Source organism: Marinilabilia sp., assembly GCF_016278715.1.
Classification (GTDB): Bacteria; Bacteroidota; Bacteroidia; order Bacteroidales; family Marinilabiliaceae; genus Marinilabilia.
In genome coordinates this window covers 1-53,281 of sequence record NZ_JADQBH010000042.1, presented here as the reverse complement: position 1 = coordinate 53,281, position 53,281 = coordinate 1, and the positions used below count along the sequence as shown (strand labels likewise).

Sequence of the window (53,281 nt, the reverse complement as noted above, 5' to 3'; positions counted from 1 at the left end):
CTGGCCCGATATTCAAAACAAATTTAATAATTCTTCACTTTCAACGGTTTTCAAAACCATTCCGGAAAGTGATATTACAATCCTTCTAGCTCAACGGGGACTTCAAAGTACAAAGCAACTCTCGCACATACTTAAGGGGGATTTAAAGGCGCTCCTCGAATCATCGCTTCGCGAAAACCCCAATAAGAGATACCGCACGGTACAGGAATTACAAACCGACATAGAGAACTATTTCAACATTCAGCCTCTAAAGGTCAGAGGTCTTCAGTTCAACTACCTGCTATCTAAATTCGTAAAAAGAAACCGCATAAGATTAAGGGTGGCTTCCTTCTTTTTGATGGTCATCACAGGTCTTATGATAAATTACACCATTGTCATTACTCAGCAAAAAAACAAAGCCCGGGATAATGCCCGAAAAGCCGAGCTTCAGGCCAACAAGGCTCGTGGCGTCACGAACTACCTGAAAAGTGTTTTTTCGCTTGGCGACCCTTATGTCAATTCTGTAAAAGATATTACAGTTAATGAAATGCTTGACAGGGGCTACAGCCGACTGACCAACTCAGCTCACATTGATGCCGATATCAAAGCTGAAATACTTCTTACCATGTCATCCGTTTTTATAGAAAATGGGGTATTCGACAAAGGTCTGGATGCTCTGAAAAATGCCCATCATTTAAAAGACTCCCTGAAGCCCGATAACCATCACGACCTGAGCGATATCTATTCACAATATGCCAGTTATTATCGGAAAACCAGTCAGTTGGATACCGCCTTTTATTTTATCAACAAGGCCTTACAAATTGACAGTATTAACGTCGAATCACATCCCATTGATTTAACCTATGATCTGGAAATACTAGGGAACTTATTCGCAATGAAATCCGACTACGAAAAAGCCGTACCCCTTTACAAGGAAGTACTCAGCAGAATGGAACAGGAAAACGATTTCAGGAAAACAATAAAAATTGCTTCTGTGGAATCAACGTTGGGTGAAATATATCACAGATTAAGTGATTATTCTAATTCCAGGAAGTATTTGCTCCGCTCCTATAAGGTGCATTCCTCAATGAAAGACTCCACCAATGAGTATTTAATTAATGACCTCGCAAAAATTGCAACGCTCTATCTGGATCTGGAGAAACTCGACTCTGCTGAATTTTTCATGAACAAGTGCATCGAAAAAACGAAACAGGTATCGGGCGACAGTTCATTAAACCTTGTTCACCGATACTATACGGCGTCCAGCATTCAAAAAAGGAAAAATAACTTTGAAAAAAGTCTTTCCTACGCCCAGGCTGCCTACAATATTTCCTTAAAAGAGTACGGTGCAAACCATGTATGGACAGCTTACAGGTTAAATACCATCGGGTTGACCTATGCCTACTTCGGAATGCCCGAAAAAGCCGAGACATACTACAAAAGGGGATTGAAAATAAAAGAAGAACATTACCCCCAATACATCAAATCAATCACCATTTCGAAATACAATCTGGCCGATGCCTATCTCAATCAGGGAAAGGCGGAACAGGCCGCGAGAATTTTTCAGGCAGTGTATAAAGAGGAGAAAGATATTTATCCCGAGGGCCACCCCAATCTTGCTTTTACCCTTACACGGCTGGGACGCAGCCTGATGGATTCCGAAAAACCCGAAGAGGCCTTTCCGTACATCGAAAAAGCTTATGCCATCCTTGAGGAGAAATTTGATACGATTCATTCCCGGCGGGGCGATTGTGCAACCTTGCTTGCCGAATATTATTTAAAGATGCAGAAGCGAACCCTTGCCAACAAGTTTGCCACTGAGGGAATGACCATTTTTAGTAGTCTGCATGACAAAACCCATTGGAAATATGAGTACACTTCTGCACTTAAAATACTGGCTCAAAGTCCGGTAAATACCCAAAAGGGAGCAGAGCAATTATCTGATATATTTCAGTCGCTCAACAATCAGAAATATCCCAATCAATATTTCATTAGCCAATTGCAGGAACTGGCCGGGAACAGGGGCATTGAGCTTAGGCTTAAAGCTTCTTTAAAGTAATAATGGGAAGCCGGCTGGCCGAAACTGTTAGGATACATGATAACACCGCGTTAAACAGGGTGATATTCTCATGAATGCATCCATCCCCGCCAGTTTCAGGAGTATGAGTTTAGCACCCTGCTTCAGCAGGGTGTTAAAGGCACCTCCAAGCCTCAACCATTAGCCCGCTTCAGCGGGCTTCCATCAAACTCTTTTAACTTTCTCAGAACCGATAAGTATATTGCACCCTCGCCATATTCTCCGAAAACCGCCTATTCTCTGTTTCATTTTTGGTAACTTTCAACATCAACGAAAAGGCATGTCCGGAAGGTAAGTTATAGCCGGAATTGAAATGAAACCCAAGAATGTATCCTGCTGATGCCCCATCAACCTCATTTCGACTGTAATTGGTGCGAAAATTGGTTGTCAGTTTATCTTCAAAAAAGCCCTTTCCAACCCCAAGGGTTAATCCATATCGGCGAATTTCGCTAAGAGCAGTATTTAGACGCGTAAGATTCAGTCCGGTTTTGGTGTTAAAAAAATTGTCGCGATTGCGAAACGAATAATTCAAATTACTGGTATAGGTACTTGTTTCACTCATATCGCTGGTAAAATCGTTGTAATCGGTGAGGCCCTGACTATTGGCAAAAAGAGTAATCTGGTGCGTTTTGTTCTCCTGCCGGAACGTCAACCGCGGAATGACGGAAATATTTCGGTTGACCATGGCAATTTTGGTGGTATCGTTCAAATCCAGCAGGGCTGCACTCTGATTCATTTGATAATTCGAGTATTGCATGGATAGTCCAAATGCACCACGGGTGTTCCAATTCACATTGGCAGACCCAATCTGACGATGAGTCGTAACGGCCTTGGTATTCATAACGTTGTCATTCTCCAGTCCCAGTGAACCGGAAATACTCACCCTTCCCTGAAACAACCGCAACGATGGCGCTATGGTGTATTGCTCTTTGTCGCCGGTAATGTAATACAGTCCCATGGAGGCAAATCCGGGCTGTATTCGTTTATAGGTTCCTTTAATACTGAAACCTCTTAACTGAAGGTGCAATGAGGTATGTCCGGCATAAGTGAACCGGCTCGAAATTCTGGGCTGATACAATGAAGTAATCAACCCGGGAATATATTCCTCACCATCCTCCGTAGTCCTTGAATACATATTTCTTGTATAGGCACTACCAGCGGTATGGAATTCCCAGCTTAGTGCTTTGAACAATTGTAACCGCCCCGAAACGCCTATCACCAGGTTCTCGGAGGGTAAAACGGATAAGTTTTCGGACGACTGAAGTGAAGTGGTATCATCACTTGCCTTAAACAAAATAAAATCGATGAAATTCGCCGAAGTTCCGTATCCCAGTTTTACGCCATAGCCCATTCTTTTGTATGCCGGTATATGGAAACTGCTGTACTGTCCTTCCAATTGCTGCTGCTTTTCTCTCAAACGGCCATACATTACCCCAAACCTGAAATTGCCGGGTGTAAGCTCAATGCCGCCACCCAGAAATGTATGGTTATTCAGGGTATAGGGGGAAAATGACATGCTGGAATACCCCAAATGGAGTTGCATCCACCTATAGCGTGGCGATAACCCGAACTGCTGAAAGGGATTTCCGGAATTGAATTGCTGATTGGCATACGACACATTGAAAGGAATCTGCCATCCGTATAAGGACAAAACAGCACTGCCCATCAGACTGTATGCATACGGATCCTGACGATCGTAGCTCAGACTGGTATTGTAATATCCGGTTTGGAGTGAAAGGGATCCGCTTAAATCTACCGGATCGGCTTCACCAACTTGTTCTAAGTCCTGCCCGAAAATTGGATATGATGAGAGAAAAACGAAAAATATGATAATTTTATATCGCATAGTGTTTTAAGTTAGATTCAATCCTTTCAGGGGCTACACGCCCAGGGGAAGCCGGCTCACCGGGGCCATTCCATTACTTTTGATCACCCCGCTAAACCGGGGTGCTACTCTCATGCATTCCTTTACTCACCTCCCGGAACCACCACTTCCACATTTTCACTCAGCGGACTGGTTTTTCCATCCTCGCGTTTTACTCTTACAGCATAGGAGTATTGTTGCCCCGGCTGAAGCGTTTTTTCCGAGAACGCCTGCCGGTCTCCGGGAGCCGTTTCGTACATGCGAATGCCTTTCTCCCCGTCACCGCGAAAAATGATGTAATACACTTCCTCATTTCCGGAATGGTTCCAGTTCAATTCCACCTGACGGTTTTCCTGGTTATAAACAGCAGTGAGCGCTTCTACAGGTTTCACTTTGTAAAACTCCACCTTTCGAACCCTTCGTATCTGAGATGTATCAGAAAAGAGGCCGCTTTCATCCCGCGAAAGCATGGCATAATGCACATATTCCTGATTGGCTGGAAACGGGTCGGTGTAAGTTTCTTCGCCTTCTTCAAAAACACCAATTTCATCCCAGACTCCATCGGTTTGTCTTAAAAGGATATCTGCCTCGGTATCACGACTGGTTCCGGGAACCCAGACTATACGAACAGCTCCATCCTTCAATTGTGCATCTTTAATTTTGGGCGCCACCGGTACCATTATATCAGGTCGGTTAAGCTTCAGTGGTGTGGAAAAATCAGAATGATTAAAATTATTATCCACCGCCACAATTTTGTAAAAGATATGCCTGGTCAGTGTTTTTAAAGAAATGCTATCGGTAAAAAGTGTATCCTGCAACGGCTCATTGGTTAACTGCACATATTCATGACCACTGGTATTGGCACGAAAAACCCGGTAGCCCATTAAGTCGGCTTCTTCGCCTTTGGGCCAGTGGAGCTCCACAACACCGCTGGAATCAATTGTTCCGGCCAGTTCACGCGGGACAGCTGGCGCAAGAGAATCAGGAATGATTTCATAAACCGGAAGTGAATGTTTATAGTTTCCGGAAGTATCGATGGCTGTAACGATATAAAAATTCCTTCCGCCCTGATTGGGCTGAGAATGCACAAAAGAGCGCGATTCGGCCGGCAACACCTCCTGATTCAACGGATCAAAAGGTCCATTAGGACTCGCCCCTGTTCCGATAAAAAACCCTTCAAGGTCATCCACCCGGGTTTCATCGGGATAATCCCAGGTAATATTCATCCCTTCCTGCGGCGAAAAATCGGCCTCAACATTGAAAGGCTGAACAGGCGGCTCAAGATCGCGGCCCATAACCTCGAAGCTTTGACCCGGGCCGGCACTATACCCGAAAAAATCCATAACTGTAAGCCGGTAATAATAAGGCTGATAATTTGCACTCAAACTGTCGCCTTCATAGATATACCCAAACTCCAGGTCTTCGGAATCTTCGGCCACACGGCGGTTGTAAACAATGGGCGAGTCTCCCAGATATTCCCAATCCCGGCCATTTGTTGACCGCTCTAACCGATAGGCAATGTATTTGTTCTTAAACGATTTATGGTGCCAGTTAATGCGCACCGCTTTGTCGAGTCCTGTGAGGTTCAACTCGGGAATGGTGTAGGTGGTTTCCCGAAAAGTATTTACCTCCTTTTGGTTGCTGTACTGGTCTTCCTCTGCTATCTGCACACGATAAACATAGCTGCGCCCGGGCTCTACCGAATGGTCCACAAATTGCAAACCTGACGCTTCACTGGCGGCTTCCGACATGGCCGAAAGGTAAAAGTGCAGGAACAATCGCCCTTCCAGCTCCTCCTCCTTTGCTTCCACAGCAGCAAAATTAGTGTCATCGGCCTGCGCCCCGGTTTCCATATCGTATAGAATGGCTTTCAATTCGCCAACAAAAGGGAAATCGCCGCTTAAAGCCTCCATCTCCTCAGCAGGCAGGGGAAGTAACGGGGATTCGATAATTTGCTGGAATGCGGATTCTGAACCTGCTTCTCTCCGCTCTATCACATATCCATTGGTTTTACCCAGATACCAGGCCCTGCCCTCAAGTGGTTGAATTTTCAGATAAACTTTCCCCTCTTCATACTTTGAAAAGAGACCAAATGATTGGTTCTCCTGGGCAAGAGAAAACAGGGGAATAAAACCAAATAAAATTGTTAGGATGATATATCGCATAGCTAGTAATATTAGAAATTAAACTGAACGGTTTTGTTAACAGTACTTCCACCGAATATGCTAAACCATAATTCGTAAGCGCCCGATGGCATTGGTACATATTCGGCGGTTCCGTCAGGATTAGTTCTGACACCTCCTGGTCCGGGCCCTGACTGATTTCCGCTACCAAATAGCCGGGCCACTTCAACTGCAGAAACAGTTTCATTGACAAATTCCTGATAGATTTCCTTTTCCAGTTCCACATAAACCGCCATAACAGTTGTCAGGTCCTGGTTTCCGGAATCTATTCCATCAGTAAAATTCACATTGGTAGTGAAATAACTGCTATTGAAATTCACATTCTGGGTATTACTGTAAGTCCCTAAATTACCGCCCGAGCCTCCGGAAGTATTGTTGTAATCGGGCTCCCATCCATATTCGATATTATTGTCGGAGAGTGGCCCGTCGAAATACGAGGGCAAAGTGCCAAATCCGTAATAACCCCGAAGTTTGTAAGGCTCCTGTCCAAAGGCCTGATAAGGTGAAGACTGTTGCAGCACCTGATTTTTGGCCTTGGTAGTCCACGATTGGGCCGGACTAACCGGGTAACTTTCACCATTCAGGTACCAACCGGGAAGGAAATTATCCGATACCCCCCCACTATGCTGAAGCCTGAAATTGACATCTTCAAATTCGAGCTCATTGTTCAGATATTCCTGATGACCTTCAAAACGTTCAGGCCCTTTGAGACGAATTTCCAGCTTTTTGACCTGCTGCCCCCCCACATTCTGATCGTGTACAACAGCACTGGCACTGGTCACACTGTTTACTTTAGCCCAAAGCGTAGTAAACTGACTGGTACGAAAATGATACTCCAGAAGCACCGGAGCAAACAGGGTGGGATCAATTTCCAAATCAGCCGCTGCAATATTGGTGTTTAATGACCCGGTATTGATGTTATTAACACTACTGGTATTGGTACCGGAAGTACTCGTATTTACTGCCTGAGTGTTAATTGTGTTGGTATTGACAGTGCTGACACTAATGGCATTAGTATTTATAGTACTGGTAGAGGCTGTGTTACTTGAACCGGAATTAGAATTTGAATCATCGGCAACATAACTTTGTACACTACCACCCCACAAAACAGATGTGGCAAAATCACCTCCCTGGCTCCATCCCGAATGGTTCTGAGATTGCGGTTCTTCATCAGATGCTACCGCAAGCACCTCCAGTTTATAGATGGTCTCGGGACTTAAATCGGGCATGCTGTAAGTCAACTGCCGGGAGCTGACCGTGGCATCCACGAGATAACTTTCCTCCCCATCGCACGAAACAATTCTCACCTTAATGTCCGTATTGGGAAACTGACTGAAGAAACCACTCATATCCGACTTAAATTCAATACTTCCCTGCGGATGGTCGTCTTTCTTAAAGTAGCGCTGTCGTCTTACAGGAATAGATTCAGTTATATCGGCATCCACAATCTCTTGCTTGGTGGTGGTTTTAAAAACATGGCTTTTCACTTCTCTCACAACACGATTGCCTTCAGTTACTTCTTCCCAGGAATTTTGGTTCTTCTGATAAAGTTTTGCCTCAGCCACAATTGTATAATCTGTCTCAGGCTTCAGTTGCTCATTAAGCGACACGGTAAGTTTCTTATTATCTGATGATGGTGTTACATCCAGATCAACCCGCTGAGAGCCATTGTTCTCCTCAATATAAACATCGTGAGTTATTTTGTAGCTGACACTCTGGGTTCCGCCCATGCCATCGGAAAAGACGTAATCTTTGACCTTATCGACGGGATAATTGAACTCCACCTCGGGCGAAACAACCGGCGAAACCTGTTCATTTCCCTCATCCGGCGTCAGTCGCGTGATAAACTCCACATCTTCGTACGGATTAACCACATCGGGCTCGGAATCTTCAGGAACCGACATGTTACAAATCTCACCTATGTAAAATGATTTGGACGGACTCCAGGTTTTCCAGCCCACATCGAAAGTGGCCTGCACTTTTCCTTTAATCCCCGACGGATTGGGTAATCCGCCCTGCGCCAGGGCGGCCAGACTGGTACGGAAATAGGTTCCACCCCATCCGTAAAAACGAGCCTTTGCCAAAAAGTACACCTGACCTTTTGCATACCACTGGTTGACCCCGAAGCTGGAACGGCCGTTGCATAAAATACCGGCTCTCGACCAGTTCATCACTGAAATATCGTAACCTGCAAGTAATCCAACATCGATGTAACATACACCGGCATCCAGGTTATTCACGTCAAAATCCAGTTTGAGGCCATGGGCAAACCCTGCGCCATGTTCAATGGCCGTTTGGTTGGGTCTGTCGGGTGGCGTAATCGATAATTCGTTTAAAATCTCAGCGGGTGGCGGTGGCATCCCCGGAATATTGGATCCTACCATAAAATAAGACCCATTGGTAAAGGAGATGTCATCAGTAAGCGACACGGTTGTATTTATTCTGTCGTTAGGTTCCCCCAATTTCAGGTACCATTCACGAAGGCCCATATTGGGTTGAAAATCAAAATAAAACTGAGCCGGCATATCCCCGGTAATCATGGGATCGGATGCCGGAATCCGTATTTCTTTATCGGCGGTCCCGGAAAAAATGCCCTGGTTAAAATCGTAGGACATGTCGAGGGTTCCCAGAAACTCCGGATTGGCGCGGTTCATGATATCCTGCATGAAATAAGAATCTCCTCCCATATCCAGGCGGGTCAGACCACTGCTGGTATTCCAGGCCACTTCAAAAGTCACGTCCGAATTCCATGGGCGGGGATCTCCCTGAAGTCCGCCAATTACAGTCGCTTTTAGTCCCATAGAGCCTTCATCGGGCTGATAGTCGGAACTTACCGAACTACCCGACTGGTCAAGTTCATCGGTGGTTGGCAACCTTTCATTCTGCATATTGTAGGCAAATCCTCCGCCAAAGCCGTAAAGACCCAGCCCGAAGAAACCTATGCCACCACCGCCCCAGCGGGCAGAGCCGTCAACATAGAAATACCGGTAATCATCAACATTTCCAAAGAGAGCATTGGCATTGACACTGATGGTTTCAAGAAATTGGGAATTAATGGAACCCTGAAAACCTTTGCCGTAAACCGGGTCATCCTTGAAAAACTTAATCATTCCCTGCACTTTCATCACACCCATATTGGCATCGAGCCGTATGTCCTCAATAAACACATCGCTGCTTTCCCACTTCAATTCGCCGGCATTGTAGTTGGCTTCCAGATTCAACCGGGTATGCCCCGACAGAGAATTGGCACTTCCCGAACCGGTAAAGTTAAGTCCCATATCGAGATACAATGAAGTTTTTGAACCACTAATCTCATTCAGTCCTATGTCAAAGCTGGCCCCGTTTTCGGAATTGTTATTATCACCCAGATTGGCACCAAAACCCAATAATCCCGGAGAAGTAGAAGCATCTAGAGCCACACCACCATCAAGACGTAAATATTGGGGCTTGTTTCTTAATATTAATTGCTCAAACTCCAATCCGCCAATGGAAATCTTATCCAGGTCGCCAACCTCACTGTCGAGACTCAGTTTTCCGTTCAATGTAGCCTGAAGGGTTACATCGCTGTTGTTACGGATGGACAGGTCGAGTTCGGAAGATTCATACAAGTCCATCTGAGCATACCACATAGGTACACTTATGCGATCGTTGGTTACAATATTAAAATCATAATCCAGTTCATCGTTGTAATAACTTAGCTGCGTGCTGTAATTGAAAGTAGAATCGGATATGGGCATAAGCATCTCGCCACTCATGGCAGCCGAATCCAGCTGACTGGCAACTAATTCCATGGCCATATAATCCACGGAAAACTCCCAGGTGCCGATGCTTCCCTCGTTGCGGGTAAGCAAATTATCGGCCTCTATAAAAGTGGAAACCCCGTGCTGGTCAATCAGGATATTTGACCCGGTGACTTCAATACGCTCATTCCCGTTTTTATCGATAAAACGGGGCATCATCATATTAAAAGTTTTGATGTACAACCCCTTCCAGGTAGCATTTTGGTCGGTTGAAGCATACTGTTGGGGAAATACCATCGCGGCATCATTGCGCAGATCACTGTGGTCCAAAACAGCATTTTGAATACGGAAACTGTAATCCTCCATCTCCGGAAACTGATAGCGCCGGCTCTGATTAAATAAATTAGCAGAAACCAGCCAGTCGGACCAGTCAGAAAAGCTGGTGGCGAAAGATAGTTTTACCGAATCGGTTTCATTTTGAGACCCGTCAGCATTTTCATAACGGATAACCTCCGGTGACAGAGTGAATTCACCTTCGGCAAATATTTGTCCGAAACCATCGCAGCCAAAGGACGCAAAAGTCCCTGCCGAGCCATCATTCTTAGACAATTTAAGTTTTACATCATCTGAAATAGCGATTTGAACATCCTCCATCAGGAACATGGTAGCCGAATCTGTCTGGGCAATACCTCCGGGATTGATACAAATATTCTTGGAACCCAGTTTCAGGTATTTATCCTGTTCATCGGGAAGTTTTATCATCGAAACCGTATTGAAAGTAGCCTTGTCGGGATTTAAAATTAACCCCACAACCGCCACTTTATAGTAATCGCCGGGGGTGCCAATGCCTACAGGCAATTGAACCTCCGTATCGCTTTGTAGATTGGCCAGAAGATTTCCGGGGTCATTCAGGTAATCATAAAGTGCGGAAAGGTCACTGTCGGGCAAATCAATTTGATCGCCCAGGTCGGAAAGCATACTTTGATTGGAAAAATTGGTATTTTGGGCCATGGCCTGCACTTTTCCTTCGAATATACGGCCGCCGGCATTTATTTCAAGATTGGTTAACTCAGCCGTAACAGAAACCGGAATAAAACTGCCGGGCAATATTTTTCCTTCACCGTTGAGGGTATTTCCTGACCAGTTGGCCGAGGTAATTTCCACATCGAAATGACCCGCTTTAATAATATCGCCTACACTGAAAGTATCCACGGGTGTCTGATCAATATTTGAAAGATCAAAATCACACGCTCCTCCGCACAGGAAAGAACCATCGTTATCAGAAACATCATCATCAGCGACCTGAGTGGTAGATGTTGTATCAGGCATCACCGTGAAAACATGAATTTCACTTCGGCCGTCGTTCTTTATCAGCACCTCATTGTCGGGATCTTTGGCAGTAACCCGCAAAGCATAAGTTTTCCCGGGTTCCAGCTCAGGTTTACTCATATCGTACAGCAAAGCGGGAGTTAACAGGTTTTGCTCACGATAAAATGTCAGATTACTGTTGTTCATTACATTATACGGATCGCTCTGAAAAGCGGAAAGCTCAACCATACGAACATCATATTCATACATTCCTGACCCTCCACCGGGTGGTGTCCAGTTAATCTGAAGCATTTGAGGATCCGATATCGCAATAGTAGCCCCATCGGGCGGATAAGTTATAACCGGCGGGTCGGGATGAATGACCAAAAAAGGTGCGCTACACCCCTGAGGTTGGGTGGGAGATAAAGGAGCCGAACTTCTGTAATCGTAAGCCCGCATACACAACTGGTAATTTCCTTCAGGCAAAACCCCAGTCTGCATCAATGTTCGTTCACTTATCCCTGAAAAATTGATATGACCATAACTCAAATTTGAATTAACAGCGGTGAGATCACTAAGGTTAAGAACCCTTACTTCGCCGGGTTCAAGATACAAAGGACGCTCCGGGATGAAATCAGGCGAAATCCTTCCGTTAAAATTATTCCCCGATTGAATTTCAGGAATCAACTTTATCTGGTAAGAATTATTCATATCGGTGTTTTGCACCGTCACCATTATAAGGTCGCTAAAACGGGGGTTGAAACGTCCATCATTTCCTATGTAATCGGAAAAATAAGGAGAATACGGTGGTATCACCTGAACAATGACATTTACAGGTCGGTTTTGCGCTTTTGTTGTAACAGAAAAAGACAACATCAGCAAAAAAATCACAGCAATTCGGGAGTAGTAAAATTTGAGTTTCTTCATAATCGGGCCATTAATTTTCCATTTCCTTAAATTGTTTATATGATATACACGCAAAAGGAGGAAAAATGGGTCAGATTTTAGGATATTTTTGTCTGGAAATAAAAAAACCCGCTGAAGCGGGCTAAAAAAGGTGTATTTAGAGGTTTTAAGACACCACACTTCAGCGTGGTGCTAATCTCGTACCTTATTTACAGACGTAAAGGCATTCTTGAGAAAACTATCGATTAAACCATGTATTATTGATTTATTGCACTACAACTTTTCTGGTTTCTTCTCCTTCTCCTGTAACAGTTTTAAGGATATAAACTCCTGATGAAAAATTATCAATGCTAACAGGATTGTTACCAATACCGAAAGTGCCTTGTGAAATAACTTTACGATTCATATCAATAAGATAGTAATGGCCCTTTTCATCAGTTGACTTTAACACAATTTGATTGCCACGTGCAGGAATAGGAAATACTGAAATTCCGGAACCATCTTCCACTTCATCTTCCAGGCTGGTAACTGTTTCAGTTGAAAATTGAGCATCAACCATATGCGTTCCCAGTACAAACGCTTCATCGGAACTAACTAATTCGAAACGAATCTGGTCAATTTGTGTACCTTCGGAACCCAATGAGAATTGCACGCTTCCATCTCCATCTGAGGAAGAATAAACCATAGAAGCAGGTGAATCGTAATCTCCAATTTCACTCCCTCCGTTAAAGGGTATTGCCCTGACTTTGAAATCACCAGTTTCAGAAGTCTTGTAACCAAAATCAATATTTACAAATTCATCAATTTGCAGAATACTCCCGGGTGCCGGGAGGTAGCTTAAATTCACCACATAAAAGGAAGTATAGTCATAACTATTTTGAATAATTTTCTCATGAAGAACATTCGAATTGTCTTCATTTTGCATTACAATCTTTACCTGGTCAACCGTAACGTCTCCGGAGGCAATTCTGAAATATCCACTCCCACTGCCGCGCGGAGTGGAATATAATCCCGAAGGGTTGTAGCGAGAATCCGGACTTGTGGTGCCATTACTGTAGGGAAAGACATAAAGCCTGACATCACCATCATGCGAACTGGCATAATCGAAGGTAACATTCACCTGCTCGCTATGGACGAGCGTTGAACCCGATGGTTTGTCAAAACTGATATTGCTGATAAGGTGTGGAACATATTCATAACTGACATCAACTACTTCTTCATGAAGAACGTTAGAGTTGTCTTCATTTTGAATTAAAATCTTTACCTGATCAACCAGAACTTCTCCGGAGGCAATTCTGAAGTATCCACTTCCACTGCCGCGCGGAGTGGAATATAATCCCGAAGGGTTGTAGCGAGAATCCGGACTTGTGGTGCCATTACTGTAGGGAAAGACATAAAGCCTGACATCACCATCATGCGAACTGGCATAATCAAAGGTAACATTCACCTGCTCGCTATGCACAAGCGTTGAACCCGATGGTTTATCAAAACTGATATTGCTGATTTGATGTGGGACAAATTCAAAGTCAACAGTCTTGAAAATAACGTCTAATTCAGCTCCGGAATCAGCATCTACCACCGTAAACCGAATTGCATCAACTTGCTCAACGCCTGATGTAATAGTGAAAGTTGAAGTTCCTGTACCGGAAGTACCGGAAATAAGAACTCCTCCGGAAGCTCCATAATTTGATGCTAATGATCCGTCCGAAAAAGGTCGTACATAAATAGTTACATCATTGCTATAATACTTTTCGAAAAAAAAGTTAACTGTAACATTTTCTCCGTTTACCAACACAGATCCGGAAGAAGGCGCTGTATTAAAATAACTTACGTCAAAAGCAGACGAAGAAAAGATATTTAACAGAAAAATGACTAAAGTTGTAAGTAGTGGTTTCATCATAACATTTTGTTTTTCAGGAACGGTCTAAATTGTATTTTTGAAAATTTGAGCCGTTAGGGGAAGAACAAACGGCACTTAAATCACAGGCATAAACAACGTATTTATTGGACATAATATCCCGAATATGAAACCTCGCCTTCGGAAATATCATACACTGTTTCGCTGCTTTGGCTTTTAGCTTTAAAATAAAACTCTGCTTCAATAATATTGTTTTCGGTGTCGTGTTTTAGAATGGTCAATTCACCGGATTCTGAAAAGTGCGAGGAACTCGTTTCTCCGGCCTCATAAATATTTGCACTGTAATCACCATTTCCTGTAAGCGGATAAGTATTTCCCCTGGTCACATCATCACTCATGCTAATACTAATATCCACGCCATTGTCTGTTTCGCCGTAAATATTAATGACATTTACCTGTTCACACAACAAAGCGGTCACCGATTCCGCCGCCCATGGTTCGCCATTAACCTGAGCAGTGAAAGATCCATTGACCAATAAAAGATGGCCGGACAATTGAGCTTCTTGCGACTGCCCATAAACAATCTCATCTTCAATTACGACCCGGACTTCTCCGGCTGATAAATCAGCTTAATCAATATTCTTTTCTTCCGGGGAAGGCTGAGAATCATCATCCTTTTCACAGGCAGTAGTTACGCCCAGCACGAGAAGAACAGATAAACTAAGTTTGAAAATTCATAAGCATTAAATTTTTAGAGTTTATTCTTTGGTGTTAGATTAAAAGGTTGAGATTGCTTGCTTCGCTTTGCTAGCAATGACGCCGTTCTACAGGTTTAAAGTAGGTTGAGGGGGTTAATTCTCGGCAAAGCCGAAACCAACTCCCTCCAACCCTCTTAATTATTTAAAACTACATCATGTGGAAATTTGGATTAATAAGTATAAAAATCATCCAGATCATTGCCTGTGTATGCTATATTACCACCATTGAAAATAGCATCGCGCGTTGCGCGAACTATAACACCATAACCGGCACTGTTTTCTATCTCCAAATTAGGGGCACTTAAATAAGCATCACCATAGACACCAAGGTTACCGGCATTCATATAAGTAGCCAGGTCGCCTCCGCCTCCATATTCAATTTTCACATAATCAAGCACATTTTCTACCGAAGAGGAGGTAACAAGAATACCATCCCAGGCTCCTTTAGCTTTGCTTCTTCCTGAGAATACGATCCATTTGGCACTGGTTCCTTCGGCTTTAATTTCATTACTCACCTGCAGTCTGACATCGGTTCCCATTTCGAAAAAAGCACCCGGTTCAATGGTTACAGAATTATCTATTCTCACAGAACCAGAGAAATAATAAACCCCGTTGTTGAGGTTACTCCAGGTTTCACTGCCACTCTCTTCAGTGTCGCCATAATAAACTTCTACATCACCACCATTAAAATTGGTCTGATTATCCACAAAATCAATTTGTTCAGGGTGAATAAGCATGTGAGAATCTGCATTATTATCAAATTCGCAGTTTTCCACTAAAAAGTCAGACCCGATCCTGCGTGTCTGAATACCATAACCGGCACTTCCGGTAAAAGAAATATTGCGCAGGGTAATATTGGCCTGGTCTATAACCATATTAGTCTTGTCGAAATAGGTAGCCATATCGGAACTTCCACCATAACTGATTTCAGCATGTTCGATAATATTATCAACCGATGAAGAACCAATAAAAATACCTCTCCATGCACCGGGTGTTTTGCTGGTTCCGGTAAAAACAATTTTATTCGACTCAGTACCATTGGCCTTAATAACAGACCCGTCGCGTACAATAATACCAGCATCGGGACCAAATTCAAATATTGCTCCGTCGTTTATTACTATTTCATGCTCAAAATCTACAAAATTTACAATCTGATATTTTGCATCATTCAGTGCAGAAATGGTCATATCATGCGTAGTGCCACCACCATAGGCGGTTACATAACCAACACCATCAAAAATACTTGCCTCATCAAAATAGCCTAACTGACTGATATGCACAAAGGCATGGTCCCCTTCATTTTCCTTAAATGTCATATTATGCATGGGAAATTCTGACTCATCTCGACGGGTTTGAATTCCATACTGCCCGCTGTTTGTAATGGTCACATCTGATAGTTGAATCTTAGCCTGGTCAATAGTAAGCGCGGCAGCATCGAAATAAGTGCCGGCGGATGTGCTTCCGGCATAACGAATTTCTGCATGACTGATTTCATTTTCCACTGAATTGGAAAAAATGCTAAGACCTCTCCAATAGCCGGTTATTTCCTGTTCTCCCGTAAATGTAATTTGTTCTTCTTCGGTTCCTGCTGCCACCAGCACAGAGTTATCTGAACTAATGCTAAGGCCTGCATCCTGAACAAACTCAACAGTCACACCCGGCTCAATGGTTAATCTGGCACCATTTTCCACCGATACACTATTCATAACACGATAAAGTGTTCCTGCAGTCCAGGTTTCATCAGTGGTGATATCTTCAGAAATTTCCACCACGTCGGAGATGACTTCAATGGTCACATCGTCCTGATCGGTTTCACCGTTGCCATCACTAACTTCAAGAACTACAACGTATTCTCCTGCAATATCCGGAATAAAGGATGCCATTTGGGAAAAAGCATCATCAATTTGCACATTACTTGCACCCGGCTTGCTGGAAAAAGTCCAGGAATATTCCAGCGATCCGGAGTTAATAGTAGAATTACTCCCATCAAGGAATACTTCTTCATTCACATTTACAGTAGCATCTGCAACCGCTTCGGCGGTAAAAGTAACATCAACTTCTTCGGTTGTCTCATCATCTTCACACGCAGTAAACAAAAAGAGCCCTGCAATGAAGAGTGTCATTAATCTAAAGCTTAATTGTGTTTTCATAATGGTATTGTTTTAAAATATTTTTTAGTGAATTTCAAATAATCGGGTTTTAACAAAGGATATTGTAAAATTTGCAGAGACCATAGACAGACGCAAAATGGAACTGTTCTATAAAGTCGCAACAATTTTTACAATATGAGGACCTGTTGAGAAAGTGCCAATTGCGAAACCTCCAAAAACGGAGTTTACTTGAATAAATGAGTATTTTTGAGGCAACCGTAATGAAACAATTGGCGCTTATAGACAGACATTAATTAATCTCGTGGTTCGGCCTTAAAAGCACAATGAAGCGTAATAACTTCCTCTGTTTCGTAATCGTCCAGCACATTGCTGAATGAAGCTTCCCAACTCCCATCATTTCCAACAGAAAGTTCCAGTTGGCTTTCTTCATCAGTTGTAAAAAAGGAATTCAACCCATCACCATAAACATTGACCTTTGCATAATCGTCCTCCGGAGTGGAAAGACCTGGTTCATAAACCTTATAAATTCCCGGTTCCGGTAATTTCCCCCCAAATGCGGTGGCTTCAGCATCTAACAGATAAAAGTCAATGGTTACAACGACTCCTTTTTCCACATCATCAATTTCTACTGTATGCACGGACCACTGGATATCATTATGTTTCATTGCAGAATTGTAAAAGTGGGTGGCCAAACCAGACCCGGCCAATTCTACATCGCCGAAAATGCCATATGCACCGTTTCCATTCGATACTTCATCCAAAGAAATTAAAGAATTTTTGTCGTCATTTATTTCGGTATTATTGTTATCGTCTTCACTGCAACCAAGTAGTGCAAAAGACAAGAACAAAATGGTAAAAACGTTTTGTGTTGATTTCATATTTACGATTTTAGGATGTTAAACTATTATTTTTGTCTGCCACTCTTTTTGCAAACAGGTTTTTATGCACTAAAATGCATTTCACATATATATCACGTAAAAAAATAAAAAGCGGGTCAGATTTTTTCAAATAATTTGATGCGGATAAAAATGCATCACCCAATAAAGGAGGGATGTCGAAAAAGCCTAAAAATTTTTAAACAGATTCGGTCTTCGACCTGTTTACACTACATCATTAATGGCTTAAAAAAAAGATATGGAGTTAGGTATAGGCATGTTTGGAGATCTCACATTCGATGCTCAAAACAATAAATTTCAATCACCCAGAGAGCGTTTAAGTGAAATGAAAGAACAGGTAAAGCTGGCCGAGGAGGCCGGTTTGGACAGTTTCGTTCTGGGTGAACATCATCGCCCTGATTACGCAGTATCCTCCACAGAAATTGTCCTGGCTGCTTTGGCATCTGTCACACATAAAATTAAACTATCAAGTGGTGTCACGGTATTAAGCTCTGCAGATCCGGTAAAAGTTTATCAGGATTACGTGACACTGGATTTGCTCTCGAACAACCGGGCCGAAATAATTGCCGGACGTGGCAGTTTTACAGAGTCTTTTCCGCTATTCGGGTATGACCTGAAGGATTACAACGAACTATATGAAGAAAAGCTCGAATTGCTGCTTAAATTGAACAATGAAGAAGCTACTACGTGGAAGGGAAAATTCAGAGCCGCCCTGAACGAACAAACCGTTTATCCCAGACCGGAAAGACCACTCCCCGTCTGGATTGCTGTGGGCGGGACCCCAAAATCGGTTGAACGCGCTGCCCGGCTGGGATTACCAATTATGTTTGCCATCATTGGTGGCATGCCACGGCAGTTCAAGCCTCTGGTGGAGTTTTACAAAGAACAATATCAAAAAAATGGTCACGACCTCAAAAAAATGCAAATAGGTGTGCATTCTCACACTTTTGTATGTGGTTCGGTTGATGAATTGCTTGAGAATTACTATCCCGGTTATGCCGCTCAAATGGACCGTATTGGAACAACTAGAGGTTGGCTGCCTTATTCCAAACAACAGTTTTTGCACGGTTTAAGTCCTGATGGAGCACTTTATATGGGCGACCCTGCAGAGGTGACCCACAAAATTCTGGAAACCATTGAAATGTTTGGTCTAACAAGATACATTGCTCATGTGGATGTAGGAGGCCCCTCACATAAACAACTGATGAAGACCATCGAATTATTCGGAGAAAAAGTTGTTCCAGAAATCAGAAAGGCAATGAAAATAACCGTTAAGTAGGTTATGATTTAGAAAAAAATCACTGCTAACCAGAAAAAATTGAATTTGGCTCACTGCGAGTGAAATGAAACTATCCCTTCTAAAAACTAATAATTCTCAGGTTATCAAAGAAAAATCAAATTATTATTCAGTTTTTCAACGGCTTTATCCCGTCAATGGCATCAACATGAATTGTAACATCAATTGAATATTCCTTTTCTATTCGGGATTCATATTCACTGGCAATTTCGTGAGCTTTGGACAAACTGTAGATACCCGGAAGACTGATATGAAAAACCAATTCGGAGTGATATCCATAATGATGCATCTTAAAACTATGAGGATCAAGAAAAAGATTTCCGTTGATGTCTTCCCCCAATTTTACTATTTTTTCTTCCATTTCCGTTTCAATATTTTCCCCAAGTAAAATACTGATGGTTTCTCTCATAATAGTATAAGTGGTATAAAAAATCATCAGCGAAACAAAAATGCCCAATACACTATCGGCCCACCAAAATCGGCCACCAACAAATATACCCACTAAAATAACGATACTCGATATGGCATCCGAACGGTGATGCCACCCGTCTGCTTTCAGGGAATTGGATTTTATTTTCTTCCCAATTACAATAGAATATCGCGCCATCGCTTCCTTAATAACCACAGAAGCCACAGTTACCCAGATAGCAATCGGACCATAGTTAAATACCGCTTTTTCCTTGAATTTCATGACGGATTCGCCCAGAAAGTTAAAGCCCACAATGGCTAGCAAAATGCCTACCACAAGAGACGCGATTAATTCAGCCCGACCATGGCCAAAGGGGTGTTTACTATCGGCCGGAATATTAGAAACTTTCAATCCCAGCAATACTGCCAAAGAAGATACCGAATCGGATAGCGTATGCCAGGCATCAGCCAGCAATGCCACAGAGTTGGAAACAATTCCTGCCCAGTATTTAATGGCAAACAATGCAATATTTAGAAAAATAGACAGCCAGGTAGCTGTAATTCCGGTTTTTGCTTTTTCCATACTGTATCAATCAATTTTTTCAGTATCCACAGGGAATCCTCTTCTCTTCCAATCTTTATATCCCGCCTCTAAATTATATATTCTTTCAAACCCCTGCTTCTTTAATAGTATCATTACCGTTTTGGAACGTTTCCCATATTCACAATAGACAAATATAGGAATACACGATTCATAATTTTTTATTAGTTCCATCAAAACCTTCTTTTCTCCTGCATACAAAGCACCCGGAATACGCTCTTCGGAATATTCCTCATAGGGCCGTACATCCAAAACAACTACCTGCTCCGCGCTGTCCTGAATGGAAAAAAAATCATGAGCCGATAAATTTTCCTGAGAAAAAACGGTCGAACTTATCATAAAAAAAAAGAAAAAAATTTTCATGCTATATAATATTGCTTTTATATATCAGTGAATAGAATCCTAATTTAATTTTTTTTTATCCTTACACTTCAAATAAATCTTCAATAATACCATCAATCACAAACCAGCCTTTGCGTGTTCCAAATAACATTCCATCCCATTGCTGCAAAAATCCTTGTTGAATCCATTTCTGAATATGAGTTTCAAAATTGTCCATAAAACCTGGATAATATTCTCTTAACTCAATCATATTCACTCCTCTTTTGGTTCGCAATCCTAACATCAATCGTTCATTAAAACGGTCTCTTTCAGTCAATATTTCATTCGATATACCACTCTTATATCCCAATTCAATGTATTGATTTAAATCAGACTTATTCCAGTAACGACGCGTTCCGTCGAATGAGTGTGCTCCAGGCCCGGCACCCAGGTATGATTTTCCCGTCCAGTAAGAGGTATTGTGACGTGAAAAAAGCCCGTCCCTGCAAAAATTAGAAATTTCATAATGGTCAAATCCCATTTTTTCGGCTTCATTGTGCAACTGCCAAAACAATCGTTCACTCTGCTCCTCTTCTATTTCAAACAGTTTCTTTCTTTTTTTTTCCCGGCCAAACTGCGTTCCCGGTTCAATGGTCAGGTGATAAGCCGAAAGATGCTTTAGGGGATATTCATTCAATATCTTCAGATTCTGTGAAAATTTTTCTTCCCCGGACCAGGGCAAACCATAAATTAAATCAATTCCCACATTTTCAAAACCTGCATTATAAGTTTGATCAATCACTCTCCGGCTCTGAATAGAATCGTGCCTTCGCCCCATTTTTGTTAAATCCTCATCAAAGAAACTTTGAATTCCAAGACTGATTCTATTAAACCCAATGCTCCTCAACCCTGAAAGATATTTCAGATTCAAATCATCCGGATTGGCTTCAATGGTAATTTCGGCAAAATCGGATAAAAAATAATTTTTCCTGATGATATTCAGAATCTCCTCCAACTTTTCGATAGCTATTAAACTGGGTGTACCCCCACCAAAATAAACGGATTCGATAACATTATCGGTTGAAGGAAAAAAATCTCTTCGTTCGCTTAATTCATTTAAAAGCTGGCCCAAAAATTGATTTCTTAATTGAAGCTTTGTACTTTTAAAAAAATCACAATAAAAACATCTCGATTTACAAAATGGAACATGTATATAAATCCCCGCCATAAAATTCGTTGTTATATTTGCAGCAAAACAACCTCAAAGCCGCGCCATTACTGAAAATGTTCCACGTGAAACATTTTAAACCAACACATTATCAACAATAATTAACCACTTGTTAACAAACTTATCAACATGAATAAAATAAGCCAATTCCTTATTAATTACAAACTTACATTAATAACTGTTGGAATTATCTTCTTTTTAAGCTTATCATCCTCTGAAAGTATTAACAAAGTCTGGTTTTTAGATTTTAAATTTTCCGACAAATTAGCTCATCTGGGAATGTACGGATTTCTGACCCTTGTTTATCTAATAGAACGAACTGCCTTTTTGAGAAGTTCCCAAGCGACCCGAAAAACCCGATGGTTTTATGTCTGGTGGATTGTTTTGATAGGTGCTGGAATTGAGTTTTTACAGCCCATTATTGTTGGCCGTGATAAAGACTTTTGGGATTTTACCTCCAATACAATCGGAATATTGCTGGCCTACCTGCTGTTTTTCTACATCAAAAAGTATTACAATTTCAACAAAACATCTTCATCATGACCCATACGGTCGATAATTCCTCCAATGGTTTCGCTGCTGAAATAATCAACCACTTCTTTACGGACCTTGCTGTACTTGTCGTGAACCGGACAGCGTTCGGCCTTTCCGCTGGAACTCTTACAAAGGCCCGTTCCTATCAGACATGATTCAAAAACAGACGGACCATCAATAATTTCAACAATATCAAGTAAAGTAATGTCCTTAGCCTCTTTGGCTAGAAAAAAACCTCCGGTAGGCCCTTTAAAACTGTTTAAAAGTCCTTTACGCACAAATACCTGAAGTATTTTACTCAAAAATTGCATGGGAATTCCCAGTTCGGAAGCAATAACTCTGGCATTTGCCCGGTTCTCTTCACTTCCTTTTAAGCCAATAAAAATGATCGCCCTTACGGCATATTTACATGTTGTTGACAGCATAATATTGATAAAAAGGTTTCTATTTATTCTTTATTTTCCATTGTTTACTGAATGACAGGCGACTAAAATCCGGAAACTCTCTGTTTGGCCCTACAAAAGTATTAATTCCAGTCAGTTTTGCAGCGAAATTTTTAAACCCTCCGCCCCCACTATCCATTAGCCACCGTGAAGATAAACCGTGTTCCATGCCCTTCATTACCATTCTCTCCATTTTTGGCCTCATTTTTCCAACAACCACATCTCTGCGATTTTTTAACAACAAAGCAGGTAAGGGGATTTTTACCGGGCAAACTTCCCCGCATTTTCCACACAGCGAACTGGCAAAACTCAAATGCTGATACTCTCTAAGTCCCTTAAAATGAGGAGTAATAACCGAGCCTATTGGCCCGCTGTAAACCGAATTATAGGTATATCCTCCCACATTTCTATAGATGGGGCAAGCATTTAAACAAGCTCCGCATCTTATACATGCCAGGGCTTCGGATTGTTCGGGCAAATTATAAAGATGACTTCGCCCATTGTCCAGCAATATAATTACCATCCGTTCGGGCCCATCTGGTTCAACTTCTTTGCCGGGCCCGAAAACAACAGAATTATAAACCGTTACTTTTTGTCCTGTGCCATGAGCCGACAATAATGGCCACATTAAATCAAGGTCTTGCAACGAAGGCAGTATTTTCTCTATGCCCGCCAATACAATATGCACTTTAGGAAAAGAATAAGACATAAACCCGTTGCCTTCATTTTCAGTAAGTGCAATTGCTCCTTCTTTGGCCAATAAAAAATTAGCACCCGTAATCCCCACTTTGGCAGTTCGGAAAGTCTTTCGTAATTTTTGTCTCACAAAAGAAGTCATCTCTTCAGGTGAAGCATCAACTGGAGTTGCAAATTTTTTATGAAAAAGTGCAGCTATGTCCTTTTTCGATTTATGCATGGCAGGGGTTACAATATGATAAGGCTTTTCACCTGCAACCTGCACTATAAATTCACCCAAATCGGTCTCAATGGAATTAATACCGGCTTTTTCGAGTCTTTTATTTAGTTCCACCTCTTCGGTGGTCATAGATTTACTTTTTACAACCGTCTGAGCATCTGTTTCTTTAATTATCTTTAGAATAATATTTCCTGCTTCATCACTGTCATTTGCCCAAAAAACCTCACTGCCGTTAGTAATTGCATTTTTCTCAAATTCTTCCAAAAATTCAGGTAAACCAGCTAACACTTTTCTTTTAATAAAGGCAGCTTTATCCCTGGCAAGTTCTAAATCCTTATATCTGGCTTTTCCTTTTTCGAAAGCAGCCTCATAACGGGAAATATTGAAGCGAATGGTAGCCCTGTGTTTATAATCAAAGGCAACACGCTGAGCTTCTTTCAAAAATATTTTTTCCTTCTTTCCCGACATCAAATACTCTATTTGTGCTGATTTCTTAAAAATCAAGAAGCCTTTCTAAAATTAAAAAACTCTAATGCAAAGACCCAATGACGAAAAATGGTAATTATTGGCTTTACCTTGGTCAGCCACTTTTTCATCTGCTTTCAAAAGTATACCAAAGTATAATTAAATGACCTTTTTAAAAAAACTTCAAATACTAAATCACTTTTGTTTTTAAAACTATCATTTAAGAAAATTTTTCAGAACCAACAGCTCATTCCAAGGGAATTTTCTCAACTCTGCGTTTATGTCTCCCACCCTCAAAACCAGTAGTAAAAAAGGCATTGACAATTTTCAATGCTTCCTGTTGCTTTAAAAAACGACCGGGCAATGCACATATATTGGAATCATTATGTAATCGGGCCAGATAAGCTATTTCGGTATTCCAACAAACTGCCGAACGAATGCCCTGATGTTTATTAACAGTCATACTAATGCCGTTTCCGCTTCCGCAGATAGCAATTCCAACCTCACATTCACCCTTTTCAACAGAATTAGCCAGGGGGTGGGCATAATCCGGATAATCAGTGCTGTCATCCGAATCGGTACCGAAATCAACCACTTCGATGCCCTTTTTCAACAATTCCCCTTTCAAAAACGTTTTAAGGTTATACCCTGCATGATCGGAACCTATACCTATTTTATTGAAAAGCATATCTTTTTTGTTTCAAAGATAATAAATTCCCCCGCTTTAATCTTTGTTTAATAACCTGTTGATAATTCGTTCATATTTAAGCGTAACTAATGAAAACATTTTATAGGAAATACCGTAAAATTTTCCATACACCTGCTCCTGCCCCTTAGTCAAAAAATAAAACAGTTTCTTCTGATTTTCTTTTTCACAGTTTTCACAGTTTTAATAAACAGGTACCTCTGATAAATTATTAAATTTGCACTTTGTTAGCCATTGTTGATAAAGACAACTATATATTTGGACTTTAAAACTTTAAGTGGTCTTATAAGTCGTTAATAAAAGAGCCTGGAATATTCATTTCAATACAAAACAACCATATTGGCTTCTTTTTTTAAACACTATTAACAGCCTTATAACACCATCATATAATTTTATAAACTTTTATAATAATGAATATACATAGTGAATGGTTGAAAAAAGGATTTGTTGACGAAACAATTCCTGCTGGCGTAGATTTGATTGGTGCTATTAAAAAGCTGAAAAAAGAGAAGAATGCACTTCTGATGGCCCATTATTATCAGAAAAATGAGATACAGGATATTGCTGATTTTGTGGGAGATAGTCTTGCTCTTGCGTGGGAAGCTTCGAAAACAAATGCGGATATTATTTTGTTGTCAGGAGTTTTATTTATGGGTGAAACCGCCAAAATTTTATCGCCTGATAAAAAGGTACTTATACCTGATTTTAATGCTGGCTGTTCTTTGGCAGACAGCTGTCCTGCGGATGCTTTTGAGAAATTTATTAAGCAACATCCGGGACATACTGTGGTTACTTACGTGAATACCACTGCAGATGTTAAAGCTCTATCTGATATTGTTGTAACATCGACCAATGCGGTTAAAATTATCAATAGTATTCCAAAAAATGAGAAAATAATTTTCGGTCCAGACAGGAATCTTGGTAATTATTTACAAAGTATTTCCGGAAGAGATATGGTCATTTGGGATGGCGCCTGCCATGTACACGAAAAATTTTCGGTTGAAAAAATTGTAGATTTGAAAAAGGCATATCCCGAAGCAGAGATTATTGCCCATCCTGAATGTAAAAAGCCGGTACTTACAATTGCCGATTTTATTGGAAGTACTGCCAGTTTGTTGAAGTATACACAAACCGCAAATTGCAATCAGTTTATCGTAGCAACTGAATCAGGGATTCTACATCAAATGCAATTGGCTTCCAAAGGAAAAACTTTTATACCGGCACCACCTTCCGATTCTACCTGTGGATGTAACGATTGCGAATTTATGCGATTGAATACACTAGAAAAAATTTATTTGACGCTTAAGCATGAATATCCTGAAGTCATTGTTGACGAAAATATCCGTGTAAAAGCCATAAAACCCATTGAAAGAATGTTTGAACTGTCAGGAGATTTATTAAAGAAATAATTCTTTTTTGTCCTCTATCCTTTTTGGGTTGACTTTTTGTGATTTTTGTTTGTTTTTTTATCGTATTAAATTTTTTACCTTTATAGTTTATGATTTCTTGGGTGGTTTCCTTCATATGTTTTCATTATGAAGGTTTTAAACGGCTTGAAATTTAAAATACAAATGAAAAATGTCAGATATTAATTCTTAAAGTGAAAAGTGTAAGGGGGTTATCCATGGAAGGGATTTCATTGTTACTTGTTGAAGATAATGTTTTAAATCAGAAGCTAATATTTCTTACTCTTTCGAAATATGGTTTTCGGATTGATGTGGCCAATAATGGAAAGGAAGCTCTGGATAAACTTGATAATAAAAGCTATGACATTATTCTTATGGATTTAATGATGCCTGTTATGGATGGTCTCGAAGCCACCAGGAATATTAGGTTAAGAGAAAAAGAAAAAGATGATAGAAATATTATAATTGGTCTTACTGCAAATACTTATGATGCAGATCGGGATAAATGTTTGAAGGAAGGAATGGATGAGTATATGACTAAACCGTTTGATATAGATATATTTAAAGAAATTATAGCCAAATTTAATTTTCAAATTTAATAGATATTTAATACTGGTTTAATTTAATCTAATTCCTTTTTTGTGATAAAGAGATTTTCATGGGTTTGCTGACCCTCTTTTTTATACAGAAGAAAGTCAAACATGGAAAGAAATTTCTCACTGTCTATTATGTAAATGAACTTGTTACCCCTGAATGTATTGTAATGAATTAATGTATAGCGAAGAGTTTTTTTATGGTCATGATTTTTTTAAGTTATGGTCTTTTTAAATCATTGTGATGGAGTTTGATATACGTAATGGCGGCGAAGAACAAACAAGAGAACCTGATATAGAGCAAAAGTTAAGACCACTAAGTTTTGCAGATTTCAAAGGGCAATACAAAGTAGTTGAAAATCTTCAAATATTTGTTAAAGCCGCACTTATGCGTGGCGATGCCCTGGATCATGTTTTACTTCATGGGCCTCCCGGACTAGGAAAAACTACCCTGTCCAATATAATTTCGCATGAATTGGGCGTTGGATTTAAACTTACCAGTGGGCCGGTACTCGACAAACCAGGAGATTTAGCCGGTATCCTCACTTCTCTGGAACCCAATGATGTACTCTTTATTGATGAAATTCATCGTCTGAGTCCTATTGTTGAGGAGTATCTTTATTCAGCAATGGAGGATTTTCGAATTGATATTGTGATAGACAAAGGACCGGGAGCTAAAAGTATTCAGATTGAATTAAATCCTTTTACATTAATTGGTGCTACAACACGTAGTGGTTTGCTTACCAGTCCGTTGAGGGCCAGGTTTGGAATTAATTGCCATTTGGAATATTACGATGTTGATGTATTGAAAGGCATTATTTCGAGGTCTGCACGTATTCTTGATGTTCCCATTTTGGAAGAAGCGTCCGCTGAAATATCCAGACGAAGTCGTGGTACACCTCGTATTGCTAATTCATTGCTCAGGCGTGTTCGTGATTTTGCTCTTGTAAAAGGAAATGGTAAAATTGATATGCCCATTACAAGATTTAGTCTCGAAGCACTTGATATCGATCAACATGGGCTGGATCAAATGGATCATAAAATATTACTGACAATTATTGATAAATTTGGTGGAGGTCCTGTCGGTTTAACTACTATTGCTACTGCCATAGGTGAAGATTCCGGAACAATTGAAGAAGTTTATGAACCTTTTCTTATTAAAGAGGGGTTTATCAAACGTACCCCCAGAGGACGTGTTACTACGCCTTTGGCCTATAAGCATTTGGGTCGAGATTTAGATTCCTCTCAATCTACCTTGTTTTAATTCTTTAATTTTAATCAGCTGATAACATGTCTTTAAGCCTTAAACGACTGGCAGGAGAAACTGTAATTTACGGGGCATCAACCATGATTGGGCGTTTATTAAACTGGCTTTTAATGCCATTTTATATTCGAACGTTAAGCATGGAAGAATATGGCGTTGTAGTCAATTTTTATGCAGTTGTTTCAGTTGTTTTAGTTATTCTTACTTATGGACTGGAAACCGGTTTTTTCAGGTTTTCTGGTAAGGGATATAATGAAAATTCTATTTTTAAGACACTTGTTATTTTATTAGCCATTACAAGTGGTTCTTTTGTTATTCTTGGAGTTTTTTTACATGGAACGCTGAGTGATGTTTTCTATGCGGGAGAGCATTCACTTTCCATTTTTTTGGTATTTTTGGTTCTTGGTATTGATTCGTTTACTGCCCTTCCATTTGCCAGATTGCGTCTTCAAAACAGGGCTATTCGTTTTGGCATAATTAAGCTTATTAATATTGGAGCAAATATATTTTTTAATTTATTTTTTCTATTACTAATTCCTTATCTGATTAAACATCAGTATGTAGGCACTATAATAATTGAATATTATTCTAAATTTGATGGAATTTTCTATGTGTTTTTTAGTAATGCATTAAGTAGTATTATTACTTTTTTACTTCTTATTCCTCAGGTTATTCATTTAAAAGCAATTATAGATTTCCGGGTTATAAAGCCCGTTCTTGTTTATTCATTACCTGTCCTTTTTGTTGGTATTACAGGTATGTTAACCCAGAATATTGACAAAATATTGTTACCTGTGTTGGTTGGCGATGGAGGGTTTAGTCAATTGGCTGTTTATGGTGCTAATTTTAAAATTGGAATATTAATGAGTTTGTTTACGCAATCATTCCGATTTGCTTTTGAGCCTTTCTTTTTTAAAAATAAAGAAGAAGGGAAAGTGGTTTATGCCACAGTAATGAACTATTTTATTTTTTTTGGTTTGGTTATATTTCTTGGTGTTACCCTTTTTATTGATGTTATTAATATTGTATTGACTTCAGCTTATATTCAGGGTAATTCTATTATACCACTTGTCTTAATTGCGCTTTTATTTTACGGTATTTACTTTAATTTATCGTTGTGGTATAAACTTACCGACCGAACCTGGGTAGGAGCTGTTTTTGGTGCAATTGGTGCTTCTATTACTATTGGTTTAAATATCATTTTAGTTCCCTCAATTGGTATTATTGGGTCAGCAATAGCCTTGCTTTGTGGATATTTTGTAATGGTGGTTTTATCCGCCTATTTTGGAAGAAAATTCTATCCTGTTCCCTATCAAATTAGGCAGTATATTATCTATTTCCTCCTCACAGGAGTTGTATTTTTATTGAATGCTGAGATAAATATTAAAAATGATTTTTTTTCCTATCTGTTTAAAGCAGTTATATTTGCTTTATTTATTGGTTCGTTTTTTGTAATTAAGAGATATGATAAAAGTAAAGTTAATTAACAATAGCAATAATCCGGTTCCTGAATATGCTACGGAAGGCTCTGCCGGGGTTGATTTAAGAGCTTCTCTTGATGGGAAAGTGATTTTAAAACCATTAGAGAGAGCAATGGTACCTACTGGAATCTTCATTGAACTTCCGTTGGGAACAGAAGCTCAAATACGACCGCGTAGTGGTTTGGCTGCTAAAAGTGGTATTACTGTTTTAAATAGCCCAGGTACTATTGATAGCGATTATCGTGGAGAAATAAAAGTTATTCTTGTTAATTTATCCAACAAAGAATTTGAGATTTGTAATGGCGACCGTATTTGCCAAATGGTAATTCAAAGATATGAGAAATTTGAGTGGGAGCGGGTAGAAGAATTAAATGATAGTGTACGGGGAGATGGTGGTTTTGGTCACACAGGAGTTTGATATTTTAGAATTTAAGTGAAACAGGGGTAGATGAGATATTTATTTTTAATTGTCATAGTTGTATTGGGATTTGGTTGCAGGTCTCTTCCAAAGAATAATAATCCTATCAATGATAGTCAGAGTGCTGAGGTTGTTCTTAATGAAGAAGAACAACGTAAATTCAACTATTATTTTTACGAGGGTAACAGATACAAAGCACTTAATGAAACCAATAAGAGTTTTATGTATTTTGCTGAAGCGCTCAAGATTGATTCTACTTGTTCCTCTTGTGCCTATGAACTTTCCCGGTTTCTGGTTGCTAATGAAAACTTAGATGAAGCAGAAGTTCTTATGGACAGGGCTGTTCGGCATAGTCCCGACAACAGGTTTTATATTAATTTGTATTCCAGAATTCTACAGGCCAACAAAAAGGGAGAAAAGGCCGTAGAGGTTTCTGAAAAATTGTTAACCATTGATGATTCTTCTGTTGAAGATCTGTATTTTGTATCTCAGGTTAAAATTCAAAATGGACTTTATAGTGAAGCCGTTGATGTTTTAAATATTATTGAGGGTCAAATAGGTGTAAATGAAAGCCTTATATTTGAAAAGGTTCAACTTTATTTGGAAAATGATGAGATTCAAAAAGCTGAAGATGAGCTTTTATCATTGGTAAATAAATATCCAGGAAATAACGATTTTAAAATTATATTGGGTGATTTTTATTTGGAAAATGGTGATTTAAGGAAAGCTTATCAGCAGTATGAAAATGTTTTTAAGGAAGAACCGGAGAACGGGAAAGTATTATTTTCTTTATCCAACTATTATTTGGAAAGCGGCGATACTACACAGTTTAAAAGTTATCTGATGGAAGGTTTTCGGTCTGAAAACATTGTTTTCGACAATAAGTTTCGTCGGTTTATTCCTTATTTATCCGGGAAAGATATTGCTGAAAATCCTTTGAAAAAGGATGATTTTCAACGAATTTATGAAATACTTATTGAAAAACATCCCTATCAGACTGAAGTTTATGCCTCATATTCCGAATATTTAAAATCCGAAGGAGAAGAAAAAAAAGCTAAAAGCATATTGGAAAAATCTCTCGAACTGGATGCTTCCCAGCCTGAGTTGTGGCAGGAGTATTTATTTTTAATTTCTTCTCTGGAAGATAATGAACTGTTAAAAAACAAATCATCAGAAGCCGTTATATTTTTCCCTGAAGTTCCTTTATTTCGGTTATTTCAAGGCATTTCTTTTTTTCAAACCGGTGATACGGTTCAATCTATTTGTATTTTAAAAAAAGGATTGGAACTTTCTACGGATAATCCCGGCTTAAAACAGCGTTTTCATGCCTATTTAGGAGATTTTTACTATTCTGTGGACAGTGTTGTTAAATCTTTTGAGCAATACGAGAAAGCGCTTGATATTGATGAAAATGATGTAATGGTGTTGAACAATTACAGTTATTATTTATCGGTTATTGGTAAGGAGTTGGACAAAGCGGAAAGGATGAGTGCCAAAACCATTGAAATTGAACCTGGTAATTCCACTTTTTTAGATACTTATGCCTGGATTTTGTTTAAAAAAGGTCAGTTTCAGGAAGCTAAGTTTATTATTGAACGTGCTATTGATAATATGAAACAGCCCTCTGCCGTAATTATTGAGCATTATGGTGACATATTGTTTAAGAACGGTGATGTGCATGGTGCCCTTCAGCAATGGGAAAAGGCACTTGAATTACCTGATCATTCCAAGGTTTTGAGCCGTAAAATTGATGAAAAACGTTACATTGATGAAGAATAGAATCTTTATTATTTTATATGTGATTGTTATATCCTTTTCAGGATGTAAATCTAAAAAGGTTCTTTCAGATTCTATGGGAATAATTCCGATGGATGAAACAGAATTGGTTCAGACACTTGAGAAAAACAGCAATGATGTTGAAAGTATATTTTTCCGTAAATCGTTGGTTGAATTCAAGTCTGATGAAATTAGTCATACCTTCAGGGCCAATATTTATATTGAAAAGGACGTTGTAATACGTATGAGTATCCTTGCCCCAATGGGTATTGAAGTAGCCAGGATTTCTATGAAACCTGACAGTGTTACAATTATTAATCGGATGGGAAGAAACGTTGTTTATACCGATTTCGATGAAGTAAAAAGGAAATTTGGTGTGGAAGCTGATTTCAATACTTTTCAAAGTCTGTTGCTTAACCATGCTTTCAGTTTTTTTGAAAATAAAGGTATTAGTTTATATGATTATCATTTGGGAATTGAGAAAGGACAATATAAACTTAGTTCAGTCAAAGAAAAAAGTAATTCTTTGTTTTCAGACGAGAAACAAGGAATATGGCATAAGATGTGGATTCAGCCCCGTTCTTTTCAGGTTAATCGGATTTCCTTTAATGAATTGGAAAAGAATCTTGTTTTAGATGTATTGTATGATGAATTTACTGAAACCAATACCGGACAATTGTTTCCAAAGAAAATGTCTGTTACCGGAAATAAAGGTTTAAAAAAGTTGTCTCTTGATATTACGCATTCCGATATTGATGTTAACGGTTTGGAGAGTATTTCATTTCAGGTATCCGATAAGTATGAAAAAATTTATAGGTAGCTTTTTTATTTTTTTGTTTCTGCCCTTTTTTCATTTAAGTGCGCAAAATGTTGAAGACCTTCGGAAGGAAAGAGAAAGTCTTTTGAAGGATATTTCCAATACCACAAAATTAATTGAAGAGAAGAAGGAAAACCGACTGGATAACCTCCGGGAGTTGAATCTGATTGATAGAGAGGTTACTGCGCGTCAACGTTTGGTTGAAAATTTTCAGGAAGAAATTGAACAATTAGACAGGCAGATTGAAGTGAATCAGATGCTTGTTAATGACCTGGAGAACGATATTATTCGGTTGAAAAGGGAGTATTCAAAACTTATAAGAGATTCCTATCAACGAAAAGGAGATTTGAATTATTTGATGTTTTTGTTTAGTTCCGAAGATTTTAGTGAAGGGTATTTGCGGTACCGGTTGTTCAAAGAGTATAGCCGATACAGACAAAAACAAGGGGAATTATTGATTCAAAATCAAAATAGGGTATCTGCTCTGCTTAGAGAGATTCAGCAGCAAAAAAGTGAAAAAGAAGAGGTTTTAAGGAGTATTGAAAGTGAAGTTCACCAATTGACTCTGAATAAAAAGCGCAAATCAAGGTTAGTTCAGAGATTGAGTACCGAACAGCAATGGCTTCAGCAAAGTTTGAAGGAGAAGGAGCAAGCAGCAGCTCAACTTGAAAGTAAGATCAGAGAACTCATTGCCGCTCAAAAATCTGAAAATATTAACACTGCTGAATCCGGCGAATTTGCAGACCAGATGGGAAAACTTACGTGGCCTGTAACCAATGGATTAATAGTTAATGCATTTGGTGAACATCGCCATCCGGTACTTAAAAATGTTACTATTAAAAATAATGGTATTGATATTCGGGTAACTGGTTCGTCAGAAGTTTATAGTGTACATAATGGAACAGTTTCTACGGTTGTTGCCATTCCAGGATTAAACAAGGCGGTTATTATACGTCACGGAAAATTTTTAACTGTTTATGGAAATTTAATTGATGTATTTGTTTCAAAAGGTGATATTGTATCTTCAGGGCAAAAAATCGGTAAAATTTATAAAGATAACAGTGAGATGAAAGAAATTTTGCATTTTGAAATATGGGAAGAGAGTAATAAATTAGACCCTGAGCAGTGGTTAATTCGTTAATAATTCAAAAAAACTGAATATTTTAGAAACTCTTTTTTTCTTCATGAGTATAAATAATGTAATTTAGTATTTTTAAAACCGGGCCTGGTCAAAATTTGTGGAAGTGAATAAAATGGTTTTTAAATCTGAGATTAAGAATATTAACCTTGTTGAGAGGTTAATAGATGATATATCTGCAAAATATCAGCTGCATTCCGATATATATGGAAAGTTGTTATTGGCTGTGGTTGAAGGGGTCAATAATGCCATTGTGCATGGTAATAAACTGGAATGTGACAAAGATGTTATTCTTCAATATGAAGTTACTGATAAAATAATTCAATTTATCATAACAGATGATGGTCCTGGATTTAATTATAAAATTTTACCGGATCCTACTAAACCTGAAAATTTAGAAAAGACTCACGGAAGAGGAATTTTTCTAATGAATCATTTGGCCGATGAAATTGAATTTAATGAAAAGGGAAATGAAGTTAAAATTCTATTTAATTTATCATAATTAACGTGCCTATTTCCTTTTCTTCATACGATATTGAATACAACCTCCCGGATAGTGATAAAATAAGCCAATGGATTTCAGAAGTTATTGAAAATAAGGGGTTTATATTAGGTGCAATTAATTATTTTTTTTGTTCAGATAATTTTATTCTAGAAAATAACCGGAAATATCTTAATCATAATTATACTACCGACATTATAACGTTTGACTACTCAGGTAAACGAAAAATTTCCGGTGATATCCTCATTAGTATTCCCACTGTTACTTTTAATGCCGAAAGATTTGGTGTTTCTTTTTTTAATGAACTTTTGCGTGTAATTATTCATGGAGTTTTGCATCTGAGCGGATTGAATGACCATACAGAAGAAGAAAAGGTCATTATGAGAAATTCAGAGAATCTGGCACTGCTCTTTTACGAAACAAATTTTCAGTAACTCTGTTATCTTTGCTGAGTTGTCTATCTTTTTTTTGAACGTACATTTTTATGGATTTCAATTTTGATGTTATTGTCGTAGGAGGGGGGCATGCCGGATGCGAAGCTGGTGTTGCTGCTGCTAACCTTGGTGCTAAAACGTTGCTTATTACAATGGATTTGAATAAGGTTGCACAAATGAGTTGTAACCCGGCAGTAGGAGGTATCGCTAAAGGTCAGATTGTAAGGGAGATAGATGCTTTGGGTGGTCAAATGGGTTTGGTTACTGATGCTTCTTCTATTCAGTTTAGAATGCTCAACCGGTCTAAAGGACCTGCCATGTGGAGTCCACGATCTCAGTGCGATCGCATGGTTTTTTCTTCAGAGTGGAGAAAGAGGCTGGAGCAAACAGATAATTTGTTTTTTTGGCAGGATACCGTTGTGGATGTGGATTTTTCCAGCGCCGATAATTTTAAAATTATTACTGCTCAAAATGTAATCTTTCAATCTAAGAAAGTAATTCTTACCAACGGAACTTTTCTAAATGGTTTAATGCATATTGGGAAAGTTCAAATGGAAGGTGGAAGGATTTCTGAACCTTCTTCCAAAGGATTGTCTGATAAATTTCTTGAACGAGGTTTTGTTACCGGTAGAATGAAAACCGGCACCCCTGTCAGAGTTGATGGAAGAACTGTTCATTTCGAGAAACTGAAAGAGCAACCCGGGGAGGATGATTTCTACAAGTTTTCTTTTCTTCCCGTTTCCAACAAAAAGTTAAAACAGCGTAGCTGCTATTTAACTTATACCAATCCGGTGGTTCACGATAGTATTAAAAAAAGTTTGCAGGATAGTCCAATGTTTGACGGGACCATTCAAAGTATTGGACCACGATATTGTCCCAGCATTGAAACGAAAGTTGTGACTTTCGAGGGTAAAGATGAGCATCAACTTCATCTTGAACCTGAAGGTGAAGAAACCATTGAGTATTATTTGAATGGTTTCAGCAGTTCTTTGCCACTTGCTACCCAGTTAGAAGCTTTAAAATCTATTCCCGGATTGGAAGATGCCTTTATTTTTCGGCCCGGATATGCCATTGAGTACGACTTTTTTGATCCAACTCAATTGCATCATACTTTGGAAACCAAGAAAGTTAAGGGAATGTATTTTGCTGGTCAGATTAATGGGACTACCGGTTATGAGGAAGCTGCAGCACAGGGACTCATGGCTGGAATAAATGCTGCCCTAGAATTGAAAGGCAAAGATTCATTTATTTTAAAACGTGATGAAGCTTATATCGGTGTTTTAATTGATGATTTGGTTACCAAGGGGGTTGATGAGCCATACCGGATGTTTACATCCAGAGCAGAATACCGGATTTTGTTGCGGCAGGATGATGCGGATATTCGTTTAACCGAAAAGGGAAAATCTATCGGACTGGTTAGGAACGATAGATATGAAATATTTAAGGAAAAGATGGAGTGGAGGAAAATTATTCTAAGTTTTCTTGATTCCTATCGTGTAACACCTGACGAAATTAATTCCTGGTTAGTTGAAATGGGCACCAGCCCAATAAAGCAGAAAGGTAAACTCAGGGATATTGTAACCAGGCCACAAATAAAGCTGTGTGATTTGGTTGATTCTATTTCTTCATTCAAGGAACAATGTAAGGAATTACCATCTGACAGACGACTGGAAATTTTTGAGAGTGTGGAAATTTCTATCAAATATGAAGGATATATCAATCGTGAAAAAGTGATTGCTGATAAACTTCAACGCCTTGAGACTTTAAAAATTCAGGGAAAGTTTGATTATGCTGCCATCAAAAACATTTCCACAGAGGGTAGGCAAAAACTTGCTAAAATCGATCCGGAAACAATTGGTCAGGCTTCCAGAATAAGTGGGGTCTCACCGAGCGATATAAATGTTCTTTTGGTTTTGATGGGGCGGTAATGTTCCACGTGGAACAAGTTTTGGTGTTTTAGTTATTGAATTGTTGGCAAAACCCGATTTTGGATTAGCTAAATTTGAATATTACCCGTTTAGTGGAATTTCTTTAACACAAAGTTGGAAAGTATATATTTATTATTTGAGCTCTCTTGTTGGGATTACACCCAATTGCTCATTATTTAAGATTAAAAACATGAAATCAATCAGTGGAAATATAATTGATATTCACAATCAGGAAATTTATCCCGGGAGAGTGGTGTTTTCTAAAAATGGAATAGATTCCATAGAGAAAATTGATGGTGATTTTAATTCATATATTCTGCCTGGATTAATTGATGCTCATGTTCATATTGAGAGCAGCATGCTCGTACCTTCGGCGTTTTCGCGTCTGGTTGTTCCACGTGGAACAATTGGAGTGGTTACGGATCCACATGAAATAGGAAATGTTTTAGGGGTAGCAGGGGTGGAGTACATGATTGAAGAATCCAGGAACAGCCCCTTAAAATGCTTTTTTGGAGCACCATCTTGTGTGCCTGCTACGCCGCTCGAATCATCCGGAGCTATTATTGACTCCAGGCAAATTGAATCTTTGTTGGATAAACCTGAAGTTTTTGCTTTGAGTGAGATGATGAATTATCCCGGCGTGGTCAACAATGATGAAGAAGTGCGTTTGAAAATACAAGCAGCTCATGATAGAAATATGCCTGTAGATGGTCATGCTCCGGGACTAAAAGGAGAAGGGTTGAAGAAATATGCAGCTGCAGGAATCTCTACCGATCATGAATGTTTTGAATTGGATGAAGCGCTGGAGAAGATAAATAATGGAATGAAAATTCAGATTCGACAGGGGAGTGCTGCCAAGAACTTTGATGCCCTCGTAGATTTATTTGACCTTTATCCTGACAAATTAATGCTTTGCACAGATGATTCACATCCTGATGAATTGTTGAAGTTTGGACATATCGATAAATTAATCCGTCTCGGGATAAAAAAAGGCATTGATATCTTTAAATTACTCAGAGCTGCTTCCTTAATTCCGGTTCAACATTACAATTTACCTGTGGGTCTTCTTCGCCAGGGAGATGCGGCAGACTTTATTGTGATAGACAGTCCTGAAAACTTCCACGTTTTAGAAACCTATATTGACGGGGTGAAAGTCTTTGATAATAAAAGTGGCTTGCTTTTTCCAGAAATGGAAGTAAAAAAAATTAACCATTTTGTTCCGCATTTAATTAGCGTAAAAGACCTTGAAGTTAATGTTCCGGAAGGATCCTCTAAAGCAAAGGTTATAAAATGTTTCGATGGTGAGTTGGTTACCGATACTCTGTTTTTCTATTTATCGGGAAAGAAACAAATGACATCATCTGTAGAAAAAGACATCTTAAAACTGGTTGTTGTTGATCGCTATCAAAACAAACCTGTTTCGGTTGGGTTTATTAATGGTTTTGGTTTAACGTCAGGGGCCATTGCATCTTCTGTTGCACACGACAGTCATAATGTTGTTGCAGTGGGTGTAAATGACAAGGATATTGTTAGGGCCGTTAATGAAGTGATGAATAACACCGGCGGCCTGGCGTTAACAGATGGTGAATTCACACATGTTTTGCCTCTTCCGGTGGCCGGACTGATGAGCGACAAAGGAGGAGAAGAGGTTGCCTGTGATTATGAGCTCCTGGAGAAAAAAGCCCACCATTTGGGAAGTGCCTTAAAAGCTCCTTTTATGACACTCTCATTCATGGCTCTTCTGGTTATTCCTAAACTTAAACTGGGAGATAAAGGACTTTTTGACGGCGATAAATTTGAATTCACTTCAATTTTTGAATAATTTTAATGGCTAGCAAAGAGGAAAATAGATTAAACTACTTAAAGCAATTTATTCGGGTTTTACCCGATAGTCCCGGCGTTTATCAATATTATGATGAAACCGGGAAAATTATTTATGTGGGGAAGGCTAAAAATCTTAAAAAACGAGTTTCTTCTTATTTTACAAAAGAACCGGAAAATGCCAAAACCCGTATTCTTGTACGGAAAATTCAGGAGATTAAGCATATTGTTGTTAGTTCAGAACAGGATGCATTACTTCTCGAAAACAATCTGATTAAAAAGTACCAGCCCCGGTACAATGTTCTTCTCAAAGATGATAAGAGCTTTCCATGGATTGTTGTGAAAAATGAACCATTCCCAAGAGTTTTCTCCACACGGCAGATAATAAAAGACGGAAGTGATTATTTTGGGCCATACACCAGTGGTTTGATGGTGAAAACCTTGATTGACCTTTTCAGGCATTTGTATCCCTTACGAACCTGCCGCCACTCTCTTACAGATGAAAATATATCTAAAAATAAATTTAAAGTATGTCTGGAATACCACATTGGCAATTGTAAAGGCCCTTGTGAGGGGCTACAGTCCGAGGTGGAATACAGAGGTTATATTGATGAAATTAAAAACATTCTCAAAGGAAATATTACTTCAGTGATGAAGTATATGAAAGAAAATATGTTGAAACTGGCTTCTGAATATAAGTTTGAGGAGGCTGAGGAAATCAAGAAAAAGCTTTCCATCCTGGAAGGATACAAAAGCAAGTCTACCATTGTGAATCCTAAAATTAATAATGTTGATGTTTTTTCCATTATTGATGATGAGAAATATGCTTTTGTAAACTTTCTGAAAGTTGTAAATGGAGCCATTATTCAAGCACATACCATCGAGTACAAAAAGAAAATGGATGAGGATGTACATACATTGTTGCCAATGGCCATTGCAGATATTCGTGAACGTCTTCACAGCAATTCAAGAGAGGTCATTGTTCCTTTTGAACCGGATGTTGAGTTTGAAGATTTTCGTTTTCTTGTGCCTAAAATAGGTGACAAAAAGAAGTTGTTAGAGCTTTCGGAACGAAATGTTAAGTATTATCGTCTGGAAAAACTAAAGCAGTTGGCCAATCAGACGAAAGTTCCTAAGGAGGTCCGGTTGTTGGAAACCACCAAAAAAGACCTTCGGTTAAACAAGCTTCCGGTACATATTGAATGTTTTGACAATTCTAATATACAGGGACATTATCCTGTTGCAGCTTGTGTTGTTTTTAAAAACGGGAAACCCTCCAAGAAAGATTATCGTCATTTTAATATAAAAACGGTGGTTGGGCCAGATGATTATGCCTCCATGGAAGAGGTAGTTTATCGCCGTTACAGTCGGTTGTTAAACGAAGGGGAGTCCTTGCCTCAATTAGTGGTAATTGACGGAGGAAAAGGGCAATTGGGCTCAGCAGTTAAAGCTTTACGTGATTTAAATCTGGATGACAGGATTGCGATCATTGGGATTGCTAAACGGCTGGAGGAAATCTTTTATCCCGGTGACCCGGTGCCGTTGTATCTGGATAAAAATTCGGAATCGCTCAAACTCATTCAGCATTTGCGTAATGAAGCACACCGGTTTGGAATTACCTTTCACCGAAATAAACGCAGTGGGGATTTTTTAAAATCACAATTGGAAGAAATACCAGGGATTGGGCCCGGAAGTATTCAAAAGTTGCTTGCTAAATTTGGTTCTGCTACAGGTGTCCGGGAGGCTTCATTTAAAGCACTCGCCGAAGTGGTGGGGGAGAGTAGAGCGATAAAAATTGTGGGTTATTTTAAAAAGCCTTGAATACAAATAGTCTGGTTAGTTCTATAAGGGTGTAATGATGATTACAAACGTTTTTGAGCATACCTTCTGATTTGCAACACTCAGTTAAACGGGAACCTTAAATTTTTGTCCGGGTCGATTGCGATTTGAATTTGGGCTAGAGAATTGAAAGAATTTTTCAGATAATAAGAGAATTGCGTCGTGAAGTCTCTGCGTTTGTTTTTTCAGACTATTGAAGGTTACCAAAACCATTTAAAATAATGATTCAATTATCGCTTGTTTTATTTCTTCATCTGCTCCTTGAAGTTGTCTTTCTATTTCCCTCTTTTCGTGCTTAGATCCCTTTATCAAGCCTTTAATCTCACTCAATTTTTCTTTTTGCGGATGGTTGGATTTGATTTCAATTTCTGTGATCATGCCTTTTTCCACTTTAAGTTTCGATGTAAAAACGTAATTCGCTGATTTAATTCTTTTTGTGAATTCATAAGTAGGGCTGTACCCATAATTCCAGTTCCAGGTGTTGTACTTGCTCTTCATAAGGTTTTCTATTTCTTCTAGGTCCGTTTTAGTGAATTCATACGGCATTGCAAGGAATTTTTCTTGTAAAAATGTACTTATATGGTTAAGAAAGTTTTCAATATCGTGTTCTCCCTTTACCAGTTCCGAAATATTTACTACTTCGCTTCGAACCGATTTAACCGATTTATCGTGAAATTTTGAGGCGTCTCCTTTCAGGCTTTCGGTCAGTTGTTGGAGGTTACTATTGAAAAGTAGTGTCCCATGGTGCATTGCGCGGGATTTGTAAATGTGACAGGCGTTTCCTGAGATTTTTTTGTATCCGGCCAGCAGATCGTTTCTTTTTCCGTGACGGGCATGCACTCCATAATTTTTTAAGGCATTGACCACAGGAGTGGTGGCCTTAACAAAATCTACCAAATGACCGGGCTCTCCGTTTTCAATGATACAGTAATTCAAATTTCCGAAATCATGATAAACTGTTCCTCCTCCGGATAATCTCCGATAAACCGGAATTCCATTTTTTTGGAGGAAATCCAGATTAATCTCGGATAAACTGTTTTGATGCTTTCCTACAATTACAGAAGGGCTGTTTATATAAAAAAAAATTATGTCTTCTTTGTGTTTTCTGAGCAAAACTTCTTCGGCAGCTAAATTGAAGGCCGGATTGTTTGTTTTACTTGTTATGATTAAAGTATTCCTGTCCATTTTCCTTTGCTTAAGATTCTATGAGCGTATGAGTAACTTAAAAGTTAATTAAATGGTTTAAATAAACCATATAAACATCAGTTATATAGATATATAAAAAATAAAAAGTTAATAATTTGATTGAACGTTATTTTTGATGAACCAGACCAAATTGGCGTTTGTTCTTTTTAATTGGCAAAAGAATTACCATTTTTATCATCAAATGTACAATTAATCACAAAAATTTATATATATGAGAGTCGTTATACAAAGAGCATCGAAAGCTTCAGTAGCGATCAATGAACAAGAAACCCGTTCCATCCAAAAAGGTTTAATGATATTGGTAGGAATTGAAAATTCGGATACCGATGATGACATCAAATGGCTGGTTAATAAAATTGTGAATTTGCGTATTTTTGATGATGAAAATGGTGTAATGGATCGTTCAGTCCTTGATGTGGATGGTGAAATATTGGTGGTAAGCCAATTTACCCTGCATGCCCGAACAAAAAAAGGTAACAGGCCCTCGTATGTTGATGCTGCCAGGCCGGAGGTTTCGATTCCTGTTTACAAGCAGTTTAAGGAGCGTTTATCGGAGTCATTGGGTAAGCCTGTTGTGTCCGGTGAATTTGGGGCTTCTATGGCTGTTGAATTGGTGAATGACGGGCCCGTGACAATACTTATTGATACCAAAGATAAAAAATAGCGCTAATGCATATTCAAGAAGCTCAACAAATCGTGGATGATTGGATTCATACGCACGGAGTTCGCTATTTCAGTGAGCTCACCAATATGGCCGTGCTTACTGAAGAGGTGGGGGAATTGGCCAGAGTAATTGCCCGGAAATATGGTGACCAGTCGTTTAAGGAAGGTGAGGCTGACAACCATGAAGAGGAGATGGCAGATATTTTATGGGTACTCCTTTGTCTGGCAAATCAAACCGGAGTTGATCTGACAGAAGCACTTCAGAAATCTATAGAAAAGAAAACAACCAGAGACAAAGAAAGACATAAAAACAATCCAAAACTTAAATAGAATGGAACAGTCGGAACAATTGCTTGAGAAATATGAAAAGTATTTTAAGAATATGCCCAGATGGCCTGAAAACAGGGATACAACTGGTTTAAAGACTGAAGAGAATCTGAAAAAGTTGTTTTCATTTATCGATCTTACCACCCTCAACACCACCGACAGTGCCAACTCCGTGCAGGAGTTTTGTGACAAAGTGGTCTGTTTTTCAAAGGATTATCCCGATATGCCTTTGGTAGGGGCTGTGTGTGTGTATCCTGTTTTTGCAAGTGTGCTGAAAACCAAATTGAAAGACCTGGATGTTAAGCGGGCAGTTGTATCGGCTGGTTTTCCATCTTCCCAAACTTTTCTTGATTTGAAGGTGCAAGAAACTCAGAAAGCCTTGGATATGGGAGCCAACGAAATAGATATCGTAATCTCGGTCGGGGAATTTCTTGAAGGGAATTATGAATTTGTAATGGAGGAGATAAGTCGCATTAAATCAATAATGGGCGAGGTTCATTTGAAAGTTATCTTGGAAACCGGAGCACTGGAATCACCGGAAAATATTTGGGAAGCTTCCATTCTGGCCATGGAAGCCGGCGCCGATTTCATTAAGACCTCTACCGGAAAAATGAATCCTTCCGCTACTCCCGAAGCCGTATGGACGATGGTTCATGCTATAAAGGCGTTTCATTCCGTTACCGGGAAAGTTATCGGGTTGAAACCTGCGGGCGGCATCAGTACTACCGAAGAAGCATTGGTTTATTTTAAGATAGTAAATGATGTATTGGGAGAGGAGTGGCTTATTTCAGAAAGATTCCGGATTGGCGCCAGCCGTCTGGCCAACAATTTGCTGGCCGATTTGGCTGAGCTCCAGGGGAAGAGCTTCGAAAAATATTTTTAAATCTTTCTTGTGGTGGTAAAATGAACCAACTCGATGAGCCCTTCCCGAGCTTCTCCCTCGGGATAGGAATTTAGAATTTCCAGTGCTTTATCGCGGTATTCGATCATTTTTTTACGAGCATAATCAATGCCTCCGTTGTCTTTTACAAACTGGACAATGGGGGCAATTTTTTTCTCATTTTTATGGTGTTTCCGGATGGTGTTAAGGATTTGCCGTTTTTTAGCAGATGGCATTTTTTCCAGCACATGAATCAACGGAAGCGTCATCTTCTTTTCTTTTAGGTCGTTTCCGGTAGGCTTCCCCGAGAGATTGGTTTTTTCGTAATCCAATAAATCGTCTCTGATTTGAAAGGCGATTCCCAGATGTTCTCCGAAATCATGCATCCGGGCAATAATCTCTTTTGATGCGCCAACAGACAGAGTTCCTGCAGCTGTACAGGCAGCAATCAGGGTGGCTGTTTTTTTACGGATTATTTCGTAATAAACCTCCTCTGTAATATTTAGTTTGCGTGATTTTTCTATTTGCAACAATTCTCCTTCGCTCATCTCTTTGACGGCGGTGGAGACAATCCGCAGTACTTCGGTTTGTTCTTCTTCCAGCGATTTTATAAGTCCCATGGCCAAATAATAATCTCCAATCAGCACGGCTATTTTAGACCTCCATAAGGCATTAATGGAGAAAAATCCCCGGCGCTGGTATGTTTCATCTACCACGTCGTCATGAATAAGAGTGGCGTTATGAAGCAGTTCAATTAGTCCGGCAGCTGTGTAAGTTCCGGGGCCAATTTCTCCGTTAAGTTTAGCCGCCAGAAATACCAACATCGGACGCATTTGCTTTCCTTTACGGCGAATCAGATAATTCGTAATGATATTCAAAAGCGGGATTTTGGTGTCAAAATTTTTCTTGTAATAGGGACCAAACCGCTTCATCTCCTCTTCTATGGGAGAGGTTATTTTTGATGATATTTTCATTTCTTAATATTTGTCAATTCTTCTTTGGGTAAAACCATCGATGGCAGGTTGATAATTTCCTGTTGATTATTCGGGGCGTTTAAATAATTAACCTGCGGGTAATGGGCATTTAATCAGTGTGTTGTTGGTTAAAACTGCAACGGTCCATTGTTAAATGCTCCATTTTTCTATTTATTAATCTTCAAAAATAACAAATTGCCGCGTATTAGTGTTGCAACAGAATGTAAATATCAGTCCTATCTAAATATTTGCATATTTCACAGGTTTAAATATCTAATAATCAAAATATCTTCATTATCTTTGGGCCGTTAAAGTTAAAGGGCAATGATATAAAGTGAAAAGGATTACCTATTTATAATAGAAGATATCATTATTAATAATGGAAGTTAAAGCAATGAAAATTAAAGACCTTGATGCTAATCAGCTCGACCGGGCAGCAAGTATGCTAAAAGCCATCGCCCATCCAATGCGCATCGCCATTCTTAATCATTTGGAAGATGGGAAGAGACTGACAGTTACCCAGATTCATAATTTGTTGAATATTGAACAATCCACGACTTCTCATCATTTGGGAATCCTTAAAGATAAAGGGGTTTTAGCTTCACAACGGGAAGGGAAGAATACTTTTTATTTTTTGAAGCATGACAGCTTGCGCAACATTGTTGAGTGCGTAAGCCGTTGCTCTGTGGAATAAGAAAGCTCATTTTTTAATTCAATTACTATTTGATATCTTAAGCGTTTGCTTATTAGTTGTTTAAATACAACCGGGTTTTGTTTTTAAGGCTCAGGAAGTCAATTAATTTACTAATTATCTTGCCAGTAACTCCATATTTTGGGACAAACGAATCGATTGTTTAATTGCTTTAAATAACTATGTCGAAGATACGATTAACTAAAGAGTTCCGTTTCGAGATGGCCCATGCTTTGTGGAATTATGACGGACTCTGCAAAAATATTCATGGTCACTCCTACATTTTTCAGGTTACTGTCCTGGGGGAACCCAATTCGGATGAGTACAATCCGAAATATGGGATGGTGATGGATTTTGGTGATTTGAAAAAGATTGTAAAAGAAGAGGTTGTCGACCAAATGGACCATAGCATTGTGATAAGCGATAAAGCTCAGGTTGAGAAACTTCTTCAAGTACCTCAAATGACCGAGCGCTATCATGTGGTTCCTTATCAGCCCACTTGCGAAAATTTGTTGATTGATTATGCGGAAAGAATCAGAGCGCGACTTCCCGAAAATATTTCCCTTTTCAGCCTGAAACTGCACGAAACAGGTAATTCATTTGCCGAATGGTTTGCTTCCGACAATGAATAGTATCTCATTTTTTCTTACTTTTCGGGATTAAACCTGAAAAGTTATGTCCGAAGAAACCAAGAAATTATTTCTACTTGATGCATACGCCTTGATCTTCAGGGCGTATTATGCTTTTATTCGAAATCCCCGGGTCAATTCCAAGGGGTTGAACACCTCTGCAATTTTTGGGTTTACCAATTCTTTGCTTGAAGTGCTGAATAAAGAAAATCCTACACATATTGGAGTGGCCTTCGATCCTTCCGGCCCTACTTTCCGGAACGATCTCTATAGTGAATACAAGGCCAACCGGGACGCTACTCCCGAAGATATCAAAAAGGCTATTCCTTATATCAAGCAAATTCTTGATGCTTTTAACATCAAGGTTATCCAGGTAGATGGGTTTGAGGCTGATGATGTGGTTGGAACCTTATCACGGAAAGCCGGGGATGCCGGGTTTAACACTTTTATGGTTACCCCCGATAAGGATTATGCTCAGCTGGTAACCGAGAGAACCGTCATGTTCAAACCCAAATCGGCCGGTAACGATATTGAGCGATGGGGTATTCCTGAAATTCAAAAGAAATTTTCAGTGCAGAAACCCGAGCAGGTGATTGATCTGCTCGCGCTCTGGGGCGATAGTGCCGATAACATTCCGGGGTGTCCCGGCATCGGCGAAAAACGAGCAAAAGATATTATTGGGAAATATGGGACGATAGAAAATGTGTATAAGAACATTGATGATTTTACCGGAAAACAAAAGGAGAACCTGGTTAATTTTAGAGATCAGGTGGAGTTGTCCCGCAAATTGGTAACCATCGAAACGCAAATTCCTATTGAGTTTGATGAAGAAATGTTTCTACACAGAGCACCTAGCCTTGATAAATTACAGCCGGTTTTTGAAGAGTTGGAATTTAAGACTTTGTGGGAAAAGATCGCCGGAAAAAAGGAGGATGGACCTACGCAGGGCTCCCTTTTCGATAACGATACAAGCCCTGTAACTTCTTCGGCGAAATTTAATACCAACAATAGGACCATTAAAGATACGGATCATCAGTATTACCTGGTTGACACACAGCAAGCTTTGGATTCTTTGGCTGCCGACCTTAGTGTGAAAAAGGAGTTTTGCATTGACACAGAAACTACCGGTCTTGATGTGTGGTCCAATGAGCTGGTTGGATTGTCCTTTAGTTTTGAGAAAGGTGAAGCTTACTATGTTCCTGTAGATAAGGATAGAAAAAAAGCAGAGGAAATGGTTAAGCGCTTCGAAAAAGTTCTGACCGACTCTTCGGTTTTGAAAGTCGGGCAGAACCTCAAATACGATTATCTGATGCTTAAACGCTACGGGGTGGAAATGCAAGGGCCTTTCTTCGACACTATGGTGGCCCATCACCTGGTTCAGCCAGGATTGAAGCACAACATGGATTTTCTTGCCGAAACTTATCTCCACTATACCCCTGTTTCCATCACAGAACTCATCGGTGAGAAAGGGAAGAATCAGGGCAGCATGCGCGATGTTGACAATGAAACCGTTACCGAATATGCCGGGGAGGATGCAGACATTACCCTGCAGTTGAAGGAGCCCTTACTGGAAGAACTGAAGGAACTAAAGATGGTTTCATTGTTTGATGATGTGGAAATGCCACTGCTCAAGGTGCTTGCCGAAATGGAGTATATTGGGGTAGTCCTGGATACCGAAGCGCTGGCTGATTTTGCCAAAAAACTTCAGAAACGTATTGAAATACTTGAAAAAGAAATTGTCGAGGAAGCCGGGACCGAGTTCAATGTGTCTAGTCCCCGTCAGGTGGGCGAAGTGTTGTTTGACAAATTGAAAATTGACAGCAAGGGGAAAAAAACAAAATCGGGCCAATACAGTACCAACGAAGAGACCTTGCAGAAATTGAAGGACAATCATCCGATTATTGGAAAAATTCTGGAATTTAGGGGTCTTAAAAAGTTGTTAAACACCTATGTAGAGGCGTTACCTAAATTGGTAAATACTCAAACCGGCCGCCTGCATACTTCCTTCAATCAGGCGGTGGTGGTAACCGGGCGTTTGAGTAGTTCCAATCCCAACCTTCAGAATATTCCCATTCGTGAGGAAGATGGACGCGAAATGCGAAAAGCCTTTGTGGTTCGGGATTCCGATCACTCCTTTCTGAGTGCTGACTACTCCCAGGTGGAGCTCCGGCTGATGGCGCACCTGAGTGAGGATGAAAATCTGCTGGAGGCATTCAACCGCGGAGAAGATATTCACGCGGCCACCGCGGCTAAAATTTTTAAGGTTGCTTTGAATGAGGTGACCAGTGATATGCGCCGCAAGGCCAAGACGGCCAATTTTGGCATCATCTACGGCATTTCAGCTTTTGGATTGTCCGAGCGGCTAAATATATCAAGAGGAGAAGCCAAGGGAATTATTGATGGTTATTTTGATAGTTTTCCGGCCGTAAAACAATATATGGAGCGAGTGATTGCACAAGCGCGTGAAAAAGGCTACGTGGAAACCATGTTTGGGCGCCGTCGTTATCTGCCTGACATCAACAGCCGCAACGGTGTTGTTCGTGGGGTAGCGGAGCGCAACGCCATCAATGCCCCCATCCAGGGAGCGGCGGCCGATATCATTAAAATGGCAATGGTAGGTGTCGAGCGTGCTTTCAGAAAGGAAAATCTTAAAAGCCGGATGGTACTGCAGGTACATGATGAACTCAACTTTGAAGTACTGAATTCCGAGGTTGATAAAGTTAAGGAAATCGTTAAAAAAGAAATGGAATCGGCCGTTTCTTTGAAAGTTCCACTTGAAGTTGATATGGGTGTTGGTGAAAACTGGCTGGTAGCCCATTGATGTTTTTACCACAGAGCCCACACAGAGATACAGGAAAAATATCTCTGTGTTCCTCCGTGCCCTCTTTGGTTTAATCCTTTTCCTGTGTGGAACAGATAAATTATTTGCCCGCAAAAAAATTTCGCTGTAACTTTTCGTCACATTAAAGCGTCCCACCTGTATCAATTTACCGGAACCTGATGACTGTAGACGAATACAACGATTGCGTGAAACAATATTCCGACAATGTTTACCGCTTTATCCTGAAGAACATTCGTGACAAGGACAAAGCGTCAGATATTGTGCAGGATGCCTATGAAAGGATGTGGCGTCATCACGAAAACGTGGATTCTGCCAAAGGTAAAAGCTATCTTTTTTCTACAGCCTATCATGTTTTGATTGACCATACACGGCGTGAAAAACATTCGGTGCGGATGGAAGAAGCCGACTTGCAGGAACATGCACATGAGCGCCAGTATTCCGATTTGCAGGAAATTTTGCACCAGGCACTGGAAAAATTGCCCGAAGATCAGAAAATGGTAGTCATGATGCGTGATTATGAAGGGTATTCGTATGAGGAAATAGGCGAAATTACCGGATTGAGCGAGAGCCAGGTTAAAGTTTATATTTACCGGGCGCGTGTATTCCTTAGGAATTATATTGGAAAGATGGAGGTGGTAGTATGAGGCGTATCAGCAAAGATAATTATGAAGTTTGGTTCATCGATTTTTTAGATGGAAAACTGGACGAGCAAGCCCGAAGGGAATTAGATGAATTTCTTCAGTTCAATCCCGAACTGAAGAAAGAATTGAATGCCTTTGAGGAATTGAAGCTGGAACCTTCAACTATCCGCTTTGATGCCCCGGAAAAGCTTCAAAAAGGAGAATCTGATTTGATTGAGATATCTCGTCCCGATTATCTGTTGGTAAAGCAGATGGAGGAAGGGCTTTCGGAAGAAGAGGAGAAGGAGTTGGCTGTCAAAATTCGTAAGGATGAATCCTTGATAAAGCGTGGGGTTGAGTTTCAGCATACCAGGCTAGCGATTGAATCCATTCGGTATGAGGGAAAATCGTCGTTGCTTCAAAAGCGGATTAAACCTGTTTGGCTTTCAGCCTGGCGAGTTGGCGCTGTGGGGATTGTTGCCGGGCTATTGCTGTTTTTTGGAGATGCCCCGAGGTTCTTACTAAGTACGGGAGCAAATGAAATTGTGATGGAGCGTTTGGAGCCATTACCTTTTGTTATTTCCGACCCTGATATTCCTGAACTAAAGTTGGCTGAGGTTCAGAGTTTTGATTTATCCAGTCACTCATCGAGCATATATTCAGTTGATAACAGGATCTATGCTAAAGTAAAAGATGAAGACGGTGCTGAGGACTCCTCTTCCATGCAACGCCCAATGGTAAAACTTAGCTCCAACGGTATTAAAATGGATTTGGCAGGAGGTATTCCAAATGCTTACGAAGCTGGTTTGCGCCAGATGATGCCCCTTTATTTGGATATCAACCGGAAGGACGGTCGGTTGCTTACCGCTGCAGACACTCCCGATGGTTCTCAGCAATCAGCAAATATCCTGACTCGTGGACTACAATTTGTTGACCGGGTATCGGGAGATTTGGTGCAATTCGACAAACTCTATGATGAAGACGGGAATTTTGTGGCTTACAACCTTAAAGCGGGCAACTTTGAGATGGAACGAAAATTAAAACGTTAAGATTTCCTATTTTAACCTGTAGAACATCCCTCTCTCTCCAAATTCTGTGGTGATTTTGCCTTCGGCTTCCAGAATGTCGAGGTATTTGTTGAGTTCATTGATGTGAAGGCTCATAATGTTCCGGAGGTCAGGGATTGTGCAGGGACGACGGGAAATTGTTTCCAGAATGGCGGATTCTTTATCCGCCCGATAAGCCTTGTTTTTTTTACTGGAATGCGCGGCAGCCACAATTAACGTATTCTCAAAATCAATTTTATTTTTTATGTCTTCCAGTTGTTCTTTAGTTGCAGGATGAAGGCCTTCAATAGCCCCGGGACGATCCAGTGTATTTAAGTGTACAAAAGTGGGTTGTATTTCCCGAATTGCCTTTTTGAGTTCACTAACTTCCTCGTTGTGGTCGTTGTAGCCGGGGAGAATAAAAACTTCCAGACATATTTCACCTTTAAATTCTTTACGGAAATCGATTAGACCCTGAATGTGCTTCTTAACTTTAAGGTGTTTTTCCGGACGGTTCAGCTTTTTGAATACTTTGTCGGTGGCCGCATCGATGGATGGAAGTACCAAATCAGCCTGCATAATTTCGGCTCTTATGTTTTTGTCAGAAAGCAGTGTTCCGTTGGTTAGGATAGCTACTTTCAGCCGGGGGTAATTTTCCTTAATGAATTTTAAAACATCCCCAATCCTTGAGTTTAGCAACGGTTCCCCATAACCGGAGAAAGTAATAAAGTCGGGGGCCGGACTATGGTCCAGGTATTCAGATAGTTCCTTAACAACCTTTTCATAAGGTACATACTCCATTCGTTCGGTGGTCAACTTGGTGGTAATGCCCACTTCGCAATAGACACAATCGAGAGAGCAAACTTTTCGGGGGACCAGATCAACTCCCAGCGACATTCCAAGGCGGCGTGATGGAACAGGTCCGAAAATATAATTAAACATGGGTTTTTGTTTTTTTCTTTCTCAAAGTTACGGCATAAAGATTAAAATGTCCCGTGTTTTAAGCTTTTTCCACTTTTTTAGGTCTTGGTTAATAGCAATAGTACGTTAAAAAAAACCTAAAAGCAGAGATGCGAAGACGCAAAGATTTTATTATCAGAGGTTTAATATCATCAATTCTGTTTTTTAATTATTCATTATCAAATATTTGCAAAAGTTTAACGGAGTATTGTAATACAGCAACTCCCTTCATCTCCCAAGACATTGCAATGTTTCAATGCGATGGCTCGACCCGAAGCAATTTCTAAAAGTACACACTTGAAAATTAACTAAAGCCATATTCTTTTGCAATAACTTGTGAAACAACTGTTTGTAAAATGCGGGTGCTTTTATTGATAACAGACCTTTAGATTTTTTGATTTAAGAATTAAGATAAATCGTATGGTGTTGAAAATCCGAATTTTAATACAAAATAGCTTTTAAACATAAACGGCTGATTCAAAGGGTTTTGCAACAGGTTAATTGACTATCAACTAAGAGTCTGAATACTAACACAGTAGGAGGTTTCAAGCTTTTAACATCTAAAAATCTAACGTTCTATAGCAAATCAAGGTAACTATTTTAATGGGTTGGGACTAAATTCTTTTATATTTGCATCTTATTAGGAAAAATGTGCCAACATTATGAGTAATACAGCTGCCAAAAGAAAGCTCAGGAGTTCCTACGTAACCACCGTGATAAGTATTTCATTGGTGTTGTTTTTGTTGGGAATTATCGGACTCTTGTTTCTTAATGCACATCGATTGTCAAACTATGTGAAAGAGAATCTTGGGTTTACTGTGTTGGTGGATGATAACTCCCGGGAAGCTGAAGTTCAGCGGCTGCAAAAAATACTCAATGCCTCTCCTTATGTTCGCGAAGCGGCTTATATAAGCAAAGACGAAGCCGCTGATATAATGCAGGAGGAACTGGGAGAAGATTTTGTTGATTTCCTGGGATACAATCCATTGTTGTCAAGTATTGAGGTAAAAGTATATGCCGAATATGCCAATCCCGACAGTATGGCAGTCATTGAAAATCAGGTGTTGAACTTTCCGCAGGTGCAGGAGGTTTATTATCAGAAAAATTTATTGCATGCTGTGAACGACAATATTGAAAAAATATCCATTGTGTTGGCCGGATTTGCCATTCTTTTGCTGGTAATCGCCATCGCGCTCATTAATAACACCATTCGTCTTTCTGTTTATTCACGACGTTTTCTGATTAAATCAATGCAACTTGTTGGGGCTACACGAGGTTTTATTCGAAGGCCGTTTTTGGCCACCGGTATTTTAAATGGTCTGGCAGGGGCTACCATCGCCATACTTTTGTTATCATCCCTCATTTATGGACTGAACAATGAATTACAGGGAATGATCGGGTTCAATAACCTTTTGCTTATTGGTATTCTTTTTGGACTTGTTATCCTTTTGGGGATTTTTATCACCCTTATTTCCACATTTTTTGCAGTCAATAAATATCTGCGGCTCAAAGCAGATGATTTATATTTCTAAAACAGCATTGGAAAATAATGGTTTGAATGTTTAATTGTTGATGCTGAAAAAATAAAGCTATGTCGAAAAAAGAGACAGAAAAGAAATTTGAAATGGCCCTGGAAAAAAAGAATTATCTGTTGTTGGCGGTTTCATTTGTAATAGTGATTATTGGGTTTTTGCTGATGATGGGTGGCGGAAGTGAAAACCCCGAAGTGTTTAACGAGGAGGTATACAGTTTTCGTCGCATAACACTGGCGCCTTTGGTGGTTTTATTTGGTTTTTTGTTTGCCATTTATGCTATCATGAAAAAGCCGAAAGACACCAAGGAGATGGAAAAGAAGAAGTGATTCTTATTCTATGCCCGTTGGGTTTTAAAAACGGAAAATGTCTGCTGAGGTTTTGGCAGGCATTTTTGATGTAACGACTCACATTTTTTTGTAATACAATTTGATATATGGATTGGATTGAAGCATTAATTCTGGGTTTTGTACAGGGCCTGACCGAGTTTCTACCTGTGAGCAGCAGCGGGCACCTGGAGGTTGGGAAACATCTTCTGGGCATTGATACCCCCGATAGCTTACGGTTTACGTTGGTTGTGCATGGGGCTACGGTGCTGAGTACTCTTGTGGTTTTCCGGAAAGACATTGTCAACCTGCTGGCAGGATTGTTTAAGTTTCGCTGGAACGAGGAGACAAAATACATTGCTAAAATTGCCTTTTCGATGATTCCGATTGGCATTGTAGGGCTCTTTTTTAAGGATTATGTGGAGGAGATCTTCAATACCGAAAAAATGTTGCTGCTGGTGGGGTTTATGCTGCTGATTACAGCGTCATTTCTGGCTTTTTCCTACTACAAAAAATCGGGCGATCGTGAAATTACTTTTCGGGATGCTATGATCATCGGAATTGCTCAG

At 39.7% G+C, this 53,281-nt stretch carries 43 protein-coding genes; 27 read left to right on the top strand and 16 right to left on the bottom strand.

Annotation, left to right across the window (positions count from 1 at the left end):
* On the top strand, nt 1–2,038 hold a 2,038-nt coding region (locus QZZ43_RS03060; RefSeq protein ID WP_291856140.1), incomplete at its 5' end, for a tetratricopeptide repeat protein.
* Between the two features lie 202 nt (nt 2,039–2,240).
* Here the strand turns inward: QZZ43_RS03060 and QZZ43_RS03055 are convergent.
* From QZZ43_RS03055 to QZZ43_RS03025, 7 genes are all read right to left on the bottom strand, one after another.
* Nucleotides 2,241–3,902, bottom strand: coding sequence for a hypothetical protein (locus QZZ43_RS03055; RefSeq protein ID WP_291856137.1), 1,662 nt, complete (start codon nt 3,900–3,902; stop codon nt 2,241–2,243).
* Between the two features lie 122 nt (nt 3,903–4,024).
* Nucleotides 4,025–6,085 carry a hypothetical protein gene (locus QZZ43_RS03050; RefSeq protein WP_291856135.1) on the bottom strand — a complete coding sequence of 687 codons (2,061 nt, stop codon included), beginning with the start codon at nt 6,083–6,085 and terminating at the stop codon, nt 4,025–4,027.
* An 11-nt stretch (nt 6,086–6,096) separates the two neighbouring features.
* Nucleotides 6,097–12,078, bottom strand: a complete 5,982-nt coding sequence (locus QZZ43_RS03045) for a hypothetical protein (protein ID WP_291856133.1) — start codon at nt 12,076–12,078, stop codon at nt 6,097–6,099.
* A 244-nt stretch (nt 12,079–12,322) separates the two neighbouring features.
* Nucleotides 12,323–13,957: a T9SS type A sorting domain-containing protein gene (locus QZZ43_RS03040; RefSeq protein WP_291856131.1), complete on the bottom strand. Its 1,635-nt coding sequence runs from the start codon at nt 13,955–13,957 to the stop codon at nt 12,323–12,325.
* 101 nt (nt 13,958–14,058) lie between these two features.
* Nucleotides 14,059–14,469 carry a DUF6252 family protein gene (locus QZZ43_RS03035; protein ID WP_291856129.1) on the bottom strand — a complete coding sequence of 137 codons (411 nt, stop codon included), beginning with the start codon at nt 14,467–14,469 and terminating at the stop codon, nt 14,059–14,061.
* A 374-nt stretch (nt 14,470–14,843) separates the two neighbouring features.
* Entirely contained in the window at nt 14,844–16,823 is a 1,980-nt protein-coding gene (locus QZZ43_RS03030) for a right-handed parallel beta-helix repeat-containing protein (RefSeq protein WP_291856127.1), read from the bottom strand.
* A 254-nt stretch (nt 16,824–17,077) separates the two neighbouring features.
* Nucleotides 17,078–17,662 carry a hypothetical protein gene (locus QZZ43_RS03025; protein WP_291856125.1) on the bottom strand — a complete coding sequence of 195 codons (585 nt, stop codon included), beginning with the start codon at nt 17,660–17,662 and terminating at the stop codon, nt 17,078–17,080.
* Between the two features lie 256 nt (nt 17,663–17,918).
* Here QZZ43_RS03025 and QZZ43_RS03020 point away from each other — a divergent pair, with 256 nt between their 5' ends.
* Complete coding sequence (locus QZZ43_RS03020; RefSeq protein WP_291856123.1) at nt 17,919–18,959, top strand: LLM class flavin-dependent oxidoreductase; 1,041 nt, start codon at nt 17,919–17,921, stop codon at nt 18,957–18,959.
* A 127-nt stretch (nt 18,960–19,086) separates the two neighbouring features.
* On the opposite strand, the gene QZZ43_RS03015 is transcribed toward QZZ43_RS03020, so the two are convergent.
* From QZZ43_RS03015 to hemW, 3 genes are all read right to left on the bottom strand, one after another.
* Nucleotides 19,087–19,968, bottom strand: coding sequence for a cation diffusion facilitator family transporter (locus QZZ43_RS03015; protein WP_291856121.1), 882 nt, complete (start codon nt 19,966–19,968; stop codon nt 19,087–19,089).
* Nucleotides 19,969–19,974: 6 nt separating this feature from the next.
* A complete protein-coding gene (locus QZZ43_RS03010) occupies nt 19,975–20,325 on the bottom strand; it encodes a rhodanese-like domain-containing protein (RefSeq protein ID WP_291856119.1) in 351 nt (116 codons plus the stop codon).
* Nucleotides 20,326–20,410: 85 nt separating this feature from the next.
* Nucleotides 20,411–21,535, bottom strand: coding sequence for a radical SAM family heme chaperone HemW (gene hemW / locus QZZ43_RS03005; RefSeq protein WP_291856118.1), 1,125 nt, complete (start codon nt 21,533–21,535; stop codon nt 20,411–20,413).
* Between the two features lie 129 nt (nt 21,536–21,664).
* Between hemW and QZZ43_RS03000 the strand changes: the two genes are divergently transcribed.
* Entirely contained in the window at nt 21,665–22,078 is a 414-nt protein-coding gene (locus tag QZZ43_RS03000) for a VanZ family protein (RefSeq protein ID WP_291856115.1), read from the top strand.
* On the opposite strand, the gene QZZ43_RS02995 is transcribed toward QZZ43_RS03000, so the two are convergent.
* The 3 genes from QZZ43_RS02995 to rpiB form a co-directional block, all read right to left on the bottom strand.
* Nucleotides 22,048–22,494, bottom strand: a complete 447-nt coding sequence (locus tag QZZ43_RS02995; protein WP_291856113.1) for an Rrf2 family transcriptional regulator — start codon at nt 22,492–22,494, stop codon at nt 22,048–22,050. The genes QZZ43_RS03000 and QZZ43_RS02995 overlap by 31 nt on opposite strands.
* Nucleotides 22,495–22,513: 19 nt before the next feature.
* Complete coding sequence (locus QZZ43_RS02990) at nt 22,514–23,896, bottom strand: lactate utilization protein B (RefSeq protein WP_291856111.1); 1,383 nt, start codon at nt 23,894–23,896, stop codon at nt 22,514–22,516.
* Between the two features lie 244 nt (nt 23,897–24,140).
* On the bottom strand, nt 24,141–24,581 hold the full coding sequence (rpiB, locus tag QZZ43_RS02985) for a ribose 5-phosphate isomerase B (protein ID WP_291856110.1): 441 nt from the start codon (nt 24,579–24,581) through the stop codon (nt 24,141–24,143).
* A gap of 428 nt (nt 24,582–25,009) precedes the next feature.
* On the opposite strand from rpiB, the gene nadA reads away from it, so the two are divergent.
* From nadA to uvrC, 13 genes are all read left to right on the top strand, one after another.
* Nucleotides 25,010–26,008 (top strand): quinolinate synthase NadA, encoded by a 999-nt coding sequence (gene nadA, locus QZZ43_RS02980; protein ID WP_291856108.1) that lies wholly within the window; start codon nt 25,010–25,012, stop codon nt 26,006–26,008.
* Between the two features lie 215 nt (nt 26,009–26,223).
* Nucleotides 26,224–26,604 carry a response regulator gene (locus QZZ43_RS02975; protein ID WP_291856106.1) on the top strand — a complete coding sequence of 127 codons (381 nt, stop codon included), beginning with the start codon at nt 26,224–26,226 and terminating at the stop codon, nt 26,602–26,604.
* A gap of 238 nt (nt 26,605–26,842) precedes the next feature.
* Entirely contained in the window at nt 26,843–27,862 is a 1,020-nt protein-coding gene (gene ruvB, locus QZZ43_RS02970) for a Holliday junction branch migration DNA helicase RuvB (protein WP_291856104.1), read from the top strand.
* A gap of 26 nt (nt 27,863–27,888) precedes the next feature.
* Nucleotides 27,889–29,349, top strand: a complete 1,461-nt coding sequence (locus QZZ43_RS02965; RefSeq protein ID WP_291856102.1) for a lipopolysaccharide biosynthesis protein — start codon at nt 27,889–27,891, stop codon at nt 29,347–29,349.
* Complete coding sequence (gene dut / locus QZZ43_RS02960; RefSeq protein WP_291856100.1) at nt 29,327–29,761, top strand: dUTP diphosphatase; 435 nt, start codon at nt 29,327–29,329, stop codon at nt 29,759–29,761. Before QZZ43_RS02965 ends, dut begins: the two co-directional genes overlap by 23 nt.
* A gap of 30 nt (nt 29,762–29,791) precedes the next feature.
* Nucleotides 29,792–31,540: a CDC27 family protein gene (locus QZZ43_RS02955; protein WP_291856098.1), complete on the top strand. Its 1,749-nt coding sequence runs from the start codon at nt 29,792–29,794 to the stop codon at nt 31,538–31,540.
* The gene (locus QZZ43_RS02950) at nt 31,530–32,357 is read left to right on the top strand and encodes a DUF4292 domain-containing protein (protein WP_291856095.1); all 828 of its coding nucleotides are present in this window, start codon (nt 31,530–31,532) and stop codon (nt 32,355–32,357) included. Before QZZ43_RS02955 ends, QZZ43_RS02950 begins: the two co-directional genes overlap by 11 nt.
* 154 nt (nt 32,358–32,511) lie before the next feature.
* Nucleotides 32,512–33,495: a peptidoglycan DD-metalloendopeptidase family protein gene (locus QZZ43_RS02945; RefSeq protein WP_291856094.1), complete on the top strand. Its 984-nt coding sequence runs from the start codon at nt 32,512–32,514 to the stop codon at nt 33,493–33,495.
* A gap of 97 nt (nt 33,496–33,592) precedes the next feature.
* Nucleotides 33,593–33,994, top strand: a complete 402-nt coding sequence (locus QZZ43_RS02940) for an ATP-binding protein (protein ID WP_291856092.1) — start codon at nt 33,593–33,595, stop codon at nt 33,992–33,994.
* A gap of 5 nt (nt 33,995–33,999) precedes the next feature.
* Nucleotides 34,000–34,428, top strand: coding sequence for an rRNA maturation RNase YbeY (gene ybeY, locus QZZ43_RS02935; protein WP_291856090.1), 429 nt, complete (start codon nt 34,000–34,002; stop codon nt 34,426–34,428).
* Between the two features lie 50 nt (nt 34,429–34,478).
* Nucleotides 34,479–36,356, top strand: a complete 1,878-nt coding sequence (gene mnmG / locus QZZ43_RS02930) for a tRNA uridine-5-carboxymethylaminomethyl(34) synthesis enzyme MnmG (protein ID WP_291856088.1) — start codon at nt 34,479–34,481, stop codon at nt 36,354–36,356.
* A gap of 190 nt (nt 36,357–36,546) precedes the next feature.
* The gene (ade, locus tag QZZ43_RS02925; protein WP_291856087.1) at nt 36,547–38,178 is read left to right on the top strand and encodes an adenine deaminase; all 1,632 of its coding nucleotides are present in this window, start codon (nt 36,547–36,549) and stop codon (nt 38,176–38,178) included.
* A gap of 5 nt (nt 38,179–38,183) precedes the next feature.
* The gene (gene uvrC, locus QZZ43_RS02920; protein WP_291856085.1) at nt 38,184–39,998 is read left to right on the top strand and encodes an excinuclease ABC subunit UvrC; all 1,815 of its coding nucleotides are present in this window, start codon (nt 38,184–38,186) and stop codon (nt 39,996–39,998) included.
* A 231-nt stretch (nt 39,999–40,229) separates the two neighbouring features.
* On the opposite strand, the gene QZZ43_RS02915 is transcribed toward uvrC, so the two are convergent.
* Nucleotides 40,230–41,201 carry a lipoate--protein ligase gene (locus QZZ43_RS02915; RefSeq protein WP_291856083.1) on the bottom strand — a complete coding sequence of 324 codons (972 nt, stop codon included), beginning with the start codon at nt 41,199–41,201 and terminating at the stop codon, nt 40,230–40,232.
* Between the two features lie 232 nt (nt 41,202–41,433).
* Here QZZ43_RS02915 and dtd point away from each other — a divergent pair, with 232 nt between their 5' ends.
* Genes dtd through deoC form a run of 3 tightly spaced genes read left to right on the top strand, consistent with a single transcriptional unit; the run spans nt 41,434 to nt 43,095 of the window.
* A complete protein-coding gene (gene dtd, locus QZZ43_RS02910) occupies nt 41,434–41,886 on the top strand; it encodes a D-aminoacyl-tRNA deacylase (protein ID WP_291856081.1) in 453 nt (150 codons plus the stop codon).
* 5 nt (nt 41,887–41,891) lie between these two features.
* A complete protein-coding gene (locus tag QZZ43_RS02905; protein WP_291856080.1) occupies nt 41,892–42,215 on the top strand; it encodes a nucleotide pyrophosphohydrolase in 324 nt (107 codons plus the stop codon).
* A gap of 1 nt (nt 42,216) precedes the next feature.
* Nucleotides 42,217–43,095, top strand: a complete 879-nt coding sequence (gene deoC, locus QZZ43_RS02900; RefSeq protein WP_291856078.1) for a deoxyribose-phosphate aldolase — start codon at nt 42,217–42,219, stop codon at nt 43,093–43,095.
* Here deoC and QZZ43_RS02895 read toward each other — a convergent pair.
* On the bottom strand, nt 43,092–44,066 hold the full coding sequence (locus tag QZZ43_RS02895) for a polyprenyl synthetase family protein (protein ID WP_291856076.1): 975 nt from the start codon (nt 44,064–44,066) through the stop codon (nt 43,092–43,094). The two genes, deoC and QZZ43_RS02895, sit on opposite strands and share 4 nt — an antisense overlap.
* A 394-nt stretch (nt 44,067–44,460) precedes the next feature.
* On the opposite strand from QZZ43_RS02895, the gene QZZ43_RS02890 reads away from it, so the two are divergent.
* The 5 genes from QZZ43_RS02890 (at nt 44,461) to QZZ43_RS02870 (ending at nt 49,897) form a co-directional block, all read left to right on the top strand.
* Entirely contained in the window at nt 44,461–44,760 is a 300-nt protein-coding gene (locus QZZ43_RS02890; protein WP_291856074.1) for a helix-turn-helix transcriptional regulator, read from the top strand.
* Nucleotides 44,761–44,939: 179 nt separating this feature from the next.
* Nucleotides 44,940–45,389, top strand: coding sequence for a 6-carboxytetrahydropterin synthase (locus QZZ43_RS02885; protein WP_291856072.1), 450 nt, complete (start codon nt 44,940–44,942; stop codon nt 45,387–45,389).
* A gap of 43 nt (nt 45,390–45,432) precedes the next feature.
* Nucleotides 45,433–48,207 (top strand): DNA polymerase I, encoded by a 2,775-nt coding sequence (polA, locus tag QZZ43_RS02880; RefSeq protein ID WP_291856070.1) that lies wholly within the window; start codon nt 45,433–45,435, stop codon nt 48,205–48,207.
* 179 nt (nt 48,208–48,386) lie between these two features.
* On the top strand, nt 48,387–48,872 hold the full coding sequence (locus tag QZZ43_RS02875) for an RNA polymerase sigma factor (protein ID WP_291856068.1): 486 nt from the start codon (nt 48,387–48,389) through the stop codon (nt 48,870–48,872).
* Nucleotides 48,869–49,897: a hypothetical protein gene (locus QZZ43_RS02870; protein WP_291856066.1), complete on the top strand. Its 1,029-nt coding sequence runs from the start codon at nt 48,869–48,871 to the stop codon at nt 49,895–49,897. The genes QZZ43_RS02875 and QZZ43_RS02870 overlap by 4 nt, the downstream gene beginning before the upstream one ends.
* 6 nt (nt 49,898–49,903) lie before the next feature.
* Here the strand turns inward: QZZ43_RS02870 and QZZ43_RS02865 are convergent, their stop codons facing one another.
* Nucleotides 49,904–50,836: a radical SAM protein gene (locus QZZ43_RS02865; RefSeq protein ID WP_291856064.1), complete on the bottom strand. Its 933-nt coding sequence runs from the start codon at nt 50,834–50,836 to the stop codon at nt 49,904–49,906.
* Nucleotides 50,837–51,516: 680 nt separating this feature from the next.
* Here QZZ43_RS02865 and QZZ43_RS02860 point away from each other — a divergent pair.
* From QZZ43_RS02860 to QZZ43_RS02850, 3 genes are all read left to right on the top strand, one after another.
* A complete protein-coding gene (locus QZZ43_RS02860; RefSeq protein ID WP_291856062.1) occupies nt 51,517–52,386 on the top strand; it encodes an ABC transporter permease in 870 nt (289 codons plus the stop codon).
* Nucleotides 52,387–52,445: 59 nt separating this feature from the next.
* A complete protein-coding gene (locus QZZ43_RS02855; RefSeq protein ID WP_291856060.1) occupies nt 52,446–52,715 on the top strand; it encodes a DUF3098 domain-containing protein in 270 nt (89 codons plus the stop codon).
* Nucleotides 52,716–52,822: 107 nt separating this feature from the next.
* Nucleotides 52,823–53,281 (top strand): undecaprenyl-diphosphate phosphatase (locus tag QZZ43_RS02850; RefSeq protein ID WP_291856058.1); only part of this gene is annotated, 459 nt, incomplete at its 3' end.

Excerpts from the sequence above, each read along its gene's own strand:
- deoC (WP_291856078.1), top strand. The coding sequence starts at position 42,217 with ATGGAACAGTCGGAACAATTGCTTGAGAAATATGAAAAGTATTTTAAG.
- ruvB (WP_291856104.1), top strand. The coding sequence starts at position 26,843 with ATGGAGTTTGATATACGTAATGGCGGCGAAGAACAAACAAGAGAACCT.
- QZZ43_RS03025 (WP_291856125.1), bottom strand. The coding sequence starts at position 17,662 with ATGAAATCAACACAAAACGTTTTTACCATTTTGTTCTTGTCTTTTGCA.
- dut (WP_291856100.1), top strand. The coding sequence starts at position 29,327 with ATGATAAAAGTAAAGTTAATTAACAATAGCAATAATCCGGTTCCTGAA.
- QZZ43_RS02975 (WP_291856106.1), top strand. The coding sequence starts at position 26,224 with ATGGAAGGGATTTCATTGTTACTTGTTGAAGATAATGTTTTAAATCAG.
- QZZ43_RS02955 (WP_291856098.1), top strand. The coding sequence starts at position 29,792 with ATGAGATATTTATTTTTAATTGTCATAGTTGTATTGGGATTTGGTTGC.
- QZZ43_RS02990 (WP_291856111.1), bottom strand. The coding sequence starts at position 23,896 with ATGTCGGGAAAGAAGGAAAAAATATTTTTGAAAGAAGCTCAGCGTGTT.
- QZZ43_RS02865 (WP_291856064.1), bottom strand. The coding sequence starts at position 50,836 with ATGTTTAATTATATTTTCGGACCTGTTCCATCACGCCGCCTTGGAATG.
- ade (WP_291856087.1), top strand. The coding sequence starts at position 36,547 with ATGAAATCAATCAGTGGAAATATAATTGATATTCACAATCAGGAAATT.
- QZZ43_RS02870 (WP_291856066.1), top strand. The coding sequence starts at position 48,869 with ATGAGGCGTATCAGCAAAGATAATTATGAAGTTTGGTTCATCGATTTT.
- QZZ43_RS02855 (WP_291856060.1), top strand. The coding sequence starts at position 52,446 with ATGTCGAAAAAAGAGACAGAAAAGAAATTTGAAATGGCCCTGGAAAAA.
- QZZ43_RS02995 (WP_291856113.1), bottom strand. The coding sequence starts at position 22,494 with ATGCTGTCAACAACATGTAAATATGCCGTAAGGGCGATCATTTTTATT.
- QZZ43_RS03015 (WP_291856121.1), bottom strand. The coding sequence starts at position 19,968 with ATGGAAAAAGCAAAAACCGGAATTACAGCTACCTGGCTGTCTATTTTT.
- nadA (WP_291856108.1), top strand. The coding sequence starts at position 25,010 with ATGAATATACATAGTGAATGGTTGAAAAAAGGATTTGTTGACGAAACA.
- QZZ43_RS02915 (WP_291856083.1), bottom strand. The coding sequence starts at position 41,201 with ATGGACAGGAATACTTTAATCATAACAAGTAAAACAAACAATCCGGCC.
- QZZ43_RS02860 (WP_291856062.1), top strand. The coding sequence starts at position 51,517 with ATGAGTAATACAGCTGCCAAAAGAAAGCTCAGGAGTTCCTACGTAACC.
- QZZ43_RS03020 (WP_291856123.1), top strand. The coding sequence starts at position 17,919 with ATGGAGTTAGGTATAGGCATGTTTGGAGATCTCACATTCGATGCTCAA.
- QZZ43_RS02950 (WP_291856095.1), top strand. The coding sequence starts at position 31,530 with ATGAAGAATAGAATCTTTATTATTTTATATGTGATTGTTATATCCTTT.
- rpiB (WP_291856110.1), bottom strand. The coding sequence starts at position 24,581 with ATGCTTTTCAATAAAATAGGTATAGGTTCCGATCATGCAGGGTATAAC.
- dtd (WP_291856081.1), top strand. The coding sequence starts at position 41,434 with ATGAGAGTCGTTATACAAAGAGCATCGAAAGCTTCAGTAGCGATCAAT.
- uvrC (WP_291856085.1), top strand. The coding sequence starts at position 38,184 with ATGGCTAGCAAAGAGGAAAATAGATTAAACTACTTAAAGCAATTTATT.
- QZZ43_RS02885 (WP_291856072.1), top strand. The coding sequence starts at position 44,940 with ATGTCGAAGATACGATTAACTAAAGAGTTCCGTTTCGAGATGGCCCAT.
- polA (WP_291856070.1), top strand. The coding sequence starts at position 45,433 with ATGTCCGAAGAAACCAAGAAATTATTTCTACTTGATGCATACGCCTTG.
- QZZ43_RS03050 (WP_291856135.1), bottom strand. The coding sequence starts at position 6,085 with ATGCGATATATCATCCTAACAATTTTATTTGGTTTTATTCCCCTGTTT.
- QZZ43_RS03055 (WP_291856137.1), bottom strand. The coding sequence starts at position 3,902 with ATGCGATATAAAATTATCATATTTTTCGTTTTTCTCTCATCATATCCA.
- QZZ43_RS02875 (WP_291856068.1), top strand. The coding sequence starts at position 48,387 with ATGACTGTAGACGAATACAACGATTGCGTGAAACAATATTCCGACAAT.
- hemW (WP_291856118.1), bottom strand. The coding sequence starts at position 21,535 with ATGGCGGGGATTTATATACATGTTCCATTTTGTAAATCGAGATGTTTT.
- mnmG (WP_291856088.1), top strand. The coding sequence starts at position 34,479 with ATGGATTTCAATTTTGATGTTATTGTCGTAGGAGGGGGGCATGCCGGA.
- QZZ43_RS03045 (WP_291856133.1), bottom strand. The coding sequence starts at position 12,078 with ATGAAGAAACTCAAATTTTACTACTCCCGAATTGCTGTGATTTTTTTG.
- QZZ43_RS02895 (WP_291856076.1), bottom strand. The coding sequence starts at position 44,066 with ATGAAAATATCATCAAAAATAACCTCTCCCATAGAAGAGGAGATGAAG.
- QZZ43_RS02965 (WP_291856102.1), top strand. The coding sequence starts at position 27,889 with ATGTCTTTAAGCCTTAAACGACTGGCAGGAGAAACTGTAATTTACGGG.
- QZZ43_RS03040 (WP_291856131.1), bottom strand. The coding sequence starts at position 13,957 with ATGATGAAACCACTACTTACAACTTTAGTCATTTTTCTGTTAAATATC.
- QZZ43_RS03010 (WP_291856119.1), bottom strand. The coding sequence starts at position 20,325 with ATGATAAGTTCGACCGTTTTTTCTCAGGAAAATTTATCGGCTCATGAT.
- QZZ43_RS03000 (WP_291856115.1), top strand. The coding sequence starts at position 21,665 with ATGAATAAAATAAGCCAATTCCTTATTAATTACAAACTTACATTAATA.
- QZZ43_RS02890 (WP_291856074.1), top strand. The coding sequence starts at position 44,461 with ATGAAAATTAAAGACCTTGATGCTAATCAGCTCGACCGGGCAGCAAGT.
- QZZ43_RS02905 (WP_291856080.1), top strand. The coding sequence starts at position 41,892 with ATGCATATTCAAGAAGCTCAACAAATCGTGGATGATTGGATTCATACG.
- QZZ43_RS03030 (WP_291856127.1), bottom strand. The coding sequence starts at position 16,823 with ATGAAAACACAATTAAGCTTTAGATTAATGACACTCTTCATTGCAGGG.